A 44,252-nucleotide genomic window follows, 5' to 3' on the forward strand; every position below is an offset into this window, starting at 1 on the left:
TCCCGTCGGCAACGGCCAGTTCAGCCCGGCAGCCCCGGCTCGGCGCAGATAGCTGTGTACGGCACCGTTGCTGATGCCCAGGGTGCGCGCGATGGCTCGCTCCGGCAAGCCTTGAACATGTTTTAAGCGGAGAACCTCTTTGATCCGGCGCATCGACAATCTCTGGGTGGGCATCGGCCTTCCTCGTTCACTGACGAGGCAGTTCCTAAGCCGGTTGAGTTGTCGGCCGAAGCGGGCTGAGCCATTCAAAAATTGCTCACGATCCCGCGAAATCCATGCTCACGATCGTCTGAAATCTCTGCTCACGATGCTCTGAAATCCGTGCTCACGATCCCGCGAAACATGCACTTGGCGTCGGCTGCGAGTCCGGATTGCGCAAGCGCCGTCTCGAAATCGGCCTCGCGTTCGTTGAGCTGATCGCCGAACTTCTCTTCTCCACGAAGGATGAAATCCTTCTCGTGGCGACGCATCGTCAGCATCAGGATGCTTAGCTGCGGCTGGTCGAGCTGTGCCAGTCGCGATTCGATCTGTTGGACCGCGCCGCGCAGCTTGCCTTGCAGCCCGTCGCTCTCGCTCAAGCCGAGGATGCGTTGCGCGCCGACAATGTTCTGGAACCTGGTCGCGTAAAGATTGATGCCGCTCCGCAGCGAACCCGCTTGCCTGATAGGGTCGCCTTCCGGCGCGGTCGCGGCGAATGCCTCGATCTTGTCGAGTTCGGCAAGCTCCTGCTGGATGCGGTCAGCATGCAGTTTGACCAGCGCTTCATTGCGGGTACGAAGGAAACGCGTGGTTATCTGCTGCGATTCGAGAAACCCTTCCGAGAGAGAAGAGAGCTGGGCCCTGAACCGCGCGGTGTCGTCCGACTCACGCTGCAACCGCGCCGCGTAGTAGAGGCCGCCGAGGCAGGTTGCACTGATGACCAACACACCGCCTATTCCGAGCATCGCGATCTGAGTCTTCAGGCTTGGGCGGAGCCGTCGCAGGATCTTCGGACCGAGTTTCTGGATTGTGGAAGTCAAAAACATTCTGGTCCTGCATTCCTGTAGAGATCGAGAGCGCCTGACGCAAAGAGCATCATGTCGCGGAGGAAGTGGCTTTCACCATCGCCTGAGCCGCGTGCGAGCTACCTAGTGAGCGTCAGTTGAGAATCTGTGAAATGACGAAGAACAAAATGAAACGTGTGAGCATATGACGGAACGATGAATGTTCGGCGCGATGATTTCCGTTTGCTCGCGAATGGCGTGGACAGGCGATATCTGCTGGCGCATTCTCACGGATCAGTGAGTGGTGATTGCGTTCTTTCGGACCATATATCTGTCATCATTGCTGTGGAGGGCACCCATGAAGATTGATCTTTCCGGAAAAACCGCACTCGTCACCGGCTCGACCGCCGGCATCGGCCTCGCCATTGCCCGCGGCCTTGCAGCGACCGGCGCGGAGGTAATCGTCAACGGCCGCAGCCAGCCGAAGATCGATGCCGCCGTCGCGGCGATTCAGAAGGCGGTCGCAGGCGCCAAGGTGCGCGGCATCGCCGCCGACGTCTCCACGGCCAGTGGATGCAAGGCGCTGCTATCGGCACAGCCCGATGTTGATATCCTCATCAACAATACCGGCATCTTCGAGCCGAAGAACTTCTTCGAGATTCCGGACGAAGACTGGACTCGCTTCTTCGAGATCAACGTGATGTCGGGCGTGCGGCTGTCGCGCGGCTACATGCAGGGCATGCTGAAGCGCAACTGGGGCCGCATCGTCTTCATCGCCTCCGAGTCCGCGCTCGTTATTCCGAGGGAAATGATTCAATACGGCATGACCAAGACCGCGCAGCTTTCGATCTCGCGCGGGCTCGCCGAGCTAACTCGCGGCACTGCGGTCACCGTCAATTCGGTGATGCCGGGCCCGACCCTGTCGGAAGGCGTGCAGACCTTCGTCAAGGATCTCGCCAGGCAGAACGGAGAGCCGGAGGACGAGGCGATCGCGAACTTCGTCAAGCAGCACCGCCCGACATCGCTCCTGCAGCGCTTCGCCAGCGTCGACGAGATCGCCAACATGGTGGTCTATGTTGCTTCGAAAGAGGCTTCCGCCACCAATGGCGCCGCGCTCCGCGCCGAAGGCGGGATCATCAACACCATCTGAGGCGCCTCTCGCTCCGTCATTGCGAGCGCAAGCGAAACAATCCATAGCACCGCTCGCTGAGGCATGGATTGCTTCGTCGCTGTCGCTCCTCGCAATGACGACGGAGAGGATGCGAGTGCAAGTTGTTGGGTGGGCAAAGCGCAGCGTGCCCACCCTTACGAGCACGGCGTTAGATGGTGGGCACGCTGCGCTTTGCCCACCCTACGCGATCGCGGCTACCACCCCTCCAGCACGATCTTGCCGCGCGACTTGCCGCTCTCGAGCAGTGCATGCGCGCGCTTCAGATTGGCCGCGTTGATGGTGCCGAATGTTTCGGCGACCGTGGTGCGCAGCACGCCCTTGTCGATGAGGTCGGCAACATCGTTCAGCAGGTGATGCTGCGCGATCATGTCCGGCGTCTGGAATGAGGAGCGCGTGAACATCGACTCCCAGTGCACCGAGATCGCCTTGCCCTTGAACACGCTCATGGTCAATTCCGGCGGATCGTCGATCAGGCCGAACTTGCCCTGCGGCGCCATGAAGTCGGCGATCGCCTTGTAGTGCTGGTCGGTGAATGTGAGGCTGGCGACGAGGCCGACTGGCGGCAGCTTCAATTTCTCGATCTGCTCCTTCATCGGCTTGCTGTGATCGATCACGGCATGTGCACCGAGTTCGAGGCACCACTTCTGCGACTCCGGCCGCGTCGCGGTCGCGACCACCGTCAAACCGGTCAGCCGCCGCGCGAGCTGGATCAGGATCGAGCCGACGCCGCCGGCGCCGCCGACGATCAGGAGCGTGCGGGGATCGAGGCTCTTGCCCGGCACGGCGCCGAGCCGGTCGAACAGCAATTCCCAGGCCGTGATCGAGGTGAGGGGCAGGGCGGCGGCCTGCGCGAACGACAGTGTCTTCGGCTTCGCGCCGACGATCCGCTCGTCGACCAGGTGGAATTCCGAATTGGTGCCCTGGCGCAGGATTGAACCCGCATAGAAGACCTCATCGCCGGGCTTGAACAGGCTGACGTCGGGCCCGACGGCGTCGACCACGCCGGCCGCGTCGAAGCCCAAGATCTTGACCTCGCCCTCGGGCGGGGCGGCGCGCTTGCGCACCTTGTAGTCGACGGGATTGGCGGAGATCGCCTTGACGGCGACCCTGATGTCGCGCCCCTTGGGCTCTGGTTTGGCGGCTTCGAAATCGAGCAGCGATTCCGCGTCCTCGATCGGCAGGGATTTCTTGTATCCGACGGCCTTCATTGCCTTCTCCCTTGTCTGGCATTGCGGGTTAACTGTCGCGCTGGCGCCCAGATGGCAAGTACGGTAAATTCAGGGAACTAGTCCCTGTTTGGATACTATTGGGAAAAGCCCCTATGAAACGGCGGAATTTTGGCCATCGGCCAGGCTGCGCGGTCGAGGCGACGCTCGACCTGATCGATGGCAAATGGAAGGGTGTGATCCTGTTCCATCTCTTGTCAGGCACCCAGCGCTTCGGCGAGTTGCGGCGGCGGATGCCCGGCATCACCCAGCGGATGCTGACCAAGCAGCTCCGCGCGCTCGAGGAGGACAAGCTCGTTATCCGCAAGGTCTATGCCGAGGTGCCGCCGCGGGTCGAGTACACCGTGTCCGAAATCGGCGAGAGCCTGCGGCCGGTGATCGAGATCCTGAAGCAGTGGGGTGAGACCCACCGGGCGCAACTCTCCTGCGCGCCCCTGCCTGACCCCATCGAAGTGGCGCAGACCGCCGCCTGAAGCGAGCAACTCGCTTCTCTCGCCGCGGGCTCGCGCCTATATCAAGACAACGAATTCCCGGGATTTTTGCATGACGCTGATTCGCTTAGCCGCCGTGTTGTTGATTTCAGCCGCCGCCGCGATGCCGGCGCTGGCGCAGGACCGGCGCGTGCCGTCCTCGCCGGCCGAGCTGAAAATGTCCTACGCGCCGATCGTGCAGCGCGTGCAGCCCGCGGTCGTCAACGTCTACGCTGCCAAGACGGTGCAGGTCCGTAACCCGTTCCTGGATGACCCGATCTTCCGCCGCTTCTTCGGCGTGCCCGGCCAGCCCGAACAGATGCAACGCTCGCTCGGCTCCGGCGTGATGGTCGATCCCTCCGGCCTCGTCGTCACCAACAACCACGTCATCGAGGGCGCCGACCAGGTGAAGATCTCGCTCTCCGACAAGCGCGAGTTCGAAGCGGAGATCGTGCTCAAGGATAGCCGCACCGACCTCGCGGTGCTGCGCGTGAAGGACGCGAAAGAGAAATTCCCGACGCTTGATTTCGCCAATTCCGACGAACTCCTGGTCGGCGATGTCGTGCTCGCGATTGGCAATCCCTTCGGCGTTGGCCAGACCGTGACGCATGGCATCATCTCGGCGCTCGCGCGCACGCAAGTCGGCATCACCGATTACCAGTTCTTCATCCAGACCGATGCCGCGATCAATCCCGGCAATTCCGGCGGCGCGCTGGTCGACATGACCGGGCGGCTCGCCGGCATCAATACCGCGATCTTCTCGCGCTCCGGCGGTTCGCAGGGCATCGGCTTTGCGATCCCCGCCAACATGGTGCGCGTGGTGGTGGCGTCCGCCAAGAGCGGCGGCAAGGCGGTGAAGCGGCCATGGCTTGGCGCGCGGCTGCAAGCGGTGACACCTGATATCGCCGAGACGCTCGGACTGAAGCTGCCAAACGGCGCGCTGGTCGCGAACGTCGCACCGAACAGCCCGGCGGCACATGCGGGGCTGAAACTGTCCGACCTGATCGTTGCGATCGATGGCCAGACCATCGATGATCCCAACGCCTTCGACTACCGTTTTGCGACCCGTCCGCTCGGCGGCACCGCCCAGATCGATGTGCAGCGTGGCGGCAAGACCATCAAGCTCACGGTGCCGCTGGAAACCGCCCCCGATACCGGGCGTGACGAGATCGTGCTGACGGCGCGCTCGCCGTTCCAGGGCGCCAAGGTGGCCAACATCTCGCCGGCGCTCGCCGACGAATTGCATCTCGATGCCGGGGTCGAAGGCGTCGTGGTCACCGATCTCACCGATGACGGTACGGCCGCTAATGTCGGCTTTCAGAAGGGCGACATCATCCTGGCCGTCAACAACCAGAAGATCGCGCGCACCAGCGATCTCGACAAGGCCTCGAAAGCGGCGTCGCGGATATGGCGGATCACGCTGGTGCGCGGTGGCCAGCAGATCAACGTGACGCTCGGCGGATGAGCGCGAAGCGCCAGCACGAACCCACCACCAACCTGTTTGCCGCGGCAGGGATGGAGCAGGATGCGCCGCATCCGCTCCCCGACCGGCTGCGTCCGCGAAAACTTTCCGATGTCGTCGGCCAGGACCACATCCTCGGTCCCGACGGCGCGCTGACGCGCATGCTGGAGACGCGCACACTGGGCTCGCTGGTCTTCTGGGGCCCGCCGGGCACCGGCAAGACCACGGTGGCGCGGCTTCTGGCCGACGCGACCGAGCTGCATTTCGAGCAGATTTCCGCGGTGTTTTCCGGCGTCGCCGACCTGAAGAAGGCATTCGACGCGGCGCGTGCACGGCGCGAGACCGGCAAGGGAACGCTGTTGTTCGTCGACGAGGTCCATCGCTTCAACCGCGCGCAGCAGGATTCTTTCCTGCCCGTGATGGAAGACGGCACGGTGGTGCTGGTCGGCGCCACTACCGAGAATCCGTCCTTCGAACTCAACGCCGCGCTCCTGTCGCGGGCGCGCGTGCTGGTGTTCCATTCGCTCGACGCCGAAGCGATCGAAAAGCTCTACGCCCATGCCGAAGAGGTCGAGGGCAGGAAGCTGCCGCTGGATGCGGATGCGCGCGCCGTGCTGGTGCGGATGGCCGATGGCGATGGCCGCGCAGCGCTGACGCTGGCCGAAGAGGTCTGGCGTTCTGCCCGCAAGGACGAGGTTTTCACGTCCGCCCAGTTGCAGGAGATACTACAGCGCCGCGCGCCGATCTACGACAAGTCCGCCGACGGCCATTACAACCTGATCTCGGCGCTGCATAAATCGGTGCGCGGCTCCGATCCGGATGCCGCGCTGTATTATTTCGCGCGCATGCTCGATGCCGGGGAGGATCCGCTGTTTCTGGCGCGGCGCGTCGTGCGCATGGCGGTCGAGGATATCGGCCTTGCCGATCCGCAGGCGCTGGTGATCGCCAATGCCGCCAAGGACGCCTACGACTTTCTCGGCTCGCCCGAGGGCGAACTCGCGATCGCGCAGGCCGTGGTCTATGTCGCCACCGCACCGAAATCGAACGCCGTGTACACCGCGTTCGGAGCGGCGAAGCAGGTGGCCAAGCAGGGCGGCTCGCTGCTGCCGCCCAAGCATATCCTGAACTCGCCGACCAAATTGATGAAGTCGGAAGGCTACGGCTCCGGCTACCAGTACGACCACGACGCGCCCGACGCCTTCTCCGGGCAGGACTACTTTCCGGAAGCCCTGGGCCGCCAGACCTTTTACGATCCGCCCGACCGAGGCTTCGAGCGCGAAATCCGCAAGCGGCTGGACTATTGGGCAAGACTGAGGAAGGAGCGGGGCGAGACGTAGGCCGCCCCAACTCTCAAATCCCTAGCTCGCCTTGGCAGGCGCGCCGGCACGCATCCAGCCGAGGATGGTTTCGAGCCTTCGGACCACGTCCTGGATTTCCAGAACCTGCTGCATTTTTTCGATGCCGACCTCCAGGAGCTGGACCACGACATCGGCAAGCACGCCGGGCTCGCCTGCATAGCGATAGAGCGATTGCGGGGGCACCGTGTTGGTGGAGCTGCGGTACGCCTCGAAGACTTCGCGCGTCAGCGCGAAGGCCTCCGTGTCGAGCGCACGTAGCTCCTCGATCGGCACGACCTCGGCCGCAAGGAAGTCGGCCTCCACCGGCCTGAGCACGGCGACGCGCTTGCCGCAGGAAACCCTTACCCTCTGGTTTCCGTTCGGCAACTCGACGCGGTTCATGATATCGGCGACGACGCCGATCGAGTAAAGCGCTTCGAAATCCGGGTCGTCGTCTTCGGCTCGTCGCTGGGTAATCACGACGATGCGCCCGTCATTGGCGGCCGCGCTGTCGATCGCGCGCCGCGTCTTCTCGCGGCCGACGAAAATCGGAGTGATCAACTGTGGGAAGAACACGATGTCCCGCATCGGCGCGACGGGGATCACGGTGCCGCCGCTGAATGACGGGGCTGGGAAGTTGTTGGCCGGCGCAGCAACCGGCTGGCTTGACTGGATGGCTGCCGACAGCACGTTCCAGTCGTGAAAGCCCAGGGTCCTGGCGACCAGTTCAAGGCTCTCGCTGTAGCTGACGGAAATCGATTTGGCTTTGAGCGCATCGCGCAGCGTCTGCGCCATGGCCTTGGCATCGCGGAAATCCCGCATGGATGGTCCTCTGCTGTAAGCGAACGAGAAATCGTCAGGTGCTTGCGTTGCTGACTCGTTCGCCGGGGCAAAGGAGGCCGGAAGCGGCTCGATACGTTCACCATACCCTGTTCGGGCTGCAAGCAGCGGGTCGTATCCACCCGCGGAAAATATGCATGGGGGCAGAGGCACTGTCAACTTCTGCGAGCGGCGAGCCGCATCCGACAGAATGCTTGCGGTCGCCCTGATCACGACGGGTTTACTGTTTACGTAAGTCGTAAATGCTGTTATCGCCGCTCCAGAATCGAGCCCGTCTCAGTTGGAAATATCGTGCCTCGTACTCCTGTCCATCCCGGCGAACATCTTGCGGAAGAATTGCGTGAGCTTGGCATCAGCGCCGCGGAGCTGTCGCGTCAGATCGATGTGCCGGTGAACCGGATAACGGGCATTATTCATGGCCAGCGCGGCATTACGGCCGACACGGCGCTACGCCTCGGCCACTGGTTTGGGAGCAGTCCGGAGTTCTGGATGAACCTGCAGCAAACCTACGAGTTGCGTGTCGCCGAAAGCGAGATTGGTCCCCAGATCGCAGCATTGCCGCGCCGGGCCGGGCGGCCGACGTCTCGAAAGCTTGGAAAAATCGCATGAGCCGCCGCATCAAAAGAGCGCTGCCAAAATCTGGTGCCCGCGCCGAGCGTCCAAAGAACGCACGTCATGATCGCAGCCGGCAGGACAAGGACCGCGTGCAGAGCGAGCGGCCGCCCGCGCATCGCCCGCACGGCAAGCCACCGCGTTTTGCCGAGCCACGGCGGGAGAAGCTGGCGCCGGCAGCGCCGGTCGAGGCTGCCGCCGAATTGCCGCTGCCGACCAAGGTCCAGACGGTCAAGGTCACCGCGGACGAGGACAACATGCGCGTCGACCGCTTCCTTGAAGCGCGGTTTCCGGGGCTGTCGTTCTCCCACATCCAGCGCATCGTCCGCAAAGGCGAACTGCGGGTCGACGGCAAGCGGGCCGACAGCAAGGATCGGCTCTCGGAAGGGCAGAGCGTGCGGATTCCGCCGTTGCGCTTGGACACGCCGAAAGCCGCGGGCGTGCTGTCGGAAGCGCAGAGCAAGACGCTCGCCGCGCTGAAGGAGATGACGCTGTTCGAGGACGCCGACGTGCTGGTGCTGAACAAGCCCGCCGGGCTTGCCGTGCAGGGCGGCTCCGGCACCACGCGCCATGTCGACCAGATGCTGGAAGTGATGCGCGACGCCAGGGGACAGAAGCCGCGCCTGGTGCACCGGATCGACAAGGAAACCTCGGGCTGCCTCCTGGTCGCAAAGACCCGCTTTGCCGCGACCCATCTCACCGGCGCGTTTCGCTCGCGCTCGGCGCGCAAGATCTATTGGGCGCTGGTGGTCGGCGTGCCGAAGCCGAAGCAGGGCCGGATCTCGACCTATCTAGCGAAAGAGGAGGGCGAGGACGACACGATCATGCGGATCGCCGCCCATGGCGACGAGGGCGCAAGCCACGCCGTGACCTATTACGCCGTGGTCGAAACCGCGGCGCAGAAGCTGGCGTGGGTATCGCTGAAGCCGGTCACGGGGCGCACCCATCAGTTGCGCGCACATATGGCGCATATCGATCACGCCATCGTGGGCGATCCCAAATATTTCAATCGCGAGAATTGGGAACTTCCGGGCGGATTGCAGAACAGGCTGCATCTGCTCGCGCGGCGCATCGTGATCCCGCATCCGCGCGGCGGCGTGATCGACGTCAGCGCGCCGCTGCCGCCGCACATGCAGCAATCCTGGAACCTGCTTGGGCTCGACACCAGCCGGTTCGACCCGATCGAGAACGCCCCTGAAGAATAATTTGTTGCGCTTTCGGCGGGCCATCCCGACATATGACCCATGAAACACTCAGCGCGTATGCTCGTCATCCTGGCCTTGGTGCTCGCAGCGCCCGCTGCATCGGCGCAGTTCATAACGCCCGGAAGCAACCCGAACCTTCTTCCGCCTCCTCCTGCGCCCCCGCCACCACCGAAGATCGTGGCGCCGACCACGCCGATGATGCGCGGAGAGCCGGAATCCCAGTTGCAGCCGCTGCCAAGTCCTCGAGCGTCGACCCGCCGATCGTTCAGTGACCGTGTCAGAAGCTGCCTCGATGAGGGCGCGGCTGCCGGCCTCGATCCCGCCGAGCGCGCCGCCTATTCGCGCAGTTGCGCCGCGCGTGACTGACGGCGGAACTGACCGAAGAGCAAGTCTCTCAGCCGTCATTGCGAGGAGCGAAGCGACGAAGCAATCCACGTCTCCGCAAATGTCGAAATGGATTGCGTCGCTTCGCTCGCAATGACGGGGGCGGCGGAGCGGCTGCGGGCCCACAATGATCTTCCTGATCCGGTCAGCTTTATTTGCCGCGACGCCTGACTTATCCTGCGAGCAGACAAACCCCAATGGAAGCTTGCGAAGACATGCGCGAATTGTTCGATGAAGCGGCGGGACAATCCCCGCTCGATCCGCAGGAGGCGGCGCGTCGCAACGTGCGCGCGCCGCAGCGCAAGCGGTTCTACAAGGGGGCCGATATCGCCGAAGACGACGGCGGCTTTGCCGTGACGCTCGACGGCCGGCCGATCCGTACGCCATCCGGAAAAAAGGTGACGGTGCCCTCGCGCGCGATCGCGGACGCCGTCGCTGCCGAGTGGAACGCGCAAGGAGAGATGATCGACCCGCTGACCATGCCGCTGACTCGCTTTGCCAACAGCGTGATCGAGGGCGTGGTTGGTCGCGTCGACGTGGTCGCTGACGATGCGGCAAAGTATCTCGGCTCGGATCTGTTGTTCTATCGCGCCGGTCACCCGGAGGCGCTGGTCGCCCGCGAGGCCGAGCATTGGGATCCGATCCTGTTCTGGGCCGCGGATACCCTCGGCGCGCACTTCATTCTCGCGGAGGGGATCGTGCACGTCGCCCAGCCGGAAAGCGCGATCAGAGCCGCGCGCGAGGCGTTTCCGCGCGATCCATGGTCGGTGGCGGCGCTCCACGTGGTGACGACGCTCACCGGTTCGGCATTGCTTGCGCTGGCCCTGACCCGCGGTTTTCGGGACGCAGCGCAGATCTGGTCCGCCGCCCATGTCGACGAGGACTGGAACATCGAACAATGGGGCGTGGACGAGGAGGTCGCCGCCCGCCGGGCGGCGCGGCTGGTCGATTTCGATGCGGCCGCCAGCATTCTGAAGACGCTGAACTGAATTCGTTTGGGGCAACCGCCACCGCTAAGTTAACGGGAGGTTTACGGCCGCGGAGCTAGGCTCGAGATCATGATCCGATTGGACGAAATCGGATCATGATCTCATCTTTTTGTTTGAGCATGATCTTCTCGGAAAACCGGATTTCCACTTTTCCGGATCATGCTCTAGCCATCAAGCCGAGAACCTCCGACATGGCGCTGACCGTCAATCCCGTGCTGCCGGTGCTTTCCGCCAAGGAGGTGGGCAGCGTCACGCCCGATCTCGTGCTGCAGCCGGGCAGCGTGATCAATGCGCAGGTGCTGAAAGTGCTCTCCGCCGACCTGGTACGGATCGCGATCTCAAGCCTGTCGATCGACGTGCTCTCGGAAGTGCCCCTGAAGGAGGGGCAGGCGCTGCAGCTCGCGGTGTCCCAGACCAAGGACGGGATCCGTCTCGCGATGGTCGGGCAGGGCGATGCCGCCACCGCCGATACGGTGTCGCTATCGCCCGACGCGCTGCTGGATGCCGCCGGCAATCCCTCGACCGCGGCCCAGCCCAAAAACGTGCTCACGCCGGTGGAGCGTGCGGCCGTCGCCAGCGCCGCGCAAAATGCGGCGACGGTGCAGCAGAGCCTGGCGCCGCTATTTGCCAATCTCGGCGCGCTGGCCGCCGCGGGCAACCTTCCGCCAAGGCTGCAGCAGGCGATTGCGCAGGTGCTGACGCAGCAGACCCGGCTCGACCAGGGCCTTGACGGCGGCGATATCAAGAATGGCTTCGAGCGCTCCGGCCTGTTCTTCGAGGCGTCGCTGGCTGCCGGCACCGCATCATCGGCTGCGGGCGCCCCCGATCTGAAGGCCGCGCTCATCGTGCTGCGGCAGACCCTGCAGTCGTCGCTCGGCACGGCGGATGCCGCGCCGCCGGCTTCCACCGCCACGGGACAGGCCGCGGCACATCCCGCGCTCAGTCAAAATCTCGCGCCATCCGAGATCGAGGTCGAGGAAATCCTGCTGCCGCAGGCGCGTGTCCCGGTCGCCGATGATCTCGTGACGCCGGGCGGCATCGGCCGGGCTACGTCAAACGCCGGCCCCTCCGCCGGCGCGACGCTGCTGCAGGAACTCGGCGATTCCTTGCGTCCAACTGACATCGCCACCGATGTGACCGTCAACACCAACACGCCGCCACCGCCGTTCCGTGGTTCCGTTCCTACCGCCCAGCCTGTCGCCTCGCCATCGGTCGCGCCGGATATGCCGCTGGCCGCTGCCGCTCATCATCTGCTCGGCGACACCGACGCGGCGCTCGCGCGGCAGACGCTGTTGCAGGTGGCGTCCCTGCCGGACCGCATCGATCCCGCGCATCAGCAGATCGACACCTCGTCGCCGCGCTGGCATTTCGAAATCCCGTTCGCGACCCAGCAGGGCACGGCGATGGCGCAGTTCGAGATTTCCCGCGACGGCGGCGCTGGTGTTGAGGCCGAAGCGGCCAAGCGCGTCTGGCGGGCGCGTTTCTCGCTCGATGTCGAGCCGGCAGGCCCGGTCCATGCGCTGATCTCGCTGATCGGCGACAAGACTTCGGTGCGGATGTGGGCGGAACGCCCGGCGACCGCCGCGCAGCTTCGCGCCGGTGCCCCGCAGTTGAGCCAGGCGCTGAGCCGGGCCGAGCTTCTGCCCGGCGATATCGTGATCCAGGACGGCGCACCGCCGCAGTCAACGCCGGCTCGCGCCGGCCATTTCCTGGACCGCGCGCTATGAGCGTCGAGACCAAGAGCCAGCTCGCTGTCGCCCTGCACTACGACCACGGCGGCGCGCCGACCGTGGTCGCCAAGGGCAGGGGCGCGCTCGGCGCCAGGATCGTCGAGCTCGCAAAAGCCCACGACATCCCGATCGAGGAGAACGAGGTTCTGGCGGGCGCGCTCTCCAATGTCGAACTTGGCGACGAGATTCCCGTCGAGCTTTACAAGGCGGTGGCGGAAGTGCTGGTTTTCGTGCTCCGCCTGTCGGGCCGCGCACGGTAAGGTTCTTGCCATCGTTTCATCACGATGGCATCCATCATTGCCTGCTCCTCAACCCATCCAGGTTTTGCCGTGATCAATCGCCGCCAAGCGCTCGGTCTTCTCACCGCCGCGTCCGTTCTGCCGACCCGCAGCCTCGCCAACGTGTCCTACCAGCGCAACGAGTTTCGCGACGATTTGGCGCGGCGCTTCTTCGCGCTCGGCACCGAGGGTACCTTCGTCGCCTACAAGGTCGACGACTACCTGATTATCGCCAGCGACAAGCGCAGGTCCAGCGAGGGCAAATTGCCGGCCTCGACCTTCAAGATCCCGAATTCGGTCATTGCGCTCGACACCGGCGTGGTCGAGGACCCCGACAAGGACGTGTTCAAGTGGGACGGCGTGACGCGCAGCATCGAGGCCTGGAACAAGGACCATACGCTGCGCTCGGCGATCGCGGTTTCCGCCGTGCCGGTCTATCAGGAGATCGCGCGGCGCATCGGCGAAGAGCGGATGAAGAAATATCTCGATCTGCTCGAATACGGCAATCGCGACATCGGCGGCGGCATCGACCAGTTCTGGCTGACGGGAAACCTGCGCATCGATCCGGTGCAGCAGATCGATTTCGTGGACCGGCTGCGGCGCGGCACCTTGCCGGTCTCCAAACGCGCCCAGGAATTGACGCGCGACATCCTGCCGGTGACGAAGGTGGGAGATGCCATTATCCGCGCCAAGAGCGGCCTCCTCGGCGCCGAGGTCGGCAAGCCCTCGCTCGGCTGGCTGGTCGGCTGGGTCGAGAAAGGCACTTCCGTTACCGTGTTCGCGATGAACATGGACTGCAAGAACGAGAGCCACATCGCCGCCCGCATGACGGTGACGCAGCAGTGCCTCGCCGACATCGTGGCGTATTGATGGGCTGATGCGCGCCCGCGCTGGCTGGTGCGCAAATCAATGCCGGACTAACATCTCCGTACAATGAAAAACCGTACGGAGGACATCATGCATTCTGCTTCAGTCTGGCTCTCGTCGCTCACACTTGCTGCAGCCGGCGGCTGGTTCGCGGCCACGATGTTTGCCGCGCCGGCGACCAGCAAGCAGCCGCGCTTCCCGCAGCTCACCATGGACCAGCTCGACGAAAAGCAGCGACCGCTCGGCGAGCAGATCATGAAGGTCTCGAGCGTCGGCATCGGCGGCCCCTACAATCCGATGATCCGCAGCCCCGTGCTCGGTCAACGCCTGTTCGATTTGTTCTATTACCTGCGCTGGCAGACCTCGGTCCCGACCAAGCTCAACGAATTCGCAATCCTGATCATTGGCCGGCAATGGCGTTCGCAGGTCGAATGGTTCGCGCATGCACCGCTCGCGGCCAAGGCCGGCCTCTCGGCCGATATCATCGCTGAGCTCAAGGCCAACAAGCGACCGTCGAACATGGCCGAGGACGAGGCCGCGGTCTATGATTTCGTCACTGAGCTGACCACGACCAAGAAGGTATCCGACGAAACCTATGCACGGACGAAGAAGGTGTTCAACGATCAGCAGATCGTGGATTTGACCGCGGTCGCCGGCAACTATGTCATGGTCGCGATGATGCTCGCCATGGCGGAGGAGACCGTGCCGCCCGGCAAGGAGGAGCCGTTCAAGGTGGGGGAGAACTGACGGAGCTGCGGGCACGAAGACGGTGCGCGGCCGGGATTCTCCCGGCCGTCGCATGATCAAATCTGAGGCGATATCAAGCCTGAGGCGATTTGGCCTTTCCGATTCGACCCATATGGGTGAAGCCGAATCCTGCCTGATATTTCAGTCCGTAGCCGAGCGCGCGGTCGATGCCGATATGGGCGAGCCAGATCATTGCGATCGAGAGCACCAGCGGCTCGGCGGTCGCAAAGCCGACGGTCATCAGGCTCATCGGCGCCATGTAGCTGTGGGCAGTGTTATAGATCACCGCACCTTCCTTGGGGCCGAGCAGATAGCCGGCAAAGCTCAGATCGGGTGCCAGGAACAGGATCGCATAGACCCACCACGAGCCGCCCCAGACGGCGTATAGCAGCGTCATGCCCGCAAACAGCGTCAGGCCCTCCAGCCTGAGCAAGGTGCGCACGCCGCCGGTGACCGTGCCGGCCTCGGCTGTGGTGTTATCCATGGTTTTCCTCCCCAATTTGCGCTGATCCAAGGACCGCCCGTGCCCGGGATTCGGGGCAAGAAGGTGGTTTCCGGTTCAGAAAATGCCGTGTTAGAACCCCGCGCGGGTTCCAGCAGCCAATCACTAGTTAAATGCGGGCGGAAGCAAATGAAAGATATCCTCGACACCCTCGAAGAGCGGCGCGCCGGCGCCAAGCTGGGCGGCGGCATCAAGCGCATCGAGGCGCAGCACGCCCGCGGCAAGCTGACGGCGCGGGAGCGCATCGAGCTGCTGCTGGACAAGGGCTCGTTCGAGGAATTCGACATGTTCGTCGAGCACCGCTCGACTGAATTCGGCATGGAGAAGACCAAGGTTCCCGGCGACGGCGTCGTCACTGGCTGGGGCACTGTCAACGGCCGCAAGACCTTCGTCTTCGCCAAGGATTTCACGGTGTTCGGCGGCTCGCTGTCGGAGACGCATGCGCTGAAGATCACCAAGCTGCAGGACATGGCGATGAAGGCGAGGGCGCCGATCATCGGCCTCTATGACGCCGGCGGCGCGCGCATCCAGGAGGGCGTCGCCGCGCTGGCGGGCTATTCCTACGTGTTCCGCCGCAACGTCATCGCCTCCGGCGTGATCCCGCAGATCTCCGTCATCATGGGCCCCTGCGCCGGCGGCGACGTCTATTCTCCGGCCATGACCGACTTCATCTTCATGGTGAAGAACACCAGCTACATGTTCGTGACCGGCCCGGACGTGGTGAAGACCGTGACCAACGAGGTGGTCACCGCCGAAGAGCTCGGCGGCGCCTCGGTGCATGCGACGCGCTCCTCGATCGCCGACGGCGCGTTCGAGAACGACGTCGACGCACTGTTGCAGATGCGCCGGCTGATCGACTTCCTGCCCTCGAACAACACCGACGGCGTGCCGGAATGGCCGAGCTTCGACGATATCGGCCGGGTCGACATGTCCCTGGACACGCTGATCCCTGATAATCCGAACAAGCCCTACGACATGAAGGAATTGATCCTGAAGGTCGTGGACGAGGGCGACTTCTTCGAGATCTCCGAGACCTTCGCCAAGAACATCGTCACCGGCTTCGGCCGCATCGCCGGCCGCACGGTGGGCTTTGTCGCCAACCAGCCGATGGTGCTCGCAGGGGTGCTCGACAGCGATGCGTCGCGGAAGGCCGCGCGCTTTGTCCGCTTCTGCGATGCCTTCAACATCCCGATCGTGACCTTCGTCGACGTGCCCGGCTTCCTGCCCGGCACTGCGCAGGAATATGGCGGCCTGATCAAGCACGGCGCGAAACTGTTGTTCGCCTATTCGCAATGCACGGTGCCGCTCGTCACCATCATCACGCGCAAGGCCTATGGCGGCGCCTTCGACGTCATGGCGTCGAAGGAGATCGGCGCCGACATGAACTACGCCTGGCCGACCGCGCAGATCGCGGTGATGGGCGCAAAAGGTGCGGTCGAGATCATCTTCCGCTCCGACATCGGCGACCCCGACAAGATCGCCGCGCGCACCAAGGAATACGAAGACCGCTTCCTCTCCCCCTTCATCGCCGCCGAGCGCGGCTACATCGACGACGTCATCATGCCGCATTCGACAAGGCGGCGGATCGCGCGGGCTCTCGCGATGCTCAAGGACAAGAAGGTCGAGATCCCCGCAAAGAAGCACGACAATCTGCCGTTGTGAGGATGCCGTAGGGCGGGTTGGCGAAGCGTAACCCGCTATCTCTCCTTGCGGTTCTGTTGCGGCGGATTACGCTTCGCTAATCCGCCCCTACAAGAGCATCCGGAGGAAGCAACATGCCCACTGCGATTTTCATCGTCCGTGCGACCGTCACCGACCCCGCGAAACGCGCCGCGTTCGACGCCTGGTATTCGCGTGAGCATTTGCCCGACGCGCTGAAATCGTTCCGCGCGCAGAAAGCGTGGCGGCATTGGAGCCTGACAGATCCGTCGCACCATCTGGCGATGTATCAATTCGTCGATCAGGCTTCGCTCGAGCGCGCGGTCAGTGGCGAGGAGATGAAGCGGCTGATCGCCGACTTCAACCGCGATTGGCCGGATGTCACCCGCACGCGGGAGGTGCTGGTGTTGGCGGAGGAGGTTGCGGCGTAACTTCCTGCGTGCTTACGCCGCCTTGCCCTGATTCTTGAACATCTCCGCCGCGCGCTTTTTCAATTCGTCTGGCGCGACGTCCTCGATGTGCGTGCCGAAGAACCAGCTGTTGCCCGCGACATCCTTCACGCCGCCGGTGCGGTCGCCGTAGAACTGGTCCGCCGGTTCCATGATCGAGGTCGCGCCGGCCTTGATGGCGTTGCGGTAGGCGGTGTCGACGTCGGGCACATAAAGATAGAGCATGGCGGGCATGGCCTTGGCGTGCTGGGAGGCATCGGCGATCATCACCATGGAATCGCCGATCCTGAGTGTGGCGTGCATGATTGTGCCGTCCGGTCTCAGTGTCGGCTCGTGGTGCTTCCGGGCGCCCAGCGCCTCCTCCAGGAAATTGATGATCTTCCCGGCGCCGTCGACGATGAGATAGGGCGTCACGGTATGAAACCCGTCCGGAGTCGGTCGTGCCTTTGCCGCCATGATGTTCTCCCCGCGGAGTTGGACGTAACCCTCGTTAACGCCGAGCATCCATTTTGGTCGCATCGTGCCGGCAAAAAAAGCAGAGCATGGCGATCCGGAACTGCCGAGGCGCGGAGCTTTTTGTCGCGCCCTACACACGCACGCAGTTCAGCGCGCATTCATCTGACGGCGACAACACTGTTCCCGCATCACATGCTTAACAAGAAAAGGACGATGTCATGGAACGCCGCGACTTTTTCAAGATTGCGTTGGGCGTTGCCGCAGGTGCGGTGACCTTTGCTGCGACCGCGCAGGCCGCGCCGATGGTACCATTGAGCGAGGACGCGCGGCGGCCTTCTGGTCCGGACGCCCATCCCGCGGTCACCACCGGCGATGAAGTTGACCACATCAAGCCGAAGCAGGTGCAGTGGCGTCGTCGGCATTGGCATCGTCGCCACTGGCATCCTCACCGCGGCTGGCGACGCCGTCACTGGCACCGTCGGCACTGGCGTCGCTGGTGAGGTTCTCGCTCTCCGAATAGCCGCTACCACTGATCGAAAGAAAGGGCAGGGACCGCGAGCCGCAGTCCCTGCCCATTATTGTTTGGCCATCAGGGCCACTATGACTTAACCGCTCTGCTCGGCCACTCCGGTTGGCCGAGCTTCATTCGATACTGCTCTAACGAAAGTTCAGAAAGGCCGGCAACGGCCAGCCCGCCAAATGAAACCGCGAGGGCAGACGCGAGGCGCCACCACGACCCGCGGCGCGGGCCGCACCACGACGACGCGGCCGTTGGGCCGGCAACCGCCATAAGGACCACGGTGGAAGCCGGGGCCGCAACCACCCGCCGCGTTTGCGGAGCTGAAGCTCGCGACCATGCCAGCCGCAACGACAGCCGCCGCCAGAACATACTTCATTCTTTTTCTCCCATTGAGTTCTCGCCGCACGCGAATGCGACAGTGATTCGCCGCGCTGCAGTGTCGCAGACGCTGCATCACTTGTCGCGAAGCATAGTTTCCGGGGCTGAACGCGATGTGAACGGAGCGGTTATGTCCTACCGTGGAGTGAAGAAACCCACCGCCGGGGCTCGCGTTTGCCGGCGCAAATGACGATGCGATGACGACACCGTTCAGCGCGGCGACGAAAGAGCGCTTCGTTCAAAGCTCAGAATTCTTCGCGCATTGCGCCGCCCATTACGGCGGACTTGAACGTGCCGTTATTCGCCGGTCCCGAACAGCGCTGCAAATCGCTTTTCGCCGTTCCGTGAAAAATTCACCACGCGGCTTCCCGGCGTCGAATCGCGCGCCGCCCATTTCAGCTCGGTGAAGCGCTCCATGATCGCAGCGCCCAGCGTGCCCGCCAGATGATGCCGCCGCTCGCTCCAGTCGAGGCAGGCCTTGCACACGGGACGGCGGGGATGGAGGAGCGCGTCGGCGTCGATCTGCAGCGCCTTCGCTATGAAGCGCTTGCCTTCGCCGGTCAGCTCCATCGCGTCCTTGCTCTGCCGGATCAGCCGCTGCTTCTTCATGCTGTCGAGCATCTGAACGCCGAGGTCGCCGGCGAGATGGTCGTAGCAGATCCGCGCACGGCGGAGCGCGGGGTCCTTCGGCCCGGTGCGCACGCGCATGTGGCCGGCGCGCGCGGCGAGCCCCGCAAGCCCCTCCAGCACGCCTGCGACGTCGGTGCCGGTGAGGCGGTAGTAGCGGTGGCGGCCCTGCTTTTCCGGCTCGATCAGCCCGCCAGTTTCAAGCTTGGACAGATGCGAGCTCGCGGTCTGCGGCGTAATGCCCGCTTCCTGCGCAAGCTCGCTCGCGGTAAGCGCACGGCCGCTCAGCAGCGCGGTGAGCATGTTGGCGCGCGCGGGGTCGCCAACCAGCGAAGCGACCATGGCAATGTCGGGACCTGCTTTCATAGTTCGATCATAGCCGAAGCATCAACGTCCAGCAAGGCGTTATTATCCTCACAACCTGATCGCGAGACGTCACTCCGGTGCGAGGCGTCGCACCGGCGACGGCGAGGCAATGCATTTTTCCGCGTGCGCGGACCGATGGTTGCTTCCGCCTTCGCGCGCAATGATGCAGGCCATTGGAGCAACCCATGACCATCACCGTGTTCATTCGCTACCAGCTCGATCCCTTCAAGCGTGCACAGTTCGAGGAATATTCCAGGCGCTGGCTCACCATCATTCCCAGATGCGGGGGCGATCTGATCGGCTACTTCATGCCGCATGAAGGTACCAACAACATCGCCTTTGCGCTGATCTCGTTTGAAAGCCTCGCCGCCTATGAGGCCTATCGCGCGCGGCTGCGTGCGGACGCCGAAGGCGTGGCCAACTTCCATTTCGCCGAGGAACAGAAGTTCATCCTGGCCGAAGAGCGGACTTTTTTGCGCCCGGTTACGTAGTAGGCTATCGCTTCGCGCAACGAGGGAGGTCCCAATGATCGCCGTGATCTTCGAGGTCTGGCCGAAGCCGGAACTTCGGCAGCAATATTTCGATCTTGCCGCCGAGTTGCGGCCGATCCTGGAGACCATTGACGGCTTCATTTCCGTGGAGCGCTTCGAAAGCCTGACTGAGAAAGGGAAGTTCCTGTCGATATCGTTCTTCCGCAATGAAGCCGCCGTCGAGGCCTGGCGCAATGTGGTGGAACATCGCAGGTCGCAGGCGAAGGGTCGCGCGGTCATCTTTGAGGATTACCGTATCAGGATCGCCAGCGTGGTCCGCGACTACGGCATGAACGATCGCGCGCAGGCGCCAACGGACAGCCGGGCCCTGCACGAGCGATAGCGCGTGATCGGTCCAGCATCACAAATCATCGAAAGGAGAGAAACATGCCGGTAACGACTGCCGAGAAGCGCGCTGTGTTCAGGAAGATGCACGAAAGCGGCTGCTTCATCCTGCCCAATCCCTTTGACGTGGGCAGCGCCCGCGCGCTGCAGCAACTCGGTTTCAAGGCGCTCGCCTCCACCAGCGCCGGCTTTGCCTGGACCATCGGCAAGGCCGACAACCGCGTCACGGTCGATGATGTCGTCAACCATTTGACGGCGCTTTGCGCCGCCGTCGATCTGCCCGTCAACGCCGATTTCGAAGGCGGCTTTGCCGTTGAGCCCGACAAGGTCGCAACCAACGTCGCCCGCGGCGTCAGGACGGGTGTCGCGGGGCTCTCGATCGAGGACTCCACCGGAGATGCGGCAAAGCCGCTCTACGATTTGGACCTGGCTGTCGAGCGCATCAAGGCCGCGCGCAAGGCGATCGACGCCGATGGCAGCGGCGTCCTGCTCACCGGCCGCTGCGAAGCCTTTTTGTGGGGACGGAACGACCTCAACCTCGTGATCGAGCGGCTGCAAGCCTATTCCGCCGCCGGCGCCGATTGCCTCTATGCGCCCGGCATCAAGACAAAGGAAGAGATCACGGCGGTCGTGAAGGCCGTGCATCCCAAACCGGTCAACCTCCTGAACGCTTCCGGCCTGTCGCTGCAGGAAGCCGCCGATCTCGGCGTGCGCCGCATCAGCGTCGGCGGTTCGCTGGCGCGCGCCGCCTGGGCCGGCTTCATGAAAGCCGCACGCGAGATGGCGGAGCAGGGGACCTTCACCGAGCTCGCCCACGGCTTTTCCGGCGGCGAGCTCAACAAGATGTTCAAGTAGCGGTTCAACAAGGACACGGCGGGCACCTCGATGCCCGCCGTGCGATAATGTCGCTACCTGTTACTTGTTGCTGTCCGGCTTGGCCGAATGGTCGACCTCCTGGCCAGTCGGATTCGACTGCGGCGGTGTCGGGCGGTTGGTCGCCGCGCCTGTCGTCGTGCCGGGTTCGGTGTTGGCCTTCGGCATGGTCGATGGCGCCGCGGGCTTGGCCGGCTGGTTCTGCGCGCTCTGCGATGGCGGCGTCGTGCCGGCCTGGTTAACGGACGTGTTGTTCAGGCCATAGAACACGGCGCCAAGCACCACCGCGATCGCAATCGCGAACATCGCGATCTTCGCTCCGCTGGCCGGGCCCTCGGCAAGCTCCGGATCCGGTTGCAACTCATTGTCCAGATTGTTGAGACGCGCCTGACGGCGGATCTCGTCCTCGGTCATATTGCTGCGGTCAGGGTCATTCGGTTGGTATGCCATTGGGTGTCCTCCGTTAGCACAAGTTACAACTCGCCAGCGCTCCCCGACGTTCCCGTGATCCCGCGCGCTTTGCCGGAGAAGAATGCACTGCACAAAAGCGTGTAGGCGAGAATCGCGCCGCCGGTCTGACGCCGTCCCCCTGCCCATCCACCGACCTGCTGCCGGCTGCCGGGCGCACACGGCGTTTCGCGCGACGCCCCTCCGACGCACGAACCGAAAACAAACCCGATCTTTCCAGGCACGAAGTTGCGAACTTCGAAAGCGAGGCGCCGGGGCACAGAATTGTGCTGCGCGGCCTTCGAAAACCGACATAGACTGGTTCTAAAGCGCCTGGATGACTAGCTAAAATCAGTCGTCGCGACCAGGAATACGAGGGCTTAGATGGGAATCAATCAGGGTCCGATCAGTCTCGACCAAAAGTACACCCAGGGCACCGGCCATGTCTTTTTGACCGGCATCCAGGCCTTGGTCCGCCTGCCGATGGCGCAGATCCGCCGCGACCGCGCGGCTGGCCTGAAGACCGCGGGCTTCATCTCAGGCTATCGCGGCTCGCCGCTTGGCGGCTACGACCAACAGCTCTTTGCGGCCAAGCGTCACCTCGAGCAGTACAACATCAAGTTCCAGCCCGGCGTGAACGAGGACCTGGCTGCCACCGCGATCTGGGGCTCGCAGCAGCTCCACCTTTCGCCCGGCGCCAACTACGACGGCGTGGTCGGCATCTGGTACGGCAAGGGCCCCGGCGTCGACCGCTGCGGCGACGTGTTCCGTCACGGCAATGCGGCAGGCTCCGCCAAACATGGCGGCGTGCTCTGTCTCGCCGGGGACGACCACGGCGCCAAGTCCTCCACCGTTCCCCACCAGTCGGACCACGCCTTCATCTCGGCGCTGATGCCCTATCTCTATCCGTCCAGCATCCACGAGATGATCGAGATGGGCCTGCTCGGCATCGCGATGTCGCGCTATTCGGGCTGCTGGGTCGGCATGAAGGTGATCACGGAGACGGTCGAGACCACGGCCGAGATCGACCTCACCGACGAGATGACGCCGTTCGTGATCCCGACCGATTTCGAGCTGCCGCCGGGCGGGCTGAACATCCGCTGGCCCGACGACCGCTTCGACCAGGACCGGCGCCTGCAGGACTACAAGGGCTTTGCCGCGATCGCCTTTGCCCGCGCCAACAAGGTCAACCGCATCACCATGGATTCGCCGAACGCGCGCTACGGTATCATGGCGTCGGGCAAGAGCTACGAGGACATCCGCCAGGCGCTGCGCGAACTCGGTATCACCGAGGAGATCGCCGCCAAGATCGGCATCCGGCTCTACAAGATCGGCATGCCCTGGCCGCTGGAGCCGGAAGGCGTGCGCAACTTTGCCGTCGGCCTCGAGGAGATCTTCATCGTCGAGGAGCGGCGCGAGATCGTCGAGAACCAGGTCAAGCAGGAGCTCTTCAACTGGCGCGACGACGTCCGTCCGCGCATCGTCGGCAAGATGGATGAGCACGACAAGCGCTTCCTCACTTTCGCCGCCGAGCTCAGCGTCGCCTCGCTCGCAAGCTCGCTGACCGAGCGCCTGCTTCGCCTCAATCTCAATCCTGAGATCGCCGAGATGCTGCGCGCCAAGGCCGACTGGTTCAACGGCCGCCAGGCGACGCAGATGCAGGCCACATCCCCGATCGCCCGGGTCCCGTATTTCTGCTCGGGCTGCCCGCACAACACCTCGACCAAAGTGCCGGAAGGCAGCCGCGCCATGGCCGGCATCGGCTGCCACTTCATGGCGCTGTGGATGAACCGCAACACCGAGACGTTCACCCATATGGGCGGGGAGGGCGTGCCGTGGGTCGGCATCGCGCCGTTCACCAATGAGAACCATATCTTCGCCAATCTCGGCGATGGCACCTATTTCCATTCCGGCCTCCTGGCGATCAGGCAGGCGGTCGCCTCGAAAGCCAACATCACCTACAAGATCCTCTACAACGACGCGGTCGCGATGACCGGCGGCCAGCGTCACGACGGCGACCTGTCGCCGCAGCAGATCACCTTCCAGCTCCACGCCGAAGGCATCCGCGAGATCTATCTCGTCTCCGAAAATCCCGACGCCTATCCAGGCAGTACGATCGCGCCGGGCGTGAAGCTCGCGCATCGTGACGAGCTCGAGAACGTCATGAAGGAGTGCCGCGAATTCAAGGGGACGTCCGCGATCGTCTTCGTGCAGACCTGCGCCGCCGAGAAGCGCCGTCGCCGCAAGCGTGGCCTGATGGAGGATCCGCAGCGGCGCGTGCTGATCAACCCTGCCGTCTGCGAGGGCTGCGGCGATTGCTCGGTGCAGTCGAACTGCATCTCGGTCGAGCCGCTGGAGACCGAATTCGGCCGCAAGCGCACCATCAACCAGTCGACCTGCAACAAGGACTATTCGTGCGTGAAGGGCTTCTGTCCGTCCTTCGTCACGGTCGATGGCGGCAAGCTGCGCCGGCGCGCACCGCCGGAACTCGGCGCCATCGGCGACCTGCCTGAGCCGGCCACGCGGCCGTCGCTGGAGCGTCCCTATAACATCGCGGTCGGCGGCGTCGGCGGCACCGGCGTGCTGACGATCGGCGCGCTGCTCGGGATGGCCGCTCATATCGAAGGCAAGGCCAGCATGATCCTGGACATGTCGGGCCTCGCGCAGAAGGGCGGCGCGGTGTTGAGCCACGTCCGGCTGTCGGATCATCCGGCCGACGTCACATGTTCGCGCATCGTCACCGGCACCGCAGATCTCGTGCTGGCCGCGGACGAGGTCGTTGCGGCGTCGAAGGAGACGATCACGCTCTGCGAATCCGGCCGCACCGCCGGCATCATCAACAGCCATGTGATCCCGACCGCGGATTTCATCCTGAACCGCGACTTCAACTTCCAGGTTCGCAAGGTCAACTCGGTGCTGGAGAATGCGCTGCGTCAGGACTCTGCGTTCTTCGATTTCACCAGGCCGGCCGAAGCTCTGCTCGGCGACAGCATCGCCACCAACATCATGATGATGGGCTACGCCTATCAGAAGGGGCTGTTGCCGTTGTCGGCGGCATCGATCGAGCAGGCGATCGAGGTCAACGGTGTCTCGATCAAGATGAACAAGGACGCCTTCCAGCTCGGCCGCCTTGCCGCCGCGGACCCGGCGCGGCTCGCCGCGATGATGAAGGACCAGGACGAGCCGGTCGCGCCGAAGACGCTGGATGCCATGACGCTGGACGAGGTCATCGCCCATCGCAGCACGCATCTCACGGCTTATCAGAACGGCAGATTGGCAAAACGCTATCGCAAGCTGGTCGACCAGGTGCGCGATGTCGCCACCAAGGGCGGCTATGGCGATGCGCTGCCGCGCGCGGTCGCGATCAACTACGCCAAGCTGCTCGCCTACAAGGACGAGTACGAGGTCGCGCGGCTCTTCACCGATGGCCGGTTCGAGCACCAGCTTCGCGAGCAGTTCGAAGGCGATTTCAAGTTCAACTTCAACCTCGCGCCGCCGATCTTGGCGCGCGGCGTTGACGCGCAGGGCCGGCCGAAGAAGCGCGCCTTCGGCCCGTCGATGCTGAAAGTCTTCCGCGTGCTGGCCAGGCTGCGTTTCCTGCGTGGCACGCCGCTCGACATCTTCGGCTACAGCGCCGACCGCAAGCTCGAGCGCAATTTGATCGCAGGCTACGAGAAGGACGTCGCGACGGTCCTCAATTTGCTGTCACCGCTCACGGTCGATACCGCGGTCGAATTGCTCTCGCTGCCCGACCGCATCCGCGGCTACGGCCCCGTGAAGGAAAAGGCGGTGGAAGAGGCAAAAGCCCGCTACGCCCAGCTCGCCGCCGACCTCGCCAACCCGCCGCCGGCTCCGAGGCAAATGGCAGCGGAGTAGACGCGCTGCCGTAGGGTGGGCAAAGCGAAGCGTGCCCACCGTCCACGTTCGGTGCAAGAATGGTGGGGCTGCGCTTTGCCCACCCAACAACCGTATCTCCTTCCCTCTCGCCGCACGGAATATTTCCGCGCTTGCCAAGGCCTGCCTGACGGTCCAGAAAAACGCTTGCACGAGAAACGCCAGCGGAGAACGAGTTGACCATCAAAGGCAAGGCTTACATTGCCGGCATCTATGAGCATCCCACCCGGCACGCTCCCGACAAATCCACCGCGCAGCTTCATGCCGAGGTCGCCAAGGGCGCGATCGAGGATGCGGGCCTCACCAAGGACGATATCGACGGCTATTTCTGCGCCGGCGACGCGGCCGGGGGGCTCTGGCCGATGGTCGATTATCTCGGCTTCAACACCAAAAAGCTGCGCCATGTCGATTCCACCGAGACCGGCGGCTGTTCCTACCTGATCCATCTCGGTCACGCAGCCGAAGCGATCGCCGCCGGCAAGTGCTCGATCGCCCTGGTGACGCTCGCCGGCAAGCCGCGCACCGGGGTGATGCCGCCGCGCGCTGCGGGCGCCGAGGCCGATTTCGAGACCGCCTACGGGGCTACCACGCATAACGCCTATGGCATGTGTGCCATGCGCCACATGCACGATTACGGCACCACCAGCGAGCAGCTCGCGTGGATCAAGGTCGCCGCTTCCCATCACGCGCAATACAACCCGCATGCGATGCTGAAGGAAGTCGTGACCGTCGAGGACGTGCTGAACTCGCCGATGATCTCCGATCCGCTGCATCGCATGGATTGCTGCGTCGTCACCGATGGCGGCGGCGCGATGATCGTCACGACGGAGGAGATCGCCAAGAGCCTGAAGAAGCCGTTGGTGCGCCTGATCGGCCACGGCGAAGCGATGAAGGGTCCGCGCGGCGGCAAGGATCTCGATCTCACTTATTCCGCCGGCGTGTGGTCTGGCCCGCGCGCCTTCGAGGAAGCGGGCGTGACGCCGAAGGATATCAAGTACGCCTCGATCTACGACAGCTTCACCATCACCGTGCTGATGCAGCTCGAGGATCTCGGCTTCTGCAAGAAAGGCGAGGGCGGCAAGTTCGTCGCTGATGGCAACCTGATCTCCGGCGTCGGCAAATTGCCGTTCAACACCGATGGCGGCGGGCTCTGCAGCAACCATCCGGTCAACCGCGGCGGCATGACCAAGATCCTCGAGGCTGTCAGGCAACTCCGCGGCGAAGCGCATCCGAAGGTGCAGGTACCGAATTGCGATCTCGCGATCGCCCATGGCACCGGTGGCCTGCTCGGCGTCCGCCACGCCGCCTCGACCTGCATTCTGGAGCGCGTGTGATGACGGAAGCGAAGAAATTCAATGCGCCGGTGACCAACCCGGAAAGCGCGCCGTTCTGGGAAGCAGCCAGGCAAGGCAAATTCCTGATCAAGCGCTGCACCGCCTGCGGCGAACCGCATTACTTCCCGCGCTCGATCTGCCCGTTCTGCTTCTCCGACAAGACGGTGTGGGAAGAGAGTTCGGGCGAGGCGACGGTCTATACCTACAGCCTGATGCGGAAGTCGCCGACCGGCCCATACGCGATCGCCTATGTCACGCTGAAGGAAGGCCCGTCGCTGCAGACCAATATCGTCGACTGCGATCTGGACAAGATCAGGATCGGCCAGAAGGTGAAGGTGGTGTGGAAGCCGACCGACGGCGCCCCACTGCCATTCTTCACGATGGCCTAACGAGATGGCGCACGGCGCGCGCCAAGCAAACAGATCGTCATCCCCGCGAAGGCGGGGATCCAGTAACCCGCGGCGCTGGTGATTACTGGATGCCCGCCTTCGCGGGCATGACGGGCAAGTGAAGCTGGGAGGAACGAAAAAAATGCCGATCAATTACGAGCAGCTGATGGCCCTGAAAAATCTCGGCCAGAAATACAGCTACGGCGATCGCGAGGTGATGCTTTACGCCTATGGCGTCGGCATGGGCGCCGATCCGATGGACGAGCGCGAGCTCGCTTTCGTCAATGAGGCGACGCTGACGCCGCGTCCGCTGAAGGTCGTGCCGACTTTCGCATCGGTGGCGGCCTGGGGCGCCGGCCCCGGTGAGATGAACCTCAATCGCGTACTGGTGGTCGATGGCGAGCGCGACATCACCTTCCACAAGCCGCTGGCGACAGCCGCGCACATCACGGCCGACTCGTCCGTGCTCGACGTCTTCGACAAGGGCAAGGACAAGGGCGCGGTGATCCGCCACCAGACCGTGCTGAAAGATGAGAAGGGCGAGAAGTTGGTCACGCTGGTCGCCTCGCGCTTCGCCCGCGGCGATGGTGGCTTTGGCGGAACGTCCGAGGGCCAGCCGGAGCCGCACAAGGTGCCGGAGCGCGCGCCCGACCGGACCGTCGACATCGCAACGCGCCCGGACCAGGCGCTGATCTACCGCCTCTGCGGCGATCGCAATCCGCTGCACTCCGATCCGGAGTTCGCGAAGAAAGCAGGCTTCCCACGGCCGATCCTGCACGGAATGTGCACCTATGGCATCACCTGCCGCGGCGTGCTGCAAACCTACGCCGATTACGATCCGTCCGCCTTCAAGCAGCACGTTGCGCGCTTCTCCTCGCCGGTCTATCCCGGCGAGACCGTGACCATGGATCTCTGGAAGGACGGCAACGTGATCTCGTTCGAGGCCAAGGTGAAATCACGCGGCGTCACCGTGATCCGCAACGGCAAGACGGTGCTTGCTTAATCGACCGCAAAAAAGCAGGGAGAAGAAACGATGGGATTACTCGACGGCAAGGTGGCGATCATCACCGGCGCAGGCGGCGGGCTCGGTGAGGCCTACGCAAAGCTGTTCGCGCGCGAGGGCGCGGCGGTCGTGGTCAACGATCTCGGCGGTCCACGCGACGGCTCGGGCGCGGACAAGTCGATGGCGCAGCAGGTGGTGGATGCGGTCAAGGCCGAAGGTGGGCGCGCGGTCGCCAATGGCGCCGACATCTCGACCCTGGAAGGCGGCCAGTCGGTGTTCGACGAGGCCATCAAGAATTTCGGCCGCGCCGACATCCTCGTCAACAATGCCGGCATCCTGCGCGACCAGACCTTCGCCAAGTCGAGCGAGGCCGACTGGGACAAGGTGATCAAGGTTCATCTGAAAGGTACCTTTTGCTGCACGCTGCCGGTGTTCCGGTGGATGCGCGAGAACGGCGGTGGTGTCATCGTCAACACCTCATCGACATCAGGCCTGATCGGCAATTTCGGCCAGAGCAATTACGGCGCGGCCAAGGGCGGCATCTGGGGTTTCTCCAACGTGCTGGCAATCGAAGGTCGCAAATACAACATCCGGATCTGGACGCTGGCGCCGGGCGCCTTGACCCGCATGACCGCAGACCTGCCCCGCTATAAAGAAAACCCCGGCGCCGCGCTCGGCCCGGACGGCATCGCACCGGCCGTGCTATACATGGTCAGCGATTTGTCGGGCGACCAGACCGGCAAGGTGCTCGGCGTCTCCGGCCCGCGCGGTGTCAGGGAGATGCGAATGATGGAAATGGAAGGCTGGAAGCCGCCGTTCACGGGCTGGAAGGCCGAGGATATCGTCACTCACGCCAAGGACATCTTCTTCTCGGAAGAGCAGATCAAGATGGGCGCTCGGCGGTTTTAGGCTAACTGCATTCCGGGCGCGCGAAGCGCGAGCCCGGAATGACGAAAGAGGATAGAGGCACGAATGACAAAGCTCACCGCCCAGGCCGCCGGCACCTTCGCAATCGCGCCGACGCCGTTCCATGACGACGGCCGCATCGACGAGCGTTCGATCGACCGGCTCAGCGATTTCTATACCGAGGTCGGCTGCGACGGCGTCACCGTGCTCGGCATCCTGGGCGAGGCTCCAAAGCTGGATGCAGCCGAGGCCGAGCAGGTCGCGGTTCGCTTCATCAAGCGCGCCAAGGACCTGCAGGTGATCGTCGGCGTCTCCGCGCCGGGCTTCGCCTCGATGCGTTCGCTGGCCAAGGCGTCGATGGATGCAGGCGCCGCGGGTGTCATGATCGCGCCGCCGCCGCACCTGCGCACCGACGACCAGATCATTGGCTATTTCAAGCAGGCGCAGGAGGCGATCGGCGACGACATCCCCTGGGTGCTGCAGGACTATCCGCTGACGCTCACTGTGGTGTTCACGCCGGCGGTGATCCGCAAGATCGTGATGGACTGCCCGTCCTGCGTGATGCTCAAGCACGAGGACTGGCCGGGCCTGGAGAAGATCACCACGCTGCGCAATTTCCAGAAAGACGGCTCGCTGCGGCCGCTGTCCATCCTGGTCGGCAATGGCGGCCTGTTCCTCGATTTCGAGATGGAGCGCGGCGCCGACGGCGCGATGACGGGCTACGCATTTCCCGAGCTCCTGATCGACGTGGTCAAGCTTTCCAAGGCCGGCAAGCGCGACGCCGCGCATGATCTGTTCGATGCACATCTGCCGCTGATCCGCTACGAGCAGCAGCCGGGCGTCGGCCTGACCGTACGCAAATATGTGCTGCAGAAGCGCGGCATCATCGCCTCCAGCGCCCAGCGCAAGCCCGGCGCCGTCATCACGCCGCAGGCGAGGGCGGAGGTCGATTACCTGCTGTCGCGCGTGGCTCGCGTCGACCGCCGCGCCAACCTGCAGCCGCAGTCCAGCGCCGCAGGCTAGCCATGGCCGAGATCGTCACGCCGCGCCCTGCCTCCACCATCCTGCTGCTGCGGGACGCCGCCGCGCGCGGGGTTGACGGCAAGAGCCGCAACGAGATCGAGATCTTCATGATGGTCCGCCATTACCAGATCGATTTCTCGTCCGGGGCACTGGTGTTCCCGGGCGGCAGCGTCGACAAGGGCGACAAGGAGATCATCGCCAACCACGCGCTCTATTCCGCCGGCGAAGGGCTCGACGAGAGCGCGCTCAGCTTCCGCATCGGCGCCATCAGAGAGACCTTCGAGGAGAGCGGTATCCTGCTGGCGCGGCCGAAAGGCTCGACCGAACTGGTGGATGCCCACCGCGCCCGCGAGATCGAACTCGCGCATCGGAGCCTGCTCTGCGAAAGCAAGACCAGCTTCCTCAACGTGATTGCCGAGACCGGAATGGTGCTGGCGCTCGACGAACTCGTCCCTTACGCGCACTGGATCACGCCGGAGGGCATGCCGAAGCGGTTCGACACCTGGTTCTTCCTCGCCGCGGCGCCACCGGAACAACTCGGCACCCATGACGGCAGGGAATCCACCGATTCGATCTGGGTTTCCCCACGCGAGGCGCTGGAAGGCGGGGAGAGCGGCCGCTTCAAGCTGCCGTTCCCGACCACCCGGAACCTGATCAGGCTCGGCAAGCAGGCCAGCGTCGGAGAAGCACTGCAGGACAGCCGCGGCAAATCCATCGTCACCGTAATGCCCGTCATGACCAAGACCGCCACCGGCCGCCAGCTCCGCATCCCGCTCGAGGCCGGCTATGATGGCGAGGTCTTCGAGGTCGGCGCCGCCGGCTGACGAATCGCATCTCTCCGCATCGTCAAGCGCGGCCATGACGGCGGAACGTTCGCCCCGGAGGTTCGGCCCTCCGTACGGGTAGGTTCCCCCGGAGCCGTATTACGTCGTATATTGGGGCGATTTTCACTCCGGCCCCTCGCATGACCTCCGAATTACCGCCGAATCCGTCCCAGAAGCGACCGTTCGCGCTGTCGATCGGTCAGCTGACCTTCGGCAGCTTCCTGCTGGTGCTGGCGGTGATCATCATCACCTCGACCGCGAGCGTGATCGCGATCCGTCATATCGACGCCACCTTCGGGGAACTGCAGCGGCTGCAGAGCGTCGGCGACCTGGCCGAGGATATCGACCGCCGCATGAACGAACTGCGGCTTGCGGCGCGCGACTTCGTCACCGATCCCGGCACACAGACGATCCAGGTCGGCGAGGCCGCCAGCGCCCTCAGCGAGGCGCTGAAGAAGACCAGGATCGAGCTCGCCCCCGAGCAGCAGGATATGATCGACGGCGTCACCGAGCGCCTCTCCACCTATCGCGGCGGCATCGAGCGCATCTCGGCGCTGATCAACCGCCGTGCCGAGCTGATCATCGGCCTGCCGCCGCTTCGCGACGCCTTCGAAAAGGCCTTGGCCGAGAGTTCCGATTCTGCCGCTGCTTCCACGCTGTTGCAGGCCCAGAGCCGCATCGCCACCGCACTGCTTGCCCATAACCCGTCCGCGGCCGAGCAGGCGGCGCAGAGCATGCGGTCGATGACCATTACCGACCCGGCGCTGCGCACGGCCGTGACCGATTATGCCGACGCGATCGTCGCAATATCGATCCGGGAGCGCCAGATCGCCGATATCGACCGCGAGGTGCTTGGCACCGAGGGTCGCCTGATCCAGCGCGTGACCGAGCTGCTGCGCGAACTCAGTTCGCGCCGCGGTCACGTGCTGTCGCGGGATTTCGCACGGACGCTGACCGAGGCGAAATGGCAGAGCATCGTGCTCGGCTCGGCCGGCGTGCTGATCGGGATCTTCGCCGCGCTGCTCGTGGTCCGCCGCACCGTGCGGCCGCTCGCCTTGATCACAAAGTCGATCCGCGCGGTCGCGGCCGGCGAGAAGAGCGCGTCGATCCCGGCGACCGACGTCGACAACGAGATCGGCGAGATCGCTCGCGCCGCCGAAGTGTTCCGGCGAACGCTGGTCGAGGCGGATACCGCGCGCGAGGCGGCGGTGCGCGCGCTCGCCGAGCAGCGGCTCGCCGAAGAAAGCTATCGAAAGCTGTTCGAAACGTCCATCGACGGAATTTATGTGACGACGCCAGGTGGTGCGCTGCTCAACGCCAATCCGGCGCTGGCGCGGATGATGGGCTACGCCATGCCGCAAGACCTGATCAACGGCATCGACGATGTCGCCTCCAATGTCTATGTCGATCGGGCCGCGCGCACCGAATACCAGCGGCTGATGGACCGCGACGGCTTGGTGCGCGACTACGAATATCAGGTCCGTTCCCGCAGCGGCGCGGTGTTGTGGCTGTCAGACAGCGCGAGCGCCGTGCGCGACGAGAACGGCGAGGTGATCCGCTACGAAGGCACGGTGCGCGACATCACCGACCAGAAGCGCGCGGAAGACGCGATCGCCGAAGGCCGCCGCCTGCTGCAGATGGTCATCGACACCGTTCCGGCGGTCATCAACGTCAAGGACCGCAAGCTCCGCTACGTGCTGATGAACCGCTACATGGCCGGCATATTCGGCATCGAGCCGCACGAGGCGCTTGGCCACACCACGGCCGAGCTGATGGCCCGCTACGGCGCGGCGAAGACCGACGAGAACGACAAGCGGGTGTTGTCGGGGCGAAGGGAACTCGGCTTCTACGAGGAGGAGTACAGGGACGTCGCCGGCAACATGCGGCAATGGCTGGTTAACAAATTGCCGATCCTCGATGGCCATGGCGAGATCGAGAACATCGTGACGGTGGCGCTCGACATCGGCGAGCGCAAGCGCAGCGAGCATGAGATGCGGAAGGCGCGCGACGCCGCGGAAGCGGCGCTGCGCAATCTGCGCGAGACGCAGAATTCGCTGATCGAAGCGGAAAAGCTCGCGGCGCTCGGACGGCTGGTGGCGGGCGTCGCCCACGAGGTCAACAATCCCGTCGGTATCAGCCTTACGGTCGCCTCCGCCCTCGAGCGCAAGGCGGCGACCTTTGCCACGCAGGTCGAGCGCGGCGAGTTGCGGCGCTCGAGCCTGAACGATTTCCTTGCCACGACGAGCGACGCGTCCTCGCAGCTCGTCGCCAACCTCAACCGCGCCGCCGAGCTGATCCAGTCGTTCAAGCAGGTTGCCGCCGACCGCAACTATTCCGATCAGCGCACCTTCGATCTCGGCGATCTCACCGAGCAGGTGGTGATGAGTCTGAGGCCAGGTCTGCGCAAGCACAATCTGACGCTCAACGTCGATTGCCAGCCGAACCTGATCATGAATTCCTATCCCGGACCCTACGGACAGGTGCTCACCAATCTCTTCCTCAATTCGGTCGCGCATGCCTTTCCCGAGGGCAAGCCCGGTATCGTCGACATCCAGGTGCGCGCCTCCGGCAGGGACAATGTCGAGGTGATCTTTGCGGACAATGGTTGCGGCATGTCGCTCGACGTACGCCGCCGCGCCTTCGATCCGTTCTTCACCACGCGCCGCGACCAGGGCGGCACCGGCCTTGGGCTTCACATCGTCTACAGCATCGTCACCACGCGCTTAGGGGGCCGTCTCGATCTCGACTCCGAGCCCGGCGGCGGCACCCGCATCCAGATGATCCTGCCGCGCGTCGCGCCGGTGGAGCAGGCGGCGGAGTAACTGTCTCCACACGAGCGCTGCCGTAGCCCGGGTGGAGCGCAGCGCAACCCGGGTCCGCTCGTAAACTCGGACGCAGCCGTCCCGGGTTACGCGTTCCGCTCCACCCGGGCTACGGGCACCATGCAGCTAATCGATATCCACGAGCTTGCGCAGCGTGGCGCCGAAGATCTGACTCGCTTTGCCAACCAGCGCGGTTCCGCTCATGGTCGCCTGCGTGTCGGTGAAAGTTCCGGTAACACCGATGCCGACCGGCGCAGGTCCGCCGAACAGCGGGTTGTCGCTGTCACGCGGCGTGGTGTGTCGCTGCACCACCACTTCGCCTTTGAACGTATTGCCCTTCACGGTGTAGGTGCCGGTATAAAACAGGTAGGCGTCGCCGCCGAAAATCTGGCCGTCGCGGAATAGAATCACTCCGCTGCCCTTGCCGACGCGTCCGTCGAGCAGGGTGACGTGAATGGAATACAGGCCGTTTCGCATAGTGCCCCGCGCCCGGCTGCCTTTCACCCAAGCCTGCCGGTTCAGAATTTATGCCAAAGCAACATGCCCGGCGCAGCGCGGCAGGTTGACTATGCGCCACCCGAGGCCGTGCGAAACCGAAATCATTCCATTGGTGAACGACGTCTCGATGACGACGTTGTGTCGGGCGGCGGTTCGCCGAATCAAGTTGGCCCGCGAAATGCATGACATTTGTTGGCACCGGCCGGTGGGTGCAGGAGCGAGAGACAGGTGACGAACTGGATCGATTCCGGCCGCATTTTCGTGCGCGTACGCGCAAAGCTGACAGGTTCCATCCGTGAAATCACGGGCCATCGTCGAGTGGTCCGCCTCAGAATCCCACTCACATTGAGTCTTGCTGCGTTGTTGTCGGTGGCGGCCGTAAGTCTCGGGCATGCGCGCGATCCTGACGGCCGTTACGCCAATTCGCCGCTCAAGCAATGGTTCGACAGTTTGAAGAGCGGGAAGGGGCCGTGCTGCTCTGATGCCGATGGCACTGCGGTGAGCGACGTCGATTGGGAATCCAAGGACGGACATTATCGCGTGCGCATCGATGGCCAATGGATCGACGTGCCTGATGATGCCGTGATCACGGAGCCAAATCGCTACGGCCGCACCATGGTGTGGCCGATCCGCGGCTATCTCGGACTGCAGATCCGCTGTTTCATGCCCGGCAGCATGACCTAGATCATGATCCGACTGGACGGAATCGGATCATGATCGCATCTCTTCGTTTGAGCATGATCTCTCGCAAACGCTACGCGTTTGTCGGGAGGCAAAACCGGTTTCCACTTTTCCGGATCATGCTCTGACTATTCGGCGCGGAAGCGTCGCGTGGTCAGGCATATTTCTTGTCGCGCTCCAGGAGCTCGATCGAGATGCCCTGCGGGCCGCGGATGAAACATATGCGCACGCCCGGGCGGATCGTGGTCGGCTCCGTCGTGAACTCGACGCCCTTTGCCTTGATCTCGGCAGCGACGGCGTCGATATCTTTCACCGCGAGTCCGAAATGGTCGAGACCCTGATAGGGCGTCACCGGCGGCGCATTGACACCGTCGCCTGGCGCGACCGGGGCGATGAACACCTTGGCGCCGCCGAGTTGCACGTCGATGCGGCCGGGGTTGCGGATGATCTCGCCGCCCAGCACGTCTCGCAGCCACGCGGCGGTCGCTTCGGGATCGGGGGTGCGCAGGTGGATATGGTCCCAGGTAACCTCTATCGGCATTTCATCTCCCATCTTTCTCGATCATGATCCGATCGGATCGGATCATGATCTCATCTTTCTGTTTGAGCATGGTCTTTTCGGAAAACCGGCTTCCACTTTTCCGGATCATGCTCGAGATGCGCTTAACCGCGCGATCCGTTTGCGGCGGCAATCTACTGGCTCGGAATCCACAAGGCCATCCTGTCGCAGGCCCTGCGCCGCATTTTTGCCGGGGAGACTTGGAACCGTAGCATCGGTGGACGGTTAATCGGTTGGCGGCGGTCTCCGTACAGCGGTGCGTCCCGTTCAAGCCGTGTGGTGATGCGCCGCAGCGGCTTTGCGCGCAGGCAGGAAGCGTTGTTGCGCGGGGGAGGACATGGCCATGGGCATCGGCAGGTGGTCGTTTCAGGGCTTTGGCGCCAAGCTGGTTTTGCTCGCCATTCTCTTGATCGCCGGAGTTGGCGGATGGCTGATGCTTCCCGATCCCAGCGACGCCAATAACAAATCGACCGCCGCGGCGACGCCGCCCTCGACTTCTTCGGATGTCGTCTGGCTGGAGAAAGCGGCCGCGCCCACCGAGGAGGCGGCCGCGCCGGTCGAGCAGGCGACCGCGCCGGCGGAGGATGCTGCCGACGATGAGGGGCCAACCGCCAGCACCAATGAACCCGTCACGGTCGAGCGGGCGCCAATCGACGGGCTGAGGATCTCCCGCCAGTTCTGGCGCCGCGGCGGCCTCGGTTCGAAAGCGCTGGTCACGCTGACGCTGCGCAACGCCAACCACTATCCGGTCAAGGATATCGAGATCGCCTGCGCCTTCGCCCGCGCCGACGGCACGCACCTCACCGACCGCCGGCGGGTGATCAGCGACACCATCAGCATGAAGAGCCGCAAGACCTATGCGGGCGTGTTGGTCGGGTTCGTGAACATCAATGCAAATAAGGCAAAGTGTTCCGTGGTCACGGCCAGCCGTGCGTAACAAAGCGTCCCGAAAAAGTGAACGTGTTGGTTGAACCTGCGGTGTGTGGCTAGGAACTAACTCCCTATATCCGCTATTAGGCGAGTAGACCGCGTCATCGCGCGGGGGAGCAGCTTCGATGTTGGTGACGCGTTATTTCCTTTACGTCGGCGGGGCGTTGCTCGCGCTACTGTACGCAGTCGATGCTCTGGTCCCGCAGGACGCGACGACAGCAAGCCATAGCGCGCCGGGCATCGACAAGTCGACGGTCCGCATCCTCTCGGCCCAGAAGCTGCCGGAGCGGGTGGTTTTCGATACCAGCCTGCCGACCCTCGTGCCGCCGGCCTCCGCGATCCAGATGGCTGCCGCACCGCTTCCTCCGGCGCCGGGCGCTGAGTCGTCGGCTGCCCAAACGTCGACCCAGTCTCGCGCCCGCGAGACCTTCGCCCAGTACGTCCCGGCGGAGGGCAAGAAGCACGAGCAGCCACCCAAGAAGCACAGGGTTGCCAGGGCACGGAGCTACCAGCCGCAAGCGATGTACGCGGGTCAACCGATGTACATGGGTCAGCAGCCGATGTTCATGGGCCAGCGGCCGATGCGGGTGGCGCAGCAGTCGCGTTTCGGCTTCTTTGGCGGCGGGCCGGGCTGGGGCACCTGGTAAGCGGATTGCTCTAGATTCTCGTTTCGACGCCTTTTCTTGACGCGAACCGGTATCCACTTCGCTCGAAAAGGCCCTAATTACTGCGGCAGCTTAGGAATCTTGTCGGCAAAGCCGTTGTAACAGGTCAGCCGCTCGTCCTCTTCCTTCACGAAGCGACACTCGCTGACCGCCTTGGCTTCGGCCGGCTTCGGCTTGGGCTGCGGCGCGAAGATCTCGTCATAGCAGGTGAGCCGCTCCTTGGTGCCGTCATCGATCTCCTGGCATGCCTGGAGCTTCTGGGCGACCGATTGCGACTTGGCCTTCTCGCCTTTCTTTGCCGATTGCTTCTTCGTGCCGACCTGCATCAGCGGCTTGTCGCCGATCATGGGCGGATTGGCGGGGTCTGCCGACGGGGCAGTCCCCTGGGCCGTCCCTTGGGCGAACGCGGCGGCCGGATACAGCAGCGCCAGCGCGAGGATGATCTTTCTCATGTCCAATTGTCCGAAATGGCGTGACCGGTGAGGGCGCCCGAAGAGATCGAACCGGACCGCTGGAATCGCCCCAAAACCCAACGTTGTTTACTTGCGCTTGTGCGCCCGTCCAAGCGGGCGCAACGCCGCTCCGACAGGGCCGTGTGTTCTTTACGGATTTTCGGGTTCCTGTCCAGCGGGACGGCGCCCCGGCGGCCCGTCCGGTGCGCCAGCGGCCCAAGGGGGTTCAGAGCGGGATCCTATAACCTTGAAACGCAGCCCCGGTGAAGTTGCGCTCCCTCCCTTGTGCGGGGAGGGCCGGCGTGGGGGTGTCTCCGCGATGGGACTTTCCGCAGGGGGAGATCCCTCACCCGGATCGCATCTGACGATGCGATCCGACCTTCCCCGCAAGCGGGGGAGGTGTAACCGAGCCTCAGCCGATTCAACCTGCTCTAGGTCGCCGGCCGGCGCGCCAGCACCTTGTCCAGGGTGATGGGCAGGTCGCGTACCCGCACGCCGGTCGCATGGTAGACGGCGTTGGCGACCGCCGCGGCGACTCCCACGATCCCGATCTCGCCGATCCCCTTGATCCCGAGCGGGTTGACCAGGGCATCCGGCTCGTCGACGAAGATCACCTGGATGTCGTGGATGTCGGCGTTAACGGGCACATGGTACTCGGCAATGTTATGGTTGACGATCCGGCCGAAGCCGTGGTCGTAAACCGTCTCCTCATGCAGCGCCATGCCGATGCCGCCGACGACGGCGCCCATCACCTGGCTGCGTCCGGTCTTCAGGTTCAGCACGCGGCCCGCCGCGACCGCGCTGACGACGCGGGTGACCCGGATGACGCCGAGTTCCTCGTCGATCTTGACCTCGGCGAATACGGCCGAATGCGTGTTCCTGGCGTGCGCCTTGTCTTCGGCGAACTCGTTGGTCTTTTCCTTCTCGATCCGCTCCATCGCGCCATGTCGCATGATGTCGGAGATCGAAACCCCGCGCTCGGCTTGTGTCCGGCTGACGAGTTTGCCGTCCGAAAGGGTAACGTCTTCCTCGACCGTGTCGGCGAGCGGCGATGCCTTCATCAGCTTTGCCAGCCGCAGCAGTTCCTTGCGAACCTCGCTCGCCGTCGCGACCACGGCATGGCAGGCGGAGGCCGCCATCCATGACCCTCCCTCGACCGGCGCTCTCGGCAGTGTGGAATCGGCAAGGTGGATCGTGATGTTCTCGATTGGAAGCCCGAGGCTGTCAGCCGCGACCTGCGCCATGATCGTATAGGTGCCGGTGCCGATATCGGAAGCCGCGCAGGAGACTTCCGCATGTCCATTGGCCGTCATCACGATCCGCACCGCGGCCGGCATCTGCAGCGCCTCCCAGACGCCGGAGGCCATGCCCCAGCCCACGAGATTCCTGCCGTCGCGCATCGAGCGCGGCTCCGCATTGCGCTTGTCCCAGCCAAAGGCCGCGGCGCCTTCGCGATAGCATTCGCGCAGGCACTTGCTGGTATAGGGCAGGTCCTCATTCTGGTCGCGGTCCGAATAGCAGCGCATCCGCAATTCCACCGGATCCATCTTCAGCGCGACCGCGAGTTCGTCCATCGCGCTCTCGAGCGCGTAGACGCCGGTCGCAGCGCCCGGCGCACGCATGTCGCAGGACGTCGGCACGTCAAGCGGCGCCACGCGGTGTTCATATCGGGCATTCGGCGATGTGTAGAGCAGGGCCGACCAACCGGTGTCGTTGCGCGAGAATTCCTCGAACTGCGAGGTCACGCCAACGGCTTCATGCGTGATCGCATCGAGCGTGCCGTCGCGCCGTGCGCCAAGCGCAAGCCGCTCGATGGTGGCCGGACGATAGCCCAGCCCATACATCTGCTGGCGCGTCAGCACCAGCCGCACCGAGCGCTGCAGCTTCAGCGCGGCCATCACCGCCAGCACCACCTGATATTGGGGCCGCAAGCCAGCACCGAAGGCGCCGCCGACATAGGGCGAGATCACGCGGATCTCCTCCGGCTTCTTCTCGAACACGCCGCAGAGGTACTGCTGCACGTTCTGCACGCCCTGGGTCTTGTCGTAGACCGTCAGCGGGCCGCCGCCGTCCCACATCGCGGTGGTCGCAAACAATTCCATCGGATTGTGATGCTCGGTCGGGATGAAATAGTCGGCCTGGTGCCGCACCTCGGCCGCTGCAAATGCCTTCGCAGCATCGCCGCGCAGCTTGTCGGGCTTCTCGACGACGATGGCATCATCGCGCTTGCGATACACGTCGGTGACGAATGGCTGCTTCTCATAGTCAACGCGAACGAGCGAGGCCGCATAGCGTGCGATTTCCCATTCTTCCGCGACGACCAGCGCGATCGGCTGCTGGTTGAACTTGATCATGTCGTCATAGAGCGGGCGGAACGGCGAACCTTCCTCCGGGGCGACGTCGTCCTTCCAGGCCTGATCGGTGTCGGCGACCCGCGGCCTGTTCTCATGGGTGATGACATCGATCACGCCCGGCACGCGGAGCGCCTGGCTGGTGTCGATCCGCGCGATCCGGCCTCTGGCGATGGTGGATTCCACGACCGCGCCATAGGCGAGACCGCCTTCGTTGAAATCGCCGGCATATTTGGCGGCGCCAGTGACCTTGGCGCGGCCATCGACGCGCGAGGTGGCGGTGCCGGTATAGGTTTTCGCGGTGTTGTTGACCATGCTCATTGGATCGTCTTGTTCGATTGCGATTGCGGCGTGCCGCGCGCGGCCTGCGTCAGCGTGCGGATGATCGCCCGCTTGGCGAGATCGATCTTGAATCCGTTCTGGGCCTGCGGCCTGGCGTCGCGAAGCAGGAGGTCCGCCGCGGCGGCAAAGCTCGCTTCCTCGGCGGGCCGTCCGCGCAACGCCGCCTCGGCCGCCACATCGCGCCACGGCTTGTGGGCGACGCCGCCGAGCGCGAGCCGCGCTTCCTGGATCGTGCCGTCCTTGAGCTCGAGTGCGGCCGCGACCGAGATCAGCGCGAAGGCGTAGGACAACCGGTCGCGGATCTTCAGGTAGGAGTAGTTGGTCGCAAAGCCCTTCGCGGGCACCTCGATCGCGGTGATGATCTCGTCCGGCCCGAGATTGGTGTCGATGTGCGGGGTGTCGCCGGGCAGGCGGTGGAAGTCCGCGAACGGGATCGTGCGCCCGCCGTTCGGGCCCGTCACGTGCACCGTGGCATCGAGCGCGACGAGCGCCACGCACATGTCGGACGGATGCGTCGCAATGCAGGAGGTGCTGGCGCCCAGGATCGCGTGGCCGCGGTTGATGCCGTTGACGGCAGAGCAGCCCGAGCCCGGCTGGCGCTTGTTGCAGGGCGTGGCAGTGTCATAGAAATAGGCGCATCGCGTCCGTTGTACCAAATTGCCGCCGGTGGAAGCCATGTTGCGCAATTGCTGCGAGGCGCCGGCAAGAATCGCGCTTGCCACCAGCGGATAGCGCTTTTCGATCAGCGGATGCCAGGCAAGGTCGGCGTTCGGCACCAGCGCTCCGATCCGCAAGCCTCCCGAGGCGGTCTCTTCGACCGAGGTCAGCGGCAGGCGGGAGATGTCGATCAGCTTCGTCGGCCGCTCGACATTGTCTTTCATGAGATCGAGCAGGTTGGTGCCGCCGGCGATGAATTTTGCACCGCTATTGGCCGCGATCAGTCGCACCGCGTCGGCGACGTTATTCGCTCGCGTATATTGGAACGGGATCATGGCTTGGTCCCCATCGCCTGCTGGATCGCGGCGACGATGTTGGGATAGGCGCCGCAGCGGCAGATGTTGCCGCTCATGAATTCCCTGATCTCGTGGGGGCTCTTGGCCCGTCCCTCGGCGATCAGCCCGATGCCGGAGCAGATCTGTCCGGGCGTGCAGTAGCCGCACTGGAAGGCGTCATGGTCGATGAAAGCCTGCTGCAGCGGGTCCAGCGCGCCGTTGGTGGCCAGTCCCTCGATCGTGGTGACGTGCGCGCCATCGCGCATCACCGCAAGCGTCAGGCATGAATTGATGCGGCGTCCATCGACTAGCACGGTGCATGCGCCGCATTGACCATGGTCGCATCCCTTCTTGGTGCCGGTGAGATCGAGATGGTCCCTGAGCGCATCCAGAAGCGAGACCCAGGGCAGAACTGAAAAGCGCCTTTCTGTCCCATTGACGGTCAGTGTCACCGACATCTTTTCCGGCAGCGGGGCAGGGTTGGCGTCCGATTGCGCGGCTCCATCTTGCATCGTCAGCGACTCCGTCTTGCAGGTGACTGCCATCCGGTAGGGATCAAAGCGGAGAATACCGGCGGTTTAGATTGGTTCCAAAGTCAGCGCAGCATGTCGAAGCGGCTGTTTCGGTTCTTTCCAAATCGCACGCTGGATTTCGTGAGCGCACTCGGCGCGGGGCGATGCGGCAATGTGCTTTGATCCTAAAGCGAAGGGCCGCTGATTTCTCAGCGGCCCTTGCCGGCTAACAAAATCGCTTCGGAATGAAATGGCCCCGGCGAAGCAACCTTAGCGGTATCGCGGTCCTATTTGGACTCCGGTGAATCACGGTGGCCCCCATATGAACACCTCGGGCCAAGGTGCTCCCCGCTGTGAACACCTTGCCCCTCCAACCTAGCCTTCGCGCTGGGTCACTGCGGAATGGACGCTGCTCTCACTGCGCACTGTGACAGTTGCAGTGGACGTGAAGCTCTCGACGCCTTGCTGCGTTAGTCCTTGTTCGCGCAGGAGCCACACGGCAGGGCTGTCGGTTTCGAGGAACATGGCGGCAAGCACGTTTGCGCCGGACGTTTCGCGCTTCATGCCCTTGGCGCGGGCCGCGGCGCGATAGACGGTACGCCGGAATGCGACTGTTGGACTGGAGTTGCGTTCGCCGCCGGTCATCACCAATGCCCTCAGCTTCTTCTGGATGTAAGTGGCCAAGCTTTCTCTGAGTGCATGAAGATCGATCGAGTTGGCCTTTAACGCCGCGGCAGCGTCAGCATCGTCGATCAGGGCGAGCAAAAGATGCTCCAACGTTGCGAATTCGTGCGCTCGTTCCTGCGCGTGCGCCTGGGCGCGATGCAGCGTCAGTTCGAGCTCGCGGGTGAATCCCGCGGGCCATCGCGCGCTTGCGCGTGGTGGAGAAGGCGCGTCTGCGCCAGCGGCATGCACTCCGCGACGAATTTCGGCAGCGAGCGTATTCCAATCGGGCACGCCGAACAGCTCGGCGATCAATTCCAGGCTCTGGCTGACGGTGATGTTGAAGCCCCTGGCAGCGAGGTGGGCGCGAAGCGTATGCGCCATAGCTTTAGCGTCGCGGAAGTCGCGCATGGTTTGGTCCTTTGCTTGAACGAAAACGGGCGCCAGTGCTTGCGTTGCTGACCCGTTGCTCGGGCAAAGGGGCTGTTAGAGGGACGCTGCGATACGTTCACCATACCCAAAAGGGGTGCAAGCGGCAGGTCGTATCCACCGATCAGATAGGTGGCGCGTCGCCGCTGGGTGTCAACGGGCCACAAGGGAACTTTTGCGTCGCCGGGTTCCAACCTGCTCCGCGCTGCTATCGGCAAATCTGCGCCGTTCTGCAGTGTTGCGCTACGCTCTGACTTGAGGCTGTCGCCCTTTTCTCGCCGCCATCATCATTCAGGAAACTCGCCGAGGGGCGGGTCTTACGGAGGCGGCTTCTGAAGTCCCGCGTGATCGTCCGACATTTACTGCAAAACGAAGTGACGATGTCCCGCCGCGCAATGCTGGGCGGGCTCGCATCCTCTGCGGGCGCACTCGCGCTCGGCGGATGCGCTAGCCTGGGCGCGACCGGCGCGCGCTACGACGCATCATCGCTGTCGGTGGACCCCGTGCTGCTTGTCGCAACCACGCGCAAGCCCGTAAAGGGCGGGCGCGCGAAGCCTTGGTTCGGGCCGGATCGGGCCACCACGATGACGGTCGCACGGGCGAAGCTGGTGCCGCCGGACGAGAGCCGTTTCTCTCTCGCGGCAGCAGGACTCGCCGATTGGCGTATTGATCAGGTCGAGCCGGTTTCGGGAGACGTCAGCGATCTTCTCGGGCAGGCCGGCGGCGGCGGATCAGACGTCCTGATCTATGTGCACGGCTTCAAACAGACGTTCGAGACGGCGGCGCTCGACGCGGCCCACCTGTCCGACGGCATCCGGTTCCGCGGCCAGACGATGGTGTTCTCCTGGCCGTCAAAAGCGGGACTGTTCGACTACTCCTACGACCGCGACAGCGCGATGTGGTCCCGCGATGATTTCGAGCGCGTGCTTCAGGGCATCGTGACGCCCTCCGGCGTCGGCCGCGTCCACATCGTCGCGCACAGCATGGGAACGATGCTGGCGCTCGAAAGCCTGCGCCAGCTCCATGATCGATATGGTGACACCGTTGACGGCAGGATCGGCGCGGTGGTGTTCGCTTCGCCCGACATCGACATGGACGTGTTCTCGTCGGCGATCAACCGTATCGGGCCGCTGGCCCGCAAGATCACGGTGATCACCGCAACGAACGACCGCGCGCTCGCCCTCTCGGGGCAGCTCGCCGGTGGCATGAAGCGGGTCGGCGCGGCCGAGAAGGCCGTCATTGAGCAGCTCGGCGTGCGCGTGGTCGATGCTTCCGACTCGGGCTGGGGCATCATCAACCACGATCTGTTCCTGTCGAATGCGGACGTACGGCGGGTGATCCGCCGCCAGATCGACACCTCGGCGGCGTGAACCCGGCTTTCGCGCGGCTGCAGCACGAGCCACGTTGCTATTTGGCCGTCAGGCTGCTGCTGCTGGAGTCGTCCGTGAAGAATCGCCCAAGCCATTGATGTGGAGTCGATTTTTCGGTCGTGAGGGGGTTTGAGATTGCAAGCTTTCGGGGTTTGACGCC

46 protein-coding genes are annotated in these 44,252 nt (G+C 64.0%); 30 read left to right on the forward strand and 16 right to left on the reverse strand.

Features of this window, described 5'->3' with window-relative positions; all coding sequences use genetic code 11:
- Together K288_RS51025 and K288_RS0132575 are read right to left on the reverse strand one after the other, a co-directional pair.
- On the reverse strand, positions 1 to 174 hold a 174-nt coding region (locus tag K288_RS51025), incomplete at its 3' end, for a sigma-70 region 4 domain-containing protein (RefSeq protein ID WP_201449757.1).
- A 128-nt stretch (positions 175 to 302) separates the two neighbouring features.
- Positions 303 to 1,025, reverse strand: a complete 723-nt coding sequence (locus tag K288_RS0132575) for a hypothetical protein (RefSeq protein WP_027583314.1) — start codon at positions 1,023 to 1,025, stop codon at positions 303 to 305.
- A 316-nt stretch (positions 1,026 to 1,341) separates the two neighbouring features.
- Between K288_RS0132575 and K288_RS0132580 the strand changes: the two genes are divergently transcribed.
- Positions 1,342 to 2,133, forward strand: a complete 792-nt coding sequence (locus K288_RS0132580; RefSeq protein WP_027583315.1) for an SDR family oxidoreductase — start codon at positions 1,342 to 1,344, stop codon at positions 2,131 to 2,133.
- Positions 2,134 to 2,348: 215 nt separating this feature from the next.
- On the opposite strand, the gene K288_RS0132585 is transcribed toward K288_RS0132580, so the two are convergent.
- Entirely contained in the window at positions 2,349 to 3,362 is a 1,014-nt protein-coding gene (locus K288_RS0132585) for a zinc-binding alcohol dehydrogenase family protein (RefSeq protein WP_027583316.1), read from the reverse strand.
- Between the two features lie 113 nt (positions 3,363 to 3,475).
- Here K288_RS0132585 and K288_RS0132590 point away from each other — a divergent pair, with 113 nt between their 5' ends.
- From K288_RS0132590 to K288_RS0132600, 3 genes are all read left to right on the forward strand, one after another.
- Positions 3,476 to 3,853 (forward strand): helix-turn-helix domain-containing protein, encoded by a 378-nt coding sequence (locus tag K288_RS0132590; RefSeq protein WP_027583317.1) that lies wholly within the window; start codon positions 3,476 to 3,478, stop codon positions 3,851 to 3,853.
- Between the two features lie 70 nt (positions 3,854 to 3,923).
- Positions 3,924 to 5,315, forward strand: a complete 1,392-nt coding sequence (locus K288_RS0132595) for a DegQ family serine endoprotease (RefSeq protein ID WP_027583318.1) — start codon at positions 3,924 to 3,926, stop codon at positions 5,313 to 5,315.
- Positions 5,312 to 6,649, forward strand: coding sequence for a replication-associated recombination protein A (locus tag K288_RS0132600; RefSeq protein ID WP_027583319.1), 1,338 nt, complete (start codon positions 5,312 to 5,314; stop codon positions 6,647 to 6,649). The genes K288_RS0132595 and K288_RS0132600 overlap by 4 nt, the downstream gene beginning before the upstream one ends.
- A gap of 21 nt (positions 6,650 to 6,670) precedes the next feature.
- On the opposite strand, the gene K288_RS0132605 is transcribed toward K288_RS0132600, so the two are convergent.
- A complete protein-coding gene (locus K288_RS0132605) occupies positions 6,671 to 7,471 on the reverse strand; it encodes an LON peptidase substrate-binding domain-containing protein (RefSeq protein ID WP_027583320.1) in 801 nt (266 codons plus the stop codon).
- A 309-nt stretch (positions 7,472 to 7,780) separates the two neighbouring features.
- Between K288_RS0132605 and K288_RS0132610 the strand changes: the two genes are divergently transcribed.
- The 8 genes from K288_RS0132610 (at position 7,781) to K288_RS0132645 (ending at position 14,301) form a co-directional block, all read left to right on the forward strand.
- Positions 7,781 to 8,098, forward strand: a complete 318-nt coding sequence (locus K288_RS0132610; RefSeq protein WP_027583321.1) for a HigA family addiction module antitoxin — start codon at positions 7,781 to 7,783, stop codon at positions 8,096 to 8,098.
- Entirely contained in the window at positions 8,095 to 9,306 is a 1,212-nt protein-coding gene (locus K288_RS0132615; protein ID WP_027583322.1) for an RluA family pseudouridine synthase, read from the forward strand. The genes K288_RS0132610 and K288_RS0132615 overlap by 4 nt, the downstream gene beginning before the upstream one ends.
- A gap of 39 nt (positions 9,307 to 9,345) precedes the next feature.
- Complete coding sequence (locus K288_RS0132620; RefSeq protein WP_027583323.1) at positions 9,346 to 9,672, forward strand: hypothetical protein; 327 nt, start codon at positions 9,346 to 9,348, stop codon at positions 9,670 to 9,672.
- Between the two features lie 233 nt (positions 9,673 to 9,905).
- The gene (locus K288_RS0132625) at positions 9,906 to 10,679 is read left to right on the forward strand and encodes an ATP12 family protein (protein WP_027583324.1); all 774 of its coding nucleotides are present in this window, start codon (positions 9,906 to 9,908) and stop codon (positions 10,677 to 10,679) included.
- Between the two features lie 191 nt (positions 10,680 to 10,870).
- On the forward strand, positions 10,871 to 12,406 hold the full coding sequence (locus tag K288_RS0132630; RefSeq protein WP_027583325.1) for a flagellar hook-length control protein FliK: 1,536 nt from the start codon (positions 10,871 to 10,873) through the stop codon (positions 12,404 to 12,406).
- Entirely contained in the window at positions 12,403 to 12,669 is a 267-nt protein-coding gene (locus tag K288_RS0132635; RefSeq protein ID WP_027583326.1) for an EscU/YscU/HrcU family type III secretion system export apparatus switch protein, read from the forward strand. Before K288_RS0132630 ends, K288_RS0132635 begins: the two co-directional genes overlap by 4 nt.
- Positions 12,670 to 12,738: 69 nt before the next feature.
- Positions 12,739 to 13,557 (forward strand): class D beta-lactamase, encoded by an 819-nt coding sequence (blaOXA, locus tag K288_RS0132640; RefSeq protein ID WP_027583327.1) that lies wholly within the window; start codon positions 12,739 to 12,741, stop codon positions 13,555 to 13,557.
- A gap of 87 nt (positions 13,558 to 13,644) precedes the next feature.
- Positions 13,645 to 14,301 carry a hypothetical protein gene (locus K288_RS0132645; protein WP_027583328.1) on the forward strand — a complete coding sequence of 219 codons (657 nt, stop codon included), beginning with the start codon at positions 13,645 to 13,647 and terminating at the stop codon, positions 14,299 to 14,301.
- Positions 14,302 to 14,374: 73 nt separating this feature from the next.
- Here K288_RS0132645 and K288_RS0132650 read toward each other — a convergent pair whose 3' ends face one another.
- The gene (locus K288_RS0132650) at positions 14,375 to 14,785 is read right to left on the reverse strand and encodes a DUF4260 domain-containing protein (protein WP_027583329.1); all 411 of its coding nucleotides are present in this window, start codon (positions 14,783 to 14,785) and stop codon (positions 14,375 to 14,377) included.
- Positions 14,786 to 14,932: 147 nt separating this feature from the next.
- On the opposite strand from K288_RS0132650, the gene K288_RS0132655 reads away from it, so the two are divergent.
- The gene (locus K288_RS0132655) at positions 14,933 to 16,465 is read left to right on the forward strand and encodes an acyl-CoA carboxylase subunit beta (protein WP_027583330.1); all 1,533 of its coding nucleotides are present in this window, start codon (positions 14,933 to 14,935) and stop codon (positions 16,463 to 16,465) included.
- 113 nt (positions 16,466 to 16,578) lie between these two features.
- Positions 16,579 to 16,893: a hypothetical protein gene (locus K288_RS0132660; RefSeq protein ID WP_027583331.1), complete on the forward strand. Its 315-nt coding sequence runs from the start codon at positions 16,579 to 16,581 to the stop codon at positions 16,891 to 16,893.
- Positions 16,894 to 16,905: 12 nt separating this feature from the next.
- Here the strand turns inward: K288_RS0132660 and K288_RS0132665 are convergent, their stop codons facing one another.
- Positions 16,906 to 17,367 (reverse strand): VOC family protein, encoded by a 462-nt coding sequence (locus tag K288_RS0132665; RefSeq protein WP_027583332.1) that lies wholly within the window; start codon positions 17,365 to 17,367, stop codon positions 16,906 to 16,908.
- A 218-nt stretch (positions 17,368 to 17,585) separates the two neighbouring features.
- Here K288_RS0132665 and K288_RS54990 point away from each other — a divergent pair, with 218 nt between their 5' ends.
- Positions 17,586 to 17,867, forward strand: a complete 282-nt coding sequence (locus tag K288_RS54990) for a hypothetical protein (RefSeq protein WP_027583333.1) — start codon at positions 17,586 to 17,588, stop codon at positions 17,865 to 17,867.
- Between the two features lie 168 nt (positions 17,868 to 18,035).
- Here K288_RS54990 and K288_RS54995 read toward each other — a convergent pair whose 3' ends face one another.
- On the reverse strand, positions 18,036 to 18,263 hold the full coding sequence (locus tag K288_RS54995) for a hypothetical protein (RefSeq protein ID WP_084799876.1): 228 nt from the start codon (positions 18,261 to 18,263) through the stop codon (positions 18,036 to 18,038).
- Positions 18,264 to 18,562: 299 nt separating this feature from the next.
- Positions 18,563 to 19,258 carry a winged helix-turn-helix domain-containing protein gene (locus tag K288_RS0132675; RefSeq protein WP_027583334.1) on the reverse strand — a complete coding sequence of 232 codons (696 nt, stop codon included), beginning with the start codon at positions 19,256 to 19,258 and terminating at the stop codon, positions 18,563 to 18,565.
- Between the two features lie 185 nt (positions 19,259 to 19,443).
- On the opposite strand from K288_RS0132675, the gene K288_RS0132685 reads away from it, so the two are divergent.
- Genes K288_RS0132685 through K288_RS0132695 form a run of 3 tightly spaced genes read left to right on the forward strand, consistent with a single transcriptional unit; the run spans position 19,444 to position 20,988 of the window.
- On the forward strand, positions 19,444 to 19,749 hold the full coding sequence (locus K288_RS0132685) for an NIPSNAP family protein (RefSeq protein ID WP_027583335.1): 306 nt from the start codon (positions 19,444 to 19,446) through the stop codon (positions 19,747 to 19,749).
- A gap of 34 nt (positions 19,750 to 19,783) precedes the next feature.
- The gene (locus K288_RS0132690; RefSeq protein WP_027583336.1) at positions 19,784 to 20,131 is read left to right on the forward strand and encodes an antibiotic biosynthesis monooxygenase; all 348 of its coding nucleotides are present in this window, start codon (positions 19,784 to 19,786) and stop codon (positions 20,129 to 20,131) included.
- 44 nt (positions 20,132 to 20,175) lie between these two features.
- Complete coding sequence (locus K288_RS0132695; protein ID WP_027583337.1) at positions 20,176 to 20,988, forward strand: isocitrate lyase/phosphoenolpyruvate mutase family protein; 813 nt, start codon at positions 20,176 to 20,178, stop codon at positions 20,986 to 20,988.
- A 60-nt stretch (positions 20,989 to 21,048) separates the two neighbouring features.
- On the opposite strand, the gene K288_RS0132700 is transcribed toward K288_RS0132695, so the two are convergent.
- On the reverse strand, positions 21,049 to 21,456 hold the full coding sequence (locus tag K288_RS0132700; protein ID WP_027583338.1) for a lipase chaperone: 408 nt from the start codon (positions 21,454 to 21,456) through the stop codon (positions 21,049 to 21,051).
- 381 nt (positions 21,457 to 21,837) lie between these two features.
- On the opposite strand from K288_RS0132700, the gene K288_RS0132705 reads away from it, so the two are divergent.
- The 8 genes from K288_RS0132705 (at position 21,838) to K288_RS0132740 (ending at position 33,648) form a co-directional block, all read left to right on the forward strand.
- Positions 21,838 to 25,329 carry an indolepyruvate ferredoxin oxidoreductase family protein gene (locus K288_RS0132705; protein ID WP_027583339.1) on the forward strand — a complete coding sequence of 1,164 codons (3,492 nt, stop codon included), beginning with the start codon at positions 21,838 to 21,840 and terminating at the stop codon, positions 25,327 to 25,329.
- 194 nt (positions 25,330 to 25,523) lie between these two features.
- Entirely contained in the window at positions 25,524 to 26,681 is a 1,158-nt protein-coding gene (locus K288_RS0132710) for a thiolase domain-containing protein (protein ID WP_027583340.1), read from the forward strand.
- Positions 26,681 to 27,070, forward strand: coding sequence for a Zn-ribbon domain-containing OB-fold protein (locus tag K288_RS0132715; protein ID WP_027583341.1), 390 nt, complete (start codon positions 26,681 to 26,683; stop codon positions 27,068 to 27,070). The genes K288_RS0132710 and K288_RS0132715 overlap by 1 nt, the downstream gene beginning before the upstream one ends.
- Positions 27,071 to 27,212: 142 nt before the next feature.
- Positions 27,213 to 28,073, forward strand: coding sequence for a MaoC family dehydratase (locus tag K288_RS0132720; protein ID WP_027583342.1), 861 nt, complete (start codon positions 27,213 to 27,215; stop codon positions 28,071 to 28,073).
- Between the two features lie 30 nt (positions 28,074 to 28,103).
- On the forward strand, positions 28,104 to 28,982 hold the full coding sequence (locus K288_RS0132725) for an SDR family oxidoreductase (protein ID WP_027583343.1): 879 nt from the start codon (positions 28,104 to 28,106) through the stop codon (positions 28,980 to 28,982).
- Between the two features lie 63 nt (positions 28,983 to 29,045).
- The gene (locus K288_RS0132730) at positions 29,046 to 30,002 is read left to right on the forward strand and encodes a dihydrodipicolinate synthase family protein (RefSeq protein WP_027583344.1); all 957 of its coding nucleotides are present in this window, start codon (positions 29,046 to 29,048) and stop codon (positions 30,000 to 30,002) included.
- A gap of 2 nt (positions 30,003 to 30,004) precedes the next feature.
- Positions 30,005 to 30,826, forward strand: a complete 822-nt coding sequence (locus K288_RS0132735) for an NUDIX hydrolase (protein WP_027583345.1) — start codon at positions 30,005 to 30,007, stop codon at positions 30,824 to 30,826.
- Positions 30,827 to 30,966: 140 nt separating this feature from the next.
- Positions 30,967 to 33,648, forward strand: a complete 2,682-nt coding sequence (locus K288_RS0132740) for a PAS domain S-box protein (RefSeq protein WP_027583346.1) — start codon at positions 30,967 to 30,969, stop codon at positions 33,646 to 33,648.
- Positions 33,649 to 33,774: 126 nt separating this feature from the next.
- On the opposite strand, the gene K288_RS0132745 is transcribed toward K288_RS0132740, so the two are convergent.
- Positions 33,775 to 34,125: a GrlR family regulatory protein gene (locus K288_RS0132745; RefSeq protein WP_027583347.1), complete on the reverse strand. Its 351-nt coding sequence runs from the start codon at positions 34,123 to 34,125 to the stop codon at positions 33,775 to 33,777.
- 339 nt (positions 34,126 to 34,464) lie between these two features.
- On the opposite strand from K288_RS0132745, the gene K288_RS0132750 reads away from it, so the two are divergent.
- A complete protein-coding gene (locus K288_RS0132750; RefSeq protein ID WP_051334866.1) occupies positions 34,465 to 34,830 on the forward strand; it encodes a hypothetical protein in 366 nt (121 codons plus the stop codon).
- A 151-nt stretch (positions 34,831 to 34,981) separates the two neighbouring features.
- Here K288_RS0132750 and K288_RS0132755 read toward each other — a convergent pair whose 3' ends face one another.
- Positions 34,982 to 35,368 carry a VOC family protein gene (locus K288_RS0132755; RefSeq protein ID WP_027583349.1) on the reverse strand — a complete coding sequence of 129 codons (387 nt, stop codon included), beginning with the start codon at positions 35,366 to 35,368 and terminating at the stop codon, positions 34,982 to 34,984.
- A gap of 361 nt (positions 35,369 to 35,729) precedes the next feature.
- Here K288_RS0132755 and K288_RS55000 point away from each other — a divergent pair, with 361 nt between their 5' ends.
- Together K288_RS55000 and K288_RS47235 are read left to right on the forward strand one after the other, a co-directional pair.
- Positions 35,730 to 36,323 (forward strand): hypothetical protein, encoded by a 594-nt coding sequence (locus K288_RS55000; RefSeq protein WP_244443337.1) that lies wholly within the window; start codon positions 35,730 to 35,732, stop codon positions 36,321 to 36,323.
- A gap of 118 nt (positions 36,324 to 36,441) precedes the next feature.
- A complete protein-coding gene (locus K288_RS47235) occupies positions 36,442 to 36,963 on the forward strand; it encodes a hypothetical protein (protein WP_043161336.1) in 522 nt (173 codons plus the stop codon).
- A 77-nt stretch (positions 36,964 to 37,040) separates the two neighbouring features.
- On the opposite strand, the gene K288_RS0132775 is transcribed toward K288_RS47235, so the two are convergent.
- From K288_RS0132775 to K288_RS0132800, 5 genes are all read right to left on the reverse strand, one after another.
- Positions 37,041 to 37,433 carry a hypothetical protein gene (locus tag K288_RS0132775; RefSeq protein WP_027583350.1) on the reverse strand — a complete coding sequence of 131 codons (393 nt, stop codon included), beginning with the start codon at positions 37,431 to 37,433 and terminating at the stop codon, positions 37,041 to 37,043.
- A 431-nt stretch (positions 37,434 to 37,864) separates the two neighbouring features.
- Positions 37,865 to 40,105 carry a xanthine dehydrogenase family protein molybdopterin-binding subunit gene (locus K288_RS0132780; RefSeq protein WP_027583351.1) on the reverse strand — a complete coding sequence of 747 codons (2,241 nt, stop codon included), beginning with the start codon at positions 40,103 to 40,105 and terminating at the stop codon, positions 37,865 to 37,867.
- Positions 40,102 to 41,118 carry a xanthine dehydrogenase family protein subunit M gene (locus tag K288_RS0132785; RefSeq protein WP_027583352.1) on the reverse strand — a complete coding sequence of 339 codons (1,017 nt, stop codon included), beginning with the start codon at positions 41,116 to 41,118 and terminating at the stop codon, positions 40,102 to 40,104. Before K288_RS0132785 ends, K288_RS0132780 begins: the two co-directional genes overlap by 4 nt.
- A complete protein-coding gene (locus tag K288_RS0132790) occupies positions 41,115 to 41,576 on the reverse strand; it encodes a (2Fe-2S)-binding protein (protein WP_244443340.1) in 462 nt (153 codons plus the stop codon). The genes K288_RS0132785 and K288_RS0132790 overlap by 4 nt, the downstream gene beginning before the upstream one ends.
- A 429-nt stretch (positions 41,577 to 42,005) precedes the next feature.
- Positions 42,006 to 42,704 (reverse strand): glyoxalase superfamily protein, encoded by a 699-nt coding sequence (locus K288_RS0132800; RefSeq protein WP_027583354.1) that lies wholly within the window; start codon positions 42,702 to 42,704, stop codon positions 42,006 to 42,008.
- Positions 42,705 to 43,102: 398 nt separating this feature from the next.
- Between K288_RS0132800 and K288_RS0132805 the strand changes: the two genes are divergently transcribed.
- Positions 43,103 to 44,092 (forward strand): alpha/beta fold hydrolase, encoded by a 990-nt coding sequence (locus K288_RS0132805; protein ID WP_043161340.1) that lies wholly within the window; start codon positions 43,103 to 43,105, stop codon positions 44,090 to 44,092.
- Positions 44,093 to 44,252 lie beyond the last annotated feature (160 nt).

The sequence above is a fragment of the Bradyrhizobium sp. Ai1a-2 genome (assembly GCF_000426245.1).
Lineage (GTDB): Bacteria > Pseudomonadota > Alphaproteobacteria > Rhizobiales > Xanthobacteraceae > Bradyrhizobium.

Coding starts and splice junctions, on each gene's coding strand:
- K288_RS0132575 (WP_027583314.1), bottom strand. CDS start 1,025: ATGTTTTTGACTTCCACAATCCAGAAACTCGGTCCGAAGATCCTGCGA.
- K288_RS0132580 (WP_027583315.1), top strand. CDS start 1,342: ATGAAGATTGATCTTTCCGGAAAAACCGCACTCGTCACCGGCTCGACC.
- K288_RS0132585 (WP_027583316.1), bottom strand. CDS start 3,362: ATGAAGGCCGTCGGATACAAGAAATCCCTGCCGATCGAGGACGCGGAA.
- K288_RS0132590 (WP_027583317.1), top strand. CDS start 3,476: ATGAAACGGCGGAATTTTGGCCATCGGCCAGGCTGCGCGGTCGAGGCG.
- K288_RS0132595 (WP_027583318.1), top strand. CDS start 3,924: ATGACGCTGATTCGCTTAGCCGCCGTGTTGTTGATTTCAGCCGCCGCC.
- K288_RS0132600 (WP_027583319.1), top strand. CDS start 5,312: ATGAGCGCGAAGCGCCAGCACGAACCCACCACCAACCTGTTTGCCGCG.
- K288_RS0132605 (WP_027583320.1), bottom strand. CDS start 7,471: ATGCGGGATTTCCGCGATGCCAAGGCCATGGCGCAGACGCTGCGCGAT.
- K288_RS0132615 (WP_027583322.1), top strand. CDS start 8,095: ATGAGCCGCCGCATCAAAAGAGCGCTGCCAAAATCTGGTGCCCGCGCC.
- K288_RS0132620 (WP_027583323.1), top strand. CDS start 9,346: ATGAAACACTCAGCGCGTATGCTCGTCATCCTGGCCTTGGTGCTCGCA.
- K288_RS0132625 (WP_027583324.1), top strand. CDS start 9,906: ATGCGCGAATTGTTCGATGAAGCGGCGGGACAATCCCCGCTCGATCCG.
- K288_RS0132630 (WP_027583325.1), top strand. CDS start 10,871: ATGGCGCTGACCGTCAATCCCGTGCTGCCGGTGCTTTCCGCCAAGGAG.
- K288_RS0132635 (WP_027583326.1), top strand. CDS start 12,403: ATGAGCGTCGAGACCAAGAGCCAGCTCGCTGTCGCCCTGCACTACGAC.
- K288_RS0132645 (WP_027583328.1), top strand. CDS start 13,645: ATGCATTCTGCTTCAGTCTGGCTCTCGTCGCTCACACTTGCTGCAGCC.
- K288_RS0132650 (WP_027583329.1), bottom strand. CDS start 14,785: ATGGATAACACCACAGCCGAGGCCGGCACGGTCACCGGCGGCGTGCGC.
- K288_RS0132655 (WP_027583330.1), top strand. CDS start 14,933: ATGAAAGATATCCTCGACACCCTCGAAGAGCGGCGCGCCGGCGCCAAG.
- K288_RS0132660 (WP_027583331.1), top strand. CDS start 16,579: ATGCCCACTGCGATTTTCATCGTCCGTGCGACCGTCACCGACCCCGCG.
- K288_RS0132665 (WP_027583332.1), bottom strand. CDS start 17,367: ATGGCGGCAAAGGCACGACCGACTCCGGACGGGTTTCATACCGTGACG.
- K288_RS54990 (WP_027583333.1), top strand. CDS start 17,586: ATGGAACGCCGCGACTTTTTCAAGATTGCGTTGGGCGTTGCCGCAGGT.
- K288_RS54995 (WP_084799876.1), bottom strand. CDS start 18,263: ATGAAGTATGTTCTGGCGGCGGCTGTCGTTGCGGCTGGCATGGTCGCG.
- K288_RS0132675 (WP_027583334.1), bottom strand. CDS start 19,258: ATGAAAGCAGGTCCCGACATTGCCATGGTCGCTTCGCTGGTTGGCGAC.
- K288_RS0132685 (WP_027583335.1), top strand. CDS start 19,444: ATGACCATCACCGTGTTCATTCGCTACCAGCTCGATCCCTTCAAGCGT.
- K288_RS0132690 (WP_027583336.1), top strand. CDS start 19,784: ATGATCGCCGTGATCTTCGAGGTCTGGCCGAAGCCGGAACTTCGGCAG.
- K288_RS0132695 (WP_027583337.1), top strand. CDS start 20,176: ATGCCGGTAACGACTGCCGAGAAGCGCGCTGTGTTCAGGAAGATGCAC.
- K288_RS0132700 (WP_027583338.1), bottom strand. CDS start 21,456: ATGGCATACCAACCGAATGACCCTGACCGCAGCAATATGACCGAGGAC.
- K288_RS0132705 (WP_027583339.1), top strand. CDS start 21,838: ATGGGAATCAATCAGGGTCCGATCAGTCTCGACCAAAAGTACACCCAG.
- K288_RS0132715 (WP_027583341.1), top strand. CDS start 26,681: ATGACGGAAGCGAAGAAATTCAATGCGCCGGTGACCAACCCGGAAAGC.
- K288_RS0132720 (WP_027583342.1), top strand. CDS start 27,213: ATGCCGATCAATTACGAGCAGCTGATGGCCCTGAAAAATCTCGGCCAG.
- K288_RS0132725 (WP_027583343.1), top strand. CDS start 28,104: ATGGGATTACTCGACGGCAAGGTGGCGATCATCACCGGCGCAGGCGGC.
- K288_RS0132730 (WP_027583344.1), top strand. CDS start 29,046: ATGACAAAGCTCACCGCCCAGGCCGCCGGCACCTTCGCAATCGCGCCG.
- K288_RS0132735 (WP_027583345.1), top strand. CDS start 30,005: ATGGCCGAGATCGTCACGCCGCGCCCTGCCTCCACCATCCTGCTGCTG.
- K288_RS0132740 (WP_027583346.1), top strand. CDS start 30,967: ATGACCTCCGAATTACCGCCGAATCCGTCCCAGAAGCGACCGTTCGCG.
- K288_RS0132745 (WP_027583347.1), bottom strand. CDS start 34,125: ATGCGAAACGGCCTGTATTCCATTCACGTCACCCTGCTCGACGGACGC.
- K288_RS0132755 (WP_027583349.1), bottom strand. CDS start 35,368: ATGCCGATAGAGGTTACCTGGGACCATATCCACCTGCGCACCCCCGAT.
- K288_RS55000 (WP_244443337.1), top strand. CDS start 35,730: ATGGGCATCGGCAGGTGGTCGTTTCAGGGCTTTGGCGCCAAGCTGGTT.
- K288_RS47235 (WP_043161336.1), top strand. CDS start 36,442: ATGTTGGTGACGCGTTATTTCCTTTACGTCGGCGGGGCGTTGCTCGCG.
- K288_RS0132775 (WP_027583350.1), bottom strand. CDS start 37,433: ATGAGAAAGATCATCCTCGCGCTGGCGCTGCTGTATCCGGCCGCCGCG.
- K288_RS0132780 (WP_027583351.1), bottom strand. CDS start 40,105: ATGAGCATGGTCAACAACACCGCGAAAACCTATACCGGCACCGCCACC.
- K288_RS0132785 (WP_027583352.1), bottom strand. CDS start 41,118: ATGATCCCGTTCCAATATACGCGAGCGAATAACGTCGCCGACGCGGTG.
- K288_RS0132790 (WP_244443340.1), bottom strand. CDS start 41,576: ATGTCGGTGACACTGACCGTCAATGGGACAGAAAGGCGCTTTTCAGTT.
- K288_RS0132800 (WP_027583354.1), bottom strand. CDS start 42,704: ATGCGCGACTTCCGCGACGCTAAAGCTATGGCGCATACGCTTCGCGCC.
- K288_RS0132805 (WP_043161340.1), top strand. CDS start 43,103: ATGTCCCGCCGCGCAATGCTGGGCGGGCTCGCATCCTCTGCGGGCGCA.